Below are 48,170 nucleotides of genomic sequence, written 5' to 3'. Positions count from 1 at the left end.
TCTCTCATGCCCGCGATCCCGGACTCGACCAAGACCTCGCTTGCTCAGCGGCTGCGCCAGCACGCCCGCGACCACTGGCCTGAGCTGTCCAGCCTGCATATCCGCTACCACGGTCAGTTTGCCTATGTCGAAGGCGAACTGACCGACGGCGACCGGCTGCCTCTCCTTCGGTTGCGCTACAGCGGCTCGGCTTCCATTTGGGGATTCGGGCTCTACCTCGCCAGCAGCGGCAAATACGACAACCAGATCCTGCCCACCGGCCTCATCGCCGGCAGCCCTCAAGAAGCCCTCGACTGTGCCTGCGGCCTCTACCTTGGACGCTGACCCCCGAAGAACTTACGGGCGGGACCACTTAGGGATACGGCACTCAGCCTCGACCCGGCAACGGGGCTTGGCCCAGGTCAGCTACCCCAAGGCGTCAGTTCGTCGGTCCGGACGAGCGCTAGGGAAGACACACCGCGGCCTTCCCGATTTGCCCCGGGGAGGCCGTTGTCTTATCGGAAGTTCCGGACAACCCCCCGAACAATGAGCCCGGTGTCCGCCCCCTGCGGCGTTGGCCACCAGATCAGGCACCGTCCGCGGCGCCTTCGGCGGGCGCTTGGTCCGGCTCGGGGAACAGCTCCAGCTGCTGACTGGCGGGGTCGATGTGCGTGAGTTTCAGGCAGCGACGGCAGGTGACCGCGCCCCGGTCCGGATGCGCCGCGGCGGAGTCCCAGCCGCTGACGCCGACCATGCAGGCCGGGCCGGGCATGCGCTCGTCGGCGAACCAGCGGGGCATCGCGACCTCGTGCACAATGCCCGAGGAGCGCACCCGCAGGTTGGAGCCGTCGGCGTAGGCGCCCCGTGCCGCGGCGGCGATCGTGGCCAGCGCCTCCTGAACGCCCGGCGTCGGCGTAGCGTTCCCCATCAGGCGCCACCTCCGAGGATGGAGGCCATCCGGTAGGCGGCGTGGGAGTCGAGTTTGCGGCGGCCGCGGTTGTAGCGCTGGGTGGTGACCGGGGAGGCGTGGCCGAGAAGCTCCTGGACGTCGGCCAGCGGCACCCCGGCGTCCAGGGCTGCGGTGGCGGCGGTGGCACGGGCGGTGTGCGGGGTGAGCTTGGTGTGGTCGACGCCGGCGGCGGTCGCGGCCCGGCGCAGCGCGGTGGTCATCCGCCAGCGGTCGAACGGCCGGCCGTCCTCCCGGACGAACAACGGTTCACCCTGGGAGCGGTCATCGAGGAGCGGCTGCAGCAGGGCGCGCACCCGCGGCGGGATGGGCATCCGGTCGGTCTTGCCGCCCTTGCGGCGAAACAGGATCACCGTATGCCCGGCGTCGGCGGCCACCGAGCCGACGGTGAGGGCGACCAGTTCGCCGACGCGGACCGCGCACACGCTGAGCAGCGCCACCGCGGCGGCGTCGGCCGGGTAGGCGGCGGCGATGGTCTCGGCGCCGTCGACCAGGGCGGTGGCCTCCTCCACAGTGCGGGCCGGGGTGGTGCCCACGGTGGAGACCTCGGGCCGCTCGACCGGGTCGGCCGGGTTGACCGCGATGAGACGGCGGCGCAGCGCGTAGCCGTACAGGCTCGACAGGCTCGACAACCTGCGGGCCACCGTGGCCGGCGCCAGCGGGACGCCGGGCCGGGCCAGGCCCGCGCTAGCGGTGCCGGTGCCGATGCCGTCGCGGTAGTGCGTCAGATGGTCCTCGCTCACCTGCAGCAGGCCGACGCCGGGCAGCTCGGCCTCCAGCCAGCGCAGGAACGCGGCGGTGTCGGCCAGTCGAGCGCGGCGGGTGGTGACGGCCTTACCCGCCTTCAGCCAGGCCGCCACGATCGACCATTCCGTGTGCGGGAGCGCGTCGACGGCGTCGACGTCGGCGCCCGGCACTTCACCGCCGTCGCCCCGGGCCCGGCGGGGACGCAGGCCGGCGATGTTGCCCACGGTGGCCACCATCGGCGCGGGGATGGCCACGGTCGTACCGAAGGGGTCGGCCGGGACGACGTCGGCGGGACGGTGGATGGCGGTGGGGATGATCTCGGTCACGCCGGTAATGATCTCACATAACACGCATTGTGTGAGATCAAGAACGCTTGTACCGGAGGCGCAGCCCCTGCCGATAATTCGCGGCGAGGCGGTACGCCCCCAAAGGGTTGGGGTGCCGACCGAGCAGGGGCGACACCACAAGATCCTTCTCAGCGCCGACGACTGTCCGCAGGTTCCTCGACCCCGAGATCCACGCCAGCGACTGCCCCGACTTCATCGCCCAGCATGAGCAGCTCGTGGAGGGCGCCGCTTCACTTGCCAGGCTCGGCGGGGGTTACTTGATGTCAAGGATCTGCTTGTAGAGCTGGCGGGCTCGTTCAAGGTTGCCCGCGCTGAGTTCCAGATCGCCCCAGCCTTTGAGCGCCGTGGCCACCTCCTTGGGATTGCCGGTCTCGGTGGCCTGCCGGTAGAGCTTGCGGGCCTCCTCCAGATTCCCGGCCTCCTTCTCCAGCGAGGCCAGGTTCACCAACGCCTGCGGGGCTATGCCTGGTTGGCCGCTCTCGACCGCTCGCCTCCAGAACCCGCGAGCCTCCTCCACATTCCCCGCATCGTCGTGCTCCAGACAGCCCAGACAGATGAGCGCCTTGGCCTTTTGCCAGGGGTTACCGACCTCGATGGCTTGATGGAACAGCTTGCGGGCCTCCTCCAGATTCCCGGCCTCCTTCTCCAGCCAGCCCAGTTCGATGAGCGCCGTGGCCACCTCCTCGGGATTGCCGGTCTCGATGGCCTGCCGGTAGAGCTTGCGGGCCTCCTCCAGATTCCCGGCCTCCTTCTCCAGCCCGCCTAGGCTGATGAGCGCTCCGACGCGTTCCTGCTCTGGCAGGGTGCTCATCGTGGTGACCTCGGGTGGGAGCCATCGCGTGGCGCCCTCGACTGGTCCGGTCAGCCGATCCAGAAGATCGTCGAGGCTAGGCCGACTTTGGGGCCTCCTGGCCAGGCAAGCGCCCACCAGGTCGGCCAAGTCCATGGAAAGGCCCGTCAGGTCAGGGTCGTCATGGAGGATGCGATACATGATCGCGTGGCTGTGGCCGTCACCGAAGGGGCCGCGATTGGTGGCGGCGAACACCAGCACCGCCCCCAGGGAGAACACGTCGCTGGCAGGGCCGACCTCGCCGCCTTGGACCTGTTCGGGAGACATGAACGCAGGAGTGCCGATCACGGCTCCCGTGGCGGTGTGGGAGGTGGCGTCCAACGTGCGGGCGATGCCGAAGTCGATGACACGAGGACCGTTGGCGGACAAGATCACGTTGCCGGGTTTGAGGTCACGATGCACGAGGTCGCACTGGTGGATCGCGGCCAGGCCCTCGGCCAGGCCTGCCCCCAGCACACCGACCGCGGCGGGCGGCAGCGGTCCGTGTATGGCGACGGCCTGCTTCAGGGACGGGCCGGTGATGTAGTCGGTAGCCAGCCATGGCGGATCGGCGTCGGTGTCGGCGTCCACCACCTGCGCGGTGTAGAACCCGCCAACCCGCCGGGCCGCCTCCACCTCGATCGCGAACCGGCGCCGGAACCCCTCATCGTGGGCCAGTTCTGGTCGCACCACCTTTACGGCGACCGGCCGACCGCCCCGGGAACGGCCTAGGAACACCTGTCCCATACCGCCACCACCTAGTCGCCCTTGCAGCCGGTAGGGGCCTACCTGGCGCGGATCACCTGCCCGCAGCGGCTCCATATGCCACCCTCTCGAAAGATGCGTTCAACAAGCCCAAATCCTTCCAGGAAAGAGCTGTTTCCTGGAGAGAATTGGCGCGGCGACGGTTGGCGCATGGGTCTCCGCGATCACGCTCGGTCATCGCCAAGTTGGAGCGGGGCCTGCGCCAGACCATCACCCTGGCCGAGCTGCTGGTGTTGGCCCGGGCGCTGAACGTGCCGCCGCTGCGGCTGGCGCTGCCCATAGGAGAGGCGCTCCAGACCGAGGTGCTGCCGGGTGTGACTGTTGGCACCTGGCAGGCGGCGCAGTGGTTCACCGGGCACGAGGCCTTCCCCGCCGCGGCCGCCGTCGACGGAGACGACGCCTGGAGTGACGGCAGCGACTTCGAGGAGTGGAGGCAGGGCGCGGCGCCGGTCACCCTGTGGCGCCGGCATGCCGGGCTGGTGGCTCGCTGGCGCCAGGCGACACGGGACGCGGCCGAGCTCTGGGAGGCCATCGACAACGATCGCAAGGAAGTCGAACGGATCCGGGGCATGCTCGCCGGGTTGCCAGAGCGGCCCCCTCCGGGGGAGGCCTTCGGGTCCGAGCGCCGGCTGTGCTTTGAGCACCTACCGGGTCATCGCCGAGTTGCAGCTGCTGCTGGCGTGCTGGGCCGGGGTCTGCCCCACCTGCCGCCGAGCGTTACCCAGGCACGCCCAACCCGTCCCCACCCAACCAAGCCTTACTAGTCGCCTTGCTCTTTTCTTTCCGTCCACAGCTCGTACGTACCGTCCCCCGGGAGCACCCAAATTTCCTCGTCAGGCCGGGTAATCGTCCGTAGCAGGGTCGCCTTGCCGGTCACTTTCGAGACCCGGTAGATAGCCACCCCCGTCTTGGTCTTCGATCGGACGATCACGTGTCCCGCCTGGTCGAAGTCGAGGTCTTCGATGTACTGCCCGCGCGGCAACCGCACGGTCACCGTGCCGGTCGCGCGGCCGGTACGCAGGTTGAGCAGGCGCAGCTTGCGGTACTTGCCGTATGTGCCGACAGGCGTCGCCGCCGTGACGTAGTCATTCGCCAGCGCCCTCGGCGACAGCTGCGTCTTCAGCTGCATCCGGGCACGCAGCCCTCGGTCGAACACCGTCAACCGTTCCCCTTCCAGCAGCAACCACTTGCTGTCCGGGCTGAATCCGCTGAAGCCCCACTCATCCATCTCTCCGCGAGGCCCCAACACCTTGCCTTTCCGCAGGTCCGCGAAGACTCCCAGCCCCGGCCCCGAGGTCCCCGTGACCACGTAACTGCCGTCGTTCGACACCCACGGCCACTCCTCGCCGATCGTGTCCGCCGTGAACTGCCGTGACACGACCCTTTCCTTGCTGTTCAGAGTCCGCTCGACGAACCGCCCATCCGATTTCCGGAAGTAAAGAAAATGCCGCCCATCCCCACTGACCAGGAACGGCGCCCGGGCACCGGCATTGACCGCAGTCTTAGGCGCCTTGGCGAGCGCCTCCGGCACCTCCACCACGTCTCCGTCGGTGAGCACCAGTTCCCAGGTCTGTGTCAGCTGCGCGTACGCGATCGTGACCGGCGTGGCAGCCGCCGCAGGCTGTCCGATCAGTGTTACGGCGGTGAGGAGGAATGTCGCGAAAGCTATACGAAATCTCATGCTGCATGAGATGCCAGAAGCCATCAGAATGTTGCCGGTTTCTTTCCGGGGTTCGAGAGCTTCAGGCCTCCATGGCCAGGTTCCAACGGTTCTTCCGACTGATGTCGGCCAGCAGTCCTCGCACATACTGAGGATGAAAGCTGGGCGTTACTACGGTGGGTCGAAAAGAACGAGGCCGGTCTCGGCGATGAACCCGTCCAGCAGGCCGGGCTGGTGCTGCATTCGTTTCAGCCCGCGCCTGATCAGGATGGTCAGTTCGTCGATGCCGCGAACGGCGAAGTTGAGCAGCGTGCCGCGCAGGTTGGCCCAGACGCCCTCAGTCCGGGTTCAGATCGGGCGCATACGCCGGGAACCGATAGACCACCAGCCAGCCCTCCCGCTCGGTGATCCAGTCGCGCATCCGGGCGCAGATGTGTTCGGGCAGACTGTCCCACACCAGCGAAATCGGGCCGCCGAACTGGATGTGCGCGGCCTGCAGCAGGGCCTTGAACCCCTCGACGCCAAAACCCTTGGGCTCGCCCTTGCGCCGGTGATGGGTGAGCGTGCGATAGACCAGCCGGGTACGCATCCCGGGCTTGACGCAGACCAGCCCGGCGATCGAGACCCGTCCCCATCGCCGTAGGACACCGTCAGGACCGGGGTGTGGCCCCGGCGGACCCAGATACGCCCTTTGGGTGGCTTCAGGCTCTGGCCGGACTCGTCGGCGAAGCAGAGCCAGGAACTCCAGGGCGCCAACAACATCCGCTACGACCTCCTGATGGCCGGTGCGGTGATCGCCAGCCTGCCGGTGATCGTGCTCTACCTCGTCGCCCAGCGCTGGGTGATCGAGGGAATCTCCCGCTCGGGGCTCAAGGGATGATCGGTCGACATCCTCTTTCCGGTAAGAAGGTCGGCATCCTCTTTCCGGTAAGAATGGGCGCATGACGAGGACACCGGTGCCAGGTGGCGGAGGCCCCGCGGGAACCGCATGGCAGGACTGAGGGTCCCCGAGGACGGAGGCCCCGGCCGGGACATGACGGGACCGGGGGCATTGTGGGTGGTGAGCGGGCCGCCGGGGGCGGGCAAGTCGACCGTGGCGGCGGCGCTGCTGGCCCGGCTGGACCCGGTGCCCGCGCTGCTTGACAAGGACACCGCCTACGGCGGGTTCGTGGCGGCCACCCTGCGGGCCCACGGCCGGGACCAGGGAGAACGCGAAGGCCCCTGGTATGACCGGCACGTAAAGCGGCACGAGTACGCCGGGCTGACCGCGCTCGCCCGGCAGATCCGCTCCCACGGCTGCCCGGTGATGCTCGACGGGCCGTTCACCGGCCAGGTGCACGACGCGGCGCGCTGGAAGCGCTGGGTGGACGAGCTGGGCGGGCCACCGGTCCACCTGCTCTGGATCCGATCGGACGGCCCCACCCTGCGGGCCAGGCTGGAGCGGAGGGGGCTCACCAGGGACGCGGGGAAGCTGGCCCGCTTCGAGGAGTATCTGCGGGCGATCCGGGTGGACGAACCGCCCGCCGTGCCGTACACCGAGATCGACAACCGCCTCGGCGCGCCGCCCCTGGAAGGGCAGGCGGCCGCGCTCACGGGAACCGGAAGCGGTCGTCCCGGGCGTCCGTGATCGCCATGTGGCCCGGCAGGCGGCCGATCGCGAAGGTGAGGCCGCAGCCCAGCAGGGGGGCCACCAGGTCCTCGCGCCGGACGGCACGCACATCGGCGCCGTCGCCCGTGGAGGCCGGAGCGCCTCCGGCGCTCAGTATTCCAGCCCCCAGCCGTGGGGGCCGAGGACGTAGGCGGTCCCGGCGGCCTTCAGCCAGCCGGCCTCGGTCAGCCCGTCGAGGCTGCGCCGTACCGTCTCCTCCGGCAGGTCCGTCGCGTGGGCCACCTCGGCGACCGTCGCCCTCCGGCCCTGCACCGCGAGCCCGGACACCGCCTCGTAGACGTCGGTGTCCACTCCCGACAGGGCCTGGACGTCGGGGCGCTCGTTCATGATCCCGCCCCCTGGCGCCGGCGCGCGCCGTCGCGCAGCCGTTCGGGATCGACGTCCCGCTCGGGGTGGCGGCGCAGGTACTCCCCCTCCAGCTCCTCGGTCCGCGTGGTGTGGTTGGCGAGCGCGTCGGCGGAGCCGTGCAGGAGCGTCTCGGTACGGGTCGCGTGCAGGTGCCGCAGCTCGCGGAGCAGGTCGTCCTCGGCCAGGTCCATCGGGTCGATTCCCATCGTCATAAAGACTCGCCTACCCTGTGACACCCCCGCCTCACATCGCCTGCGCCCCGTTCTGTTGAAACGATTTCACGAAATTGAGTCAGATTTCATGACTTGTTTGCATTGCGGGCATAACGTCACGGCCTTACCTTCCCGGTATGGACCTCGAGCTCCGACATCTCAAGATCGTGCGCGCGGTCGCCGAGGCCGGGAGCGTCACCAAGGCGGCCACCCAGCTCGGACTGGCCCAGCCTGCGCTGACCGCGCAGCTCAAACGGATAGAGCGGGTGCTCGGGGGAGCTCTATTCGAACGCGACCACAACGGGGCGCGGCCCACGCCCCTCGGGGAACTGGTGCTGTCCAGGGCGATGGTGCTGCTGCCCGCCGCCCAGGAGCTGCAGGAAGAGGCGGTGCGGTTCGCCAACACCAGCGGCGACGTCCCCAGCTACCGGCTGGGCGCCACCAACGGGCCGGTCCTGGGCGGCCTGGTGGACCGGCTCGCCACGGCGTGGCCGTCGGCGCCGGTGAGCACCTACACCTCCTGGTCGGCCAAGGAGCTGACCGCGATGGTCATGCTCGGCCGGCTCGACTTCGCGCTCATCGGCGCCTGCGGGGAGAGCCCGCCACCGGTGGAGGGACCGGTGGTGTGGCTGACCGTGGGGGTGGACCCCGTCTTCGTGCTGCTCGACGAGAACCATCCGCTGGTCGGCCGGAAGGAGGTGGCGCTGGCCGAACTGGCCGGCGAGCAGTGGGCGGTCGCCCCCGGCGACAGCTGTTTCGGGGACTGCTTCGCCACGGCCTGTGCCCGTGCGGGCTTCACGCCCCGGACCATCTACGAGACCGACGTGAGCACGTGCATGCACCTGGCCAAGGTCGGCCGCGCGGCCGCGCTATGCCAGGCGACCTTCCAGCCCGCCCCGGGCATCGCGATGGTGCCGCTCGCCGACGCGCCGCTGCGCTGGCGGCAGCTGCTCGGCTGGCACCCGGAGGGAGCCGCCACGCAGGTCTCCGCGTCGGTCGTCGAGCACGCGAAGGCCGCCCACGCCGACTCGGTACAGCGCAGCACGCGATACGCCGCCTGGCTGGCCGACAACCCCCGCTTCGGCACCTCCCCATGACGCGCTTGCGCGCTTCCCATAACGCGACGATAGGGAGCAATTGATAGAACCACGCCCCGTGTGAGCGCCGCTACGTTGGCGGCACCCCCCACACGAGGAGACACCACCGGAGCCGGCACCAAGGGCTCCAACCAGGTCGCGCAGGGCACCTTCCAGGGCTCGTCCTTCCCCGGCAACGACTACGCCTGGGTCGCGGTCAACTCCAACTGGACGCCGGTCGGCGTCGTGAACGGCTACAGCAACGGCATCGTCCAGGTCGGCGGGTCGGCCGACGCGGCCGTGGGCTCGTCGGTCTGCCGGGCCGGCTCGACCACCGGCTGGCACTGCGGCACCATCCAGGCCCGCAACGCCAGCGTCACCTACCCCGAGGGCACCATCACCGGCCTGGGCCGTACCAGCGTGTGCGCCGAGCCCGGCGACTCCGGCGGCTCCTACATCTCCGGCAGCCAGGCCCAGGGCGTCACCTCCGGCGGATCGGGCAACTGCTCCTCCGGCGGCACGACCTACTTCCAGCCGATCAACGAGATCCTGCAGGTCTACGGGCTCACCCTGGTCACCGGGGGCGGTAACCCGCCGACCGGCTGCACCGGCTACCAGAACACCTACAACGGCTCGCTGGCCTCCAACCAGAACGGCTACCAGCCGAGCAGCACCGGCTACACCGCCGGGGCGGGCGTGCAGCGCATCTGCCTGGACGGCCCGAACGGCACCGACTACGACGCCTACCTGCAGAAGCTGAGCGGTTCCACCTGGACCGACGTGGCCAGCGGGACCACCCCCAACCCCGACGAGGCCTTCACCTACAACGGCACCGCGGGCACCTACCGCGTCCGGGTCCACGCCTACAGCGGCTCGGGCTCCTACACCCTGGGTCTGACCAGGCCCTGACCGTCTCACCGGCGCCGCCGTCCCTCCTCCCGGAGGGGCGGCGGCGCCGTCGTGTCCGGATGTCAAGAACAATGGACAGATGAGCGAGCTTCTGAGGTTGAGCGAGGGCGCGGTGCTGACGCACCTGGTCACCCGGGCCGAGCTGACGGCCGGTGCGCTGGCGGCCGTCGACGACCTGCGGCTGTGGGCGCGGCTGGCCGACGGCGACGGGATCCCCCTTGCCGGTGGCGGCCTGGTGCGCACCGTGGTCGAGGCGGGCGAGCCGTCCCTGACGGGACCCGGCGGCTGGCTGGCGGGGGTGGAGCCGGAGGACGTGGTCGCGCTGCGGCTGCGCGGGGGCGCGCTGGAGCTGTCGATCGCGGACCTGACCGATTTCCCCGCGGAGCGGGCGATCCGGGTCGTCCAGGAGTTCGGCGAGCAGGCACTGGACGCCCTGCGGGCCTTCGCCGAGGGGCTGGAGCCCGCCCCCGGCGTCCCGATCGACGTGGTGGTCCTCGACCTGCTGATGAAGGCCCCCGAGACCTTCGCCGATCCGCTCCCGCCGCTGGCCCCGCTGCTGCGCGAGGCCTCGCTGGAGCTGCGGGGCGGCCGGGCCGGCATCGTGGGCGCTCCGTGGGACACCGAGTCGGTCGTCGACCTGGCCCCGCTGGACGTCATCAGGCTGGCCCTGGTCCGCAGCGCGCTGCGCACCTACGACGAGGGCGGCGACCTGTCCAAGGCGATCACCTACCTGTCGCGCTCGGAGGCGGTCCTCGCCAGGATCGCCGACGAGGTGGAGCGCGAGCCGCTCGGCCCCGCCCTGATCGAGGCGCTCCCCCGCACCGAACCGGCCGCGCTGCTGCTGATCGCCAGGTCGGCCGAGGGCGAGGGCCGCTCGTTCGAGGCGTCCGGGCTCATCGACGAGGTGCTCTCCCTCGCCCCGGGGCTGGCCCCGGCCGAGCAGGACGCGGCCGAATACGCCGCGTGCCGTACCAACCCGGCCGATCCGCTGCCGGCGCGGGCCGCGCACCTGTTCCGGCAGCTGCTCGCCTACGGCTACCGCCCGGCCCGCAGGCGGCTGATCGACGACCTGGTCGCGCTGAGCATCCGGGTGGCCGAGCCCGCCCTCGCCGACCTGGCGCTGTTCGAGAACGACGTCGTCGGCGAGTTCCTGGACGCGCGGAGCGAGTGGCTGCGCGACGACGAGGCGGAGCTGCTGGAGTCCTGGCGCAGGACGCCGCTGCGCCTGTGGGAGGTCCTCGACGTCGCCGGAGAGATCACCCTGCGCGACGTGACGGACGGCGGGAAGGGCCCGGTGACGCTGACCGACGAGCTCCTCCCCCGGCAGGCCCTGCCCGGCGACCTGATGCTGACCAGACTGCTGGGCGACGGGGAGGGCCCGCACGTGTTCGGCCACCCGTTCAAGGTGGACCCGGCGCGCAGGGACGAGATGCTCGCCCTGCTCACCGACCCCGTCGACCCCTACGCGGTGGCCGCCTTCTTCAGGCGGGCCGGGCGACCGGCCGGCCCGGCGGACGGGGGTACCCGACCGGCCCCGTAGCCACGGCCGGTCACCCGGGCGGGCAGGCGTCGCCGATCGCCCGCGCGAACCAGCGGGTGATGCTCGTCGGGTGGGTGATGGCGGTGCCGACGACGACCGCGTGCGCTCCCCGCCGGATCGCCTCGGCGGCCTGCTCGGTGGTGTGGATGCGACCTTCGGCGATCACCGGGACGGGCAGGTCGCGGGAGAGCCTGCCGACCAGGTCGAGGTCCGGTCCGGGGCCGCCGCGCGAGTACGGCGTGTAGCCGGCGAGCGTCGTCCCCACGAGGTCGGCTCCCGCGTCGGCCGCGGCGACGCCCTCGTCGTAGGTGGAGACGTCGGCCATGACGAGCCTGCCGGTGTGCTCGTGCACCGCCCGGACGGTCTGCGCGAGGGTTCGGCCGTCGGGACGGGGGCGGCCGGTGCCGTCGAGTGCCACGATGTCGGCACCGGCCGCGGCGACCTCGAAGGCGTGCTCGATCGTCGGGGTGATGAAGACGTCGTCCGCGCCGTCCTTCCACAGGCCGATGAGGGGGAGGTCCAGCGCGGCCCGTATCCGGCGCAGGTCCTCCGGCCCCTGGGCGCGGATGCCCGCCGCCCCACCGGCCGCGGCCGCCTGAGCCACGCGGCACATCGTGTCGGCGTCACGCATCGGCTCACCGGGGTAGGCCTGGCAGGACACGATGGCCCGGCCCCGCACCGCGGCGAGCAGCGCGTTCACGGCACCACCTCGGCCGGCGTCCGGACCGGGCTGTCCAGCGGGGCTCATCCGGCCACCTCCAGGGCCATCCGGGCGGCGCCGAGCAGGGCGGCGTCGCCGCCGAGCGCGGCCGCTCCCCCGGCCAGGACGGAGACGGCGATCCGATCGCCCTGCGCGGCGAGACGGGCGACATCGGCCAGTCCCGACACTGCGGCCGCGGCGCGGGCGCGGTACTCCGCGAGCAGGGCGGGGCCGGAGGCGACCGCCTCGACGTGCCCGTGCCCACCGCACGGGCAGGGCCGTCCGGCCGCCGCCGCGGCGGGCACGTGACCGGCGTGACCGGCCACGGAGTGCGCGCCGCGCAGCACCCGCCCGCCGAGGACGACGGAGGCGCCGATCCCGGTGCCCACGGCCACCAGCAGCACGTCGGCGTAGCCGGCGGCGGCGCCACGCCACTGCTCGCCGAGCGCGTGCGCGTGCACGTCGTTGCCGACCGTGACCGGCAGGCCGAGCCTGCGGGACACCTCGCCGCGCAGGTCGGTGCCCGCCCATCCGGCGATGGCGCCGGTGGCCGAGACGATCACACCGCGCCGCGGGTCCACCACCCCCGCGCTGCCGACGCCCACCGCCGTGACGCCCCCCGCCCCCGACGCGACCTCGGCGACCAGGCCGGCGGCGGTGTCCAGAACCGCTGCCGGCCCCTGCGCCGCCGGGGTCGGCAGCGTCCGTACGGCCAGCAGGGTGCCGGAGGAGTCGACCAGCCCGGCGGAGGTCTTCGTCCCGCCGATGTCCACGCCGACGACCAGGGTCACAGGAGACCGGCCTCGTCCAGGTGGGAGGCCACGACACGGGTCTCGTCGGCGGTCAGCTCGCGCATGGGCGGCGAGACGGCCGAGCTCGCGATGACACCGCGCAGGGCGAGCGCCGTCTTGAACGCGCCGCCCCCCCTCGTGCTGCCGCCCGCGGTCTTCGGGGAGGCGGCGTCGACGATGCGGAACAGCCGGGTCAGCCGGTCCTGCTCGGCCTTGGCGTCCGCCCAGCGGCCCTCGGCGCAGGCCCGGACCAGGCGCACGTAGCCGTGCGGGTCGACGTTGCCCAGACCCGGCACCGCGCCGTCCGCCCCGGCGAGCATCATCGCGTCGACGACGACCTCGTGGCCGGTCAGCGCCGAGAAGCCCGGCAGGCCGGCGGCGCCGAGCACCACCTGGCGGAAGCCGACGTCGTCGCCGCTGGAGTCCTTGAGGCCGTCGATGACCCCGTCGGCGGCCAGCGCCAGCACCTGGTCGACGGCGAGCTTGGTGTGCACCGACACCGGCACGTCGTAGGCGAACATCGGCAGGTCGACCGCGGCCCGGACCGCCCGGAAGTGGCGGTCGACCTCCAGCGGGTGGATGCGGGTGTAGAAGGGCGCGGTCACCACGGTCGCGTCGGCGCCGAGCTTGGCGGCGACCTCGGCCCTCTCGATCACGCGGGCGGTCGTCGTCTCGATGCATCCCGCGAGCACGGGGACCCGGCCCGCGGCCGCCCGCACCACGACCTCCAGCGCCCTGTCGCGCCGGGCGTCGGTGAGGAAGGCGGCCTCGCCGGAGCTGCCCAGCGCGAACAGGCCGGTGACGCCGGCCTCGACCAGGAACTCGACCAGCCGCTCCAGCGACGGCGCGTCGACCTCTCCGTCCGGCGTCAGGGGGGTGACGAGCGGAGGGACGACGCCGCTGAAGCGGGGCTCTCGGGGACTCACGGAATGCTCCTCAGGAGGGGTTCGGGATGGACGCAGTGCCAGGAGTGCCCGCTCTCCCGGCCTGCCGGCGTGCTCGGCGGGAACTGCGCCGAGCACTCGTCTGTGGCCTTCCAGCAACGGGTGCGGAACGGGCAGCCCGACGGCGGGCGGGTCGCCGACGGCACCGGGCCGGTCAGCACGATCCGCTCGGCTCCGTCGAGCAGGCTCGGGGTGGCCGAGAACAGCGCACGTGTGTAGGGATGGCGGGCCTCGCCCGCCACCTCGGCGGCCGGGCCCTCCTCGACCACGCGGCCGAGGTACATGACCGCGATCCGGTCGGCGAGGTAGCGGACGGTCTGGATGTCGTGGGAGATGAAGACGAGGCCCAGCCCCAGGCTCGCGCGCAGGTCGACCAGCAGGTTGAGCACCTGGGCGCGGACCGAGACGTCGAGGGCGCTGGTGGGCTCGTCGGCGACGATCACCTGGGGTTCGAGCGCCAGGGCCCGGGCCACGGCGACCCGCTGGCGCTGGCCGCCGGAGAGGCGGCCGGGCAGCGCGTCGGCGGTGTGACCGGGCAGCCCGACCAGGTCGAGCAGGTCGCGCACGCGCTCCTCGCGCTGCCGTACGGTGCCGCGCCGGTGGATGTCCAGCGGGTCGCGCAGGATCCGCCGGACCGGCAGCCGCGGGTTGAGGGCGGTGGAGGCGTCCTGGAACACCATGCCGACGGAGGTGCCGAAGGTCTCGCGCCGTGCCTTCGCCGGCATGGACCACAGGTCGTCACCGCGGAAACGCACCGTCCCCGAGGTGGGCGGCTGAAGGCCGACCACCACCTTGGCCAGCGTGGACTTGCCGCAGCCGGACTCCCCGACGACGCCGAGGATCTCCCCCCGCCCGACGGACACGGTGGCGTCGGTGAGGGCGTGGACCTTGTCCCGGCTGAACATCCCGCCGCTGCGCGCGGTGTGCACGACGTGCACCCGTTCGAGGCTGACGACCGGTCCGTTCAAAGCTGTCCTCCTTCACGGACGGCGCCGTGGACGGCGCCCGGCTGGGAACCCGGATGGAAACAGGCGTGGGCGTGGTCGTGCGAGTCGCCGTCGAGCTCCGGCCGGGACGTGCGGCACAGCTCGGTGGCGGCCGCGCACCGGCCGGCGAACCGGCAGCCCGGACCGAAGTCCTGCGGCGCCGGCACCACTCCGGGCACCTGGTGCAACCGTTCCGCCCCGGCCTCCAGGGAGAGCACGGAGCCGAGCAGGCCGCGGGCGTAGTGGTGCCGTACCCCGGAGAAGAGCCGCGGGGCCGTGCCGACCTCCGCGAGCTGGCCCGCGTACATCACCGCCACCCGGTGCACGAGCTCGCCGACCAGGCCGAGGTCGTGGGAGACGAGCACCATGGCGAAGCCGAGCTCGTCCCTGAGCCGGCTGAGCAGCTCGACCACCTGGGCCTGCACGGTCACGTCGAGCGCCGTCGTGGGCTCGTCGGCGACGAGCAGGCGCGGGCTCCGCGAGAGCGCCATCGCGATCAGCACCCGCTGGCGCTGGCCGCCGGAGAGCTCGTGCGGGTAGCTGCGCAGGGTCCGTCGCGGATCCAGGCCCACGAGTTCGAGCAGTTCCTCCGGCGTCCGCGTGCCGCCCCGGCGGGTCAGCTGCCGTAGCTGGGTGCCGACGAGGACCGACGGGTTCAGCGACGACATGGCGTCCTGGTAGACCATGGCGATCTCCGGGCCGGAGATCGCCCGCCGCTGCCGGGGCGGGAGCGCGAGGATGTCCCGCCCGCCGTACTCGATCCGGCCGCTGACCTGCGCGCCGCGCAGCAGCAGGCCCATGATCGCCAGGCTGGTCAGGCTCTTGCCGCAGCCGGACTCCCCGACCAGGCCGAGCGCCTCGCCGGTGCGCACGTCGAAGGAGAGCGACTGCACGACCGGGACGTCGCCGTAGCGCTGGGGGAAGCGGATCGTGAGGTCCTGGACCGACAGCAGTGTCTTCGCCGTGTCCGGCAGCGGCGCGACCCGGGGTTCGCGCCCGGCCACCACGGCGGCGAGCCGGGCGAGCGCGGCGTCGACCTCGCCGTACTGCGCCAGGACGTTGGCCCGCACCACGCGGGTCAGATGCGGCACGTACAGGAAGGAGATGGTCAGGGTCAGCAGCATGAGGTCGCGGCCGAAGACCGCCACCAGCACCGCGGCGAGCGCGATGGGCGGGAAGGCCATGATCACGTCGAGGACGCGCATGATGCCCTCCCCGACGAGCTTGCGGGAGGTGGCCGCGAGGCTGCCGAGCACCGCGCCGGCGAGCACCGCCACCGCGGTGGCGCCCAGGCCGACGAGGAGCGAGGATCGCGCGCCGTGGGCGACCCGGGCGAAGACGTCGCGGCCGGCGCGGTCGGTGCCGAACCAGTGCTCGGCGCCGGGCGGGGTGGCCGGGACGCCGGTCGCCAGCGGGTCTCCCGCGACGAGCGGGGCGAGGAGGGCGAGCAGCCCCACCACCGCGAGGACGGCCAGGGAGACGATCGTGACCGGCGACAGCCGGGAGAAGCGGAGGCCCGGGCGGGTGAGCCGGGAGACGAGTTGCGGTCGGAACATGGTCACACCACCCGGATCCGCGGATTGACGAGGAGATAGAGCAGGTCGACGATGAGGTTCACCACGAGGAACGACACCGCGATCGTCAGCACCGACCCCTGGACCAGGGCGACGTCACCGTTGGTGACGCCGTCGAGGATGAGCTTGCCCATGCCGGGCAGGTCGAAGATCGTCTCGATGACCACGGCGCCGCTCAGCAGGTAGCCCACCCGGAGGCCGAGCACGGTCAGCGGGGTGATGAGCGCGTTGCGCAGCGCGCCGCGGATGACGAGCGACCGGGGCAGGCCGTTGCCGGTGGCGGTGCGGACGTAGTCGCGGTCCATCTCCTCGACCATCGAGGTGCGCACCAGCCGCGCCAGCGAGGCCGCCACGGGCACGGCGGTCGCGATCGCCGGCAGCGCGAGCGAGCGCAGCCACCCGGTGAGGGAGTCGGCGGGGTTGACGTAGCCGCCGGTCGGGAACAGCTCGACGCCGAGCGCGAACTCCTGGATGAGCAGGATCCCCAGCCAGAACGACGGCACCGCCACGCCCGCGATGGAGACCAGGCGGGTCACCTGGTCCGGCCAGCGGTCGCGGTAGAGGGCGCCGACGGTGCCGAGACCGAGGGCGAGGACGACCGCGAGCACGAGGGCCAGCAGGGTGAGCTGCATGGTCAGCGGGAAGGCCGTGACGATGCGGTCGACCACCGGCGCGGCGGGCGGGGCGGTGTACCCCAGGTCACCCTGGACGAGCTGCCCCAGGAACCGCACGTAGCGCACCGGCAGCGGGTCGTCCAGCCCGTGAGCCGCCGCGTAGGCCGCGCGCGCCTGCTCGCTCGCGCTTTCACCGAGGGCGTTGTACGCCGGGTCGTTGGGCGAGAACTGGAGGACGACGAAGACGAGCAGGGTGACCCCGGCGAGCATGAGCGGCAGGGTCACCAGCCGTCTCGCGGCCAGTCGTAGGAACGCGAACATGGTGTCTTTCTCGTCGCGGAGGGATCAGGCGAGGCCGACGTCGAAGAACGACAGGCCCGTCGTGGGGATGGGCCTGAAGCCGGTCAGCTTCTTGTCGTTCCAGGCGGTGGGCAGCTTGCGGTGCAGGATCGGGTAGAGCGGCGCCTCCTCGGCGACGATGTCGACCGCCTCGGCCCACAGCTTCTTCTGCTCGGCCGCGTCGCCGGTCTTCGCCGCCTTGTCGAGCAGCCCCAGGACCTCGGCCGCCTCCTTGGTGCCGTCCCAGCGGAACCGCTTCTGCGGCCAGAGGCCGTCGAAGAACCAGCGGAGCAGCAGGTCCATGTCGTTCCCGAAGACCGACGGGTCGCCGGGCGCCACCAGGATCTGGAACTTGCCGGGGTCGACCTTGTTGGTGTACTGCCCCCCGGACTGGCCGATGTCGAGGGTGGTGGTCACGCCGATGGCGTCCCAGCCCTCCTTGATGACCGGGACGGAGTCCTTCACCCAGCCGGCGTCGGTGGTCACCATGGTGACGTTCAGGCCGGAGACGCCGGCCTCCTTCAGCAGCGCCTTGGCCTTGTCGGGGTCGTATCCGTAGACGGTCGACGCCTTGGCGTAGGCCGGATGGGTCTCCTGCACGTAACCCGTGGCCGCGGCGGCGTTGCCGAGCATCGCCGTCCGGATCACCTTGTCGGTGTCGATGGCGTAGTGCAGCGCCTGGCGCACGCGCCTGTCGTCGAAGGGCTTCTCGGCGCAGTTGAACATGAGGAAGAGCAGGCCGAAGGACTGCGCGGCCTCAAGCTTGTGCTTCTGGCCGACCTTCTGCACGTCGATGTAGGGGACGTCCTCGATCGCCGCCACCCGGCCCGACTCCAGCGCGGTGACGCGGGCCGAGGGGTCGGACAGCAGCCGCCAGACCATGTTCTTGACCTTGGCCGGGCGGGTGCCGTTGTACTTGTCCCACCGCTCGAAGACGATCTTGTCTTCCTTGGTCGCCTCGACCAGCCTGTAGGGGCCGGACCCGACGGGCTTGGCGTCGAAGGCGGTCTTGTCCTTCTCGACGAGGGCCTTGGGCACGATCTTGACGACCGCGAGCCGCTCCTTGAGCAGCGGGAAGGCGTACTTGAGCTTGATCTCGACGGTCTTGGCGTCGGCCGCGGTGACGCTCTCGACGAACGGGATGAACTGCACCATGAGCGAGGCGTTGGCCGGGTCCATCACGCGCTGGAAGCTGAAGACCACGTCGTCGGCCGTCACGGCGGAGCCGTCGTGGAAGGTCGCGCCGTCGCGGAGCGCGACCTTGTAGGTCGTGTCGTCCGCCTTCTCCAGGTCGCGCGCGGCGAGCGCGGCGTAGGACTCGCGGGTCGCCGGGTCGAGGTCGAACAGCGCCTCGAAGACGTGCATGTTGGCGGCGACCGGCGTCGCGCCGGAGGCAGTACATCCTGCAGAACCGCCTGGGACCCGGTGATCCCCTGCCCACCGAGGCGGAGCTGTGCGCCGCCGTGGGAGCCAGCCGCTCCAGCGTCCGCGAGGCGATCAAGACCCTCACCGCCCTCGACATCGTCGAGGTACGCCACGGGCACGGCACCTACGTCGGACGGCTGTCACTCGCCGCGCTCGTCGAGAGCCTGACCTTCCGGGGGCTGCTCAGCCGGTCCGACGACTTCCGGGTGCTCTCCGAGCTGGTCCAGGTCCGCCAGACGATAGAGCAGGGACTCGCCGGCCCCATCCTCGCCGCCTTCGACGACGGTCTCCACGGCGAGCTGCTCGACCTCGCCGACCAGATGGCCGAGCGCGCGGCCCGAGGCGAGTCCTTCATCGAGCAGGACCGCGAGTTCCACCTGCTGCTCATGGAACCGCTGGGCAACGAGCTGATCACCCAGCTCACCGCCGCGTTCTGGGACGTCCACGCCATCGTCGCCCACACGCTGGACACCAGCCCCGAGTCGGTGCGGGAGACCGTCGAGGCGCACCACGCGATCGTCGCGGCGGTCTCCGCCGGAGACGTCGCCGCGTTCACCCGGGCCGTCGAGGCCCACTACGCCCCGGTCCGCCGACGTCTCCAGGAGGGGCCCGGACGCTGATCAGCCGGCCGGGCGGGCCGTACACACCGGGCAGGCCGGACCGGGCTGGGCAGGCCGGACCGGGCTGGGCAGGCCGGACCGGGCTGGGCAGTCCGCCGGGCTGGGCAGTCCGGGTGGCACCCCGTACACGCCGGCGGGCCCAAGTCGCGCGGGCGGGTCAGGCGATGCCGTAGACGCGGGCGGCCACCCCGCCGAACACCTCCTCGCGCTCGGCCTCCGACAGGTGCGCGGTGAGCGAGCGGGTGGTCTCCAGCACGCGGTCGTACGGCGCGGCGAGCAGGCAGACCGGCCAGTCGGAGCCGAACATGACCCGCTCCGGCCCGAAGGCCTCCAGCACCACGTCGACGTAGGGCCGCAGGTCCGCAGCCGCCCAGCCGCCCCAGTCCGCCTCGGTGAGGAGGCCGGACAGCTTGCACGTGACGTTCGGACGCGCGGCCAGCTCGCGGACCAGCGTGGCCCACGGCTCCAGCACCCCCGAGGCGACCGGCGGCTTGGAGCAGTGGTCGAGCACGAAGGCGAGATCGGGCAGCGCGGCCGCGGTCTCGATCGCGGCGGGGAGCTGGTGCGGGAGGGTGAGCAGCTCGTAGACGAGCCCGGCCCGTCCGACCGCCGCGAGGCCGCGCCGCACGTCGTCCCGGCAGAGCCAGCGCGGGTCGGCCTCGCCCTGCACCTGGTGCCGGATGCCGCGCAGGTAGCGGCCGCCCGGCACGGCCCGCAGCGCGTCGAGGTCGTCGGCCGCCGAGGGCGCGGTCAGGTCGGTCCAGCCGACCACCGCCGCGATCAGGTCGTGCGCCTCTGCCAGGGCCAGGAACTCCGGGGTCTCCTCCGGAACGGCGATCGTCTGCACGAGCACCGTGGCCGTCACCCCGGAGGCGGCCGCCGGCAGGTCCTCGACGCCGAAGTCCCTCCGCAGCGAGGCCATCTCCGGGCCGGTGATCCACTCCTGGTCCCGCACGGACAGGTCCCAGACGTGGTGATGCGCGTCGATCATGGCTCTCCCGAGGCGATTGGTCCGACCATTCAACCGAACCGCGTGGCACCCGACAAGTCACGACCGGGATTTCCGGCACATTGATCGGATCTCAGAGCGCGACCGCAGGCCACCGGTTGTCAAGTCGGCAGGGCCCCGGGCGGCACCTGAGCGGCAGGGCGCCACACCGGTGCCACGGACGACGTCGGCACGGCGCATGACCTGCGATTCCACGCTAACCGGAGAGAACTTCGGCGGTCTTTCCAGAGAGGACAAAGGCATCCGTCCACCCTGATTACCGTCCGTTGAAGCGCCCCCCACGGATGAATCCGGGGGATTCCAGCCATCCCGACCGTGCGGCTCTGCGCACGGCCGCGACGCTGTTGCTCGGCGGTTCACCTCCGGCCCCGTTCACGCGAGTTTCCACGCCCCAGCCGACGATCCCGTCCCGGGTCCCCGCCGGCGACCACCGGACCGAGGCGGCGGTAGCGGTCCGATCTCCTCCATGCTTCCGAGACCCAGAAGCGCTTATGGCGATGATCAAGCAAAAATAAGCGATATCTAGGCATAATGAAGTAGTGAACGGGCGTAAGTCGCTTTGACGCGGTGGAAACGAGGAGTGTTGACTGTGCGCATGCTGAGCGAAGCGAACGGTTCAATCGCCGGCGCGGGGGCGCTTCTGAAGATCCTGCGCGACGGTCAGGCCCGGACCCGGGCCGAGTTGGTGCAACTGACCGGACTGGCACGGTCCACCCTCGGGCAGCGGCTCGACGCGCTGCTGAGCCAGCGGTGGATCGTCCCGACCGAGGAGGCCATCTCCTCCGGAGGCCGTCCCGCCGTCGCCTTCACCTTCAACCGCGGCGCCCGCATCGCCCTCGCCGCCGACCTCGGAGCCACCCACGCCCGGTTGGCGATCACCGACCTGGGCACCGAGGTGCTCGCCGAGCGCGCGGACGAGGTGCCGGTGGACCGCGGTCCCGTCGAGACGCTCACCTGGCTCCAGCACACCTTCGAGGAGATGCTCGCCGAGACCGGCCACACCCGCGACCAGATCTGCGGCATCGGCGTCGGTCTGCCCGGCCCGGTCGAGCACAGCTCGGGACGGCCGGTCAATCCGCCGATAATGCCGGGCTGGGACGGTTTCCCCGTCCCCGAGTGGCTCGGCGAGCGCTTCGGCGCACCCGTGCTCGTCGACAACGACGTCAACATCATGGCGCTGGGCGAGCACTGGGCCGCCCGCCCCGAGGCCGACCACCTCATCTTCGTCAAGATCGGCACGGGCATCGGCTGCGGCATCATCAGCGACCGCCACCTGCACCGGGGCGCCCAGGGCGCGGCCGGCGACATCGGCCACATCCAGGTGGCCTCGGCAACCGACATCGTCTGCCGCTGCGGCAACCTCGGCTGCCTGGAGGCCGTCGCCAGCGGCGCGGCCATGTCCGCCCGCCTGTCCGCCGACGGCGTGGAGGCCGCCGACAGCCGCGACGTGGTCCGCCTGGTGCGCGGCGGCAACACCCAGGCCGTCCAGCTCATCCGCCAGGCGGGCCGCGAGATCGGCGACGTCCTCGCCTCGATCGTCAACTTCTTCAACCCCTCGGTGATCGTGGTCGGCGGCGACATCGCCGAGGCCGGCGAGCAGATACTCGCCGGTCTCCGCGAGGTCATCTACAGCCGCTCGCTGCCCCTCGCCACCCAGCACCTGACGATCACCGCCAGCGAGCTCGGCGACCGGGCCGGGGTGATCGGCGCGGCCGTCATGGTCATCGAACACGTCCTGGCCCCCGGCACCGTCGACCAGTCCGTCACCCGCGACTGATCACGGGACGTCATGGGCGTGGAGACCGGTCATGGAACGCCGTAGCCGTGGAAACCGGCCACGGAACACCATGACCGTGAAAGCCGACCATGGGACGCTATGACGATGAACATCGGACCGATCTGGACCCCCCGGCTCACGCTCGAACCGCTGGCGGTGGAGCACGCCGCCGAGATGGCCGAGGCGCTCTCCGACCCGGCCCTGCACACCTTCATCGGGGGCTCCCCCGCGACCGCCGAGCAGTTGCGCGACCGCTACACCCGCATGGTCGCCGGGCCGCCGCCCGGCGGTGACGACGCCTGGCTCAACTGGGTGATCCGCCTGGAGGGCCCGGACCGCCTGGTCGGCTACGTCCAGGCCACCGTGGCCGCCGGCCGGGCGTCCGTGGCCTGGGTCGTCGGCACCCCCTGGCAGGGCAGGGGGATCGCCGGCGAGGCCGCGCTCGCCCTCCTGTCCTGGCTCAGGGAGCACGGCGTCACCGACATCGTCGCGACGATCCACCCCGACCACACCGCCTCCTCGGCCCTGGCCCGCCGCCTCGGTCTCGTCCCGACCGATGCCCGGATGGACGGCGAGGTCGTCTGGCACTCCGAGTAGCTGTATGTGGACACCTGGAAAACTCACCCCAGGTCCGCGCATCGCCGGAGGTCAGGCGGACTGGGCACGCGACTCCGGTGCCGGCCACCGTGCATCGCCAAGTGGCCGGTGAGCCTCAGACTCCGACAACCTTGACGGTTTTCCCACAGAGCTTGTACATGTCGTCCTCATCGGAGGTGATGACGATCACCGGCCTGACCGCACGCAGGGCAGTAGCAGCCACCACGGCATCAATGGCGTACTTGTGACCATGCAGCCGGGCATCACGCAGAAGCTCGATCGCCCGCGCGCAGATATCCTCGGTCACCGGCTCGACCTTCAGCCGGGACAGATGCCATCTGAGGCGATCGCTCTTCACCCGGACGTCCTGAGCCTCAATCGGCGTCATCGCGCTGACGACGACCCGGAAGTCGTTGTCCTGAGCTCCCCGCACGATCGCGGTCACCCTCTGATCGGCCTCGCACCACCTGACGAGACCTTCGCAGTCGAGGACCACGGTGCCCGCGCTCAGCTTGCTTCGTGCGCGTGCCATCCGCCCTCTTCCTGAAGCTCGGGTGCGGACTTCACGCTCCGAAACAGCTCCGCCGCCTCATCCCGCAATCCCTGCGGAATCGGCCCACGGGCAGCCTCATTAGCCTGAAGCGCCTCCTCCAGGAGATCCCGCTCGATCTGACGTTCAACCGCGGCATCGACATAGGCGGAGAACCCGCGCGCTCCAACGCGTTCCCTGACCGCCTGGATGTTCCCCGCACGCAAGGAGACACTGACCTTGGCCGCCGGACCGGCCCCCGGGGCGAACTCCCGCTCAGGTGCACTCATGCGACTAGTTTACTACTCGAAGTAGTAAATAGCTCGGAAGTTCACCCACCGACAGGTCGAGTGGTCGAGCTTCCGTTCCGCAGGGGAACCAGCCCCGTCTGACAGGCGGCCCACTCGGACGGGTCACCTGGCTTGACGTTGGTCCCGCCGACGCCGCAGTGACCCCTGTGACGCCGCGCCTCCCGAAGTTGCCGCGGCAACCCGCGAGAGACGCCAGGTGATGACGGGTTTCCGTGGCCGGTCATCACGGAGCTCAGGCGGCGAGCTCTGCCGCGGGGTCCACACGGCTGGGATGGATCGCGGGACTACGTGGTCAGGCGCCTGCGATCTCTTCGGGGGGCAGGGCGGCGAGCGTCCGCAGCGCACGCAGGAAACCGCGCCGGTCCTCGGGGGAGAGGCGTGCCAGCAGGCGTTCTTCCTTGCGCCGGATGCCCGCCTGCGCGGAGTCGCGTACGCGGCGGCCTTCGGCGGTCAACGACAGGACGCGGACGCGCCGGTCGGCGGGGTCGGGGGTCCGCTCGATGAGGCCTTTGCGCTGAAGGTCGTCGAGGTATCCGATGATGCGGGTCTTGTCCGCGCCGATGGCCTCCGCGAGCGCGGCCTGGGTCCGCAACGGCCGTTCGTCCAGCGCGAGCAGGACCGAGTAGGCCCACATCGACAGGCCGTGCTCGTGCAGTACGGGCAGCTCGGCGTCGATGAGCGCCCGGCTCAGCGGGCTGATCATCGCGGCGAGGTCGGGACGATCGGTCACGGCATCCCACTATACGCATTGACAGATGATATGCGGATGCAGATGATAGGCATGAGCTTATCAATACGAGAGGTCGTTCATGGACATCCGGGAACTGGACAGGCGTGCGGTGCGCGCGAGCGTGGACCTGGTCGCCAAGGCGGCGGCCGAGGACCTCGGCCGGCCCACGCCGTGCGCGGGCTGGACGCTGGCCGATCTGCTCGCCCACATGACCGCCCAGCACCATGGTTTCGCCGCCGCGGCGGAGGGGGCCGGAGCCGACCTGGCGGCGTGGCGGGTGGAGCCGGCGGGTGACGACGCCCTCTCGGCCTACGCCGCGGCCGCCGAACGCGTGACGACCGCGTTCGCGCAGGACGGCGTGCTGGATCGCGAGTTCGCGCTGCCCGAGTTCGGCAAAGACCTGACGTTCCCCGCGGCACAGGCCATCGGCTTTCACTTCATCGACTACCTGGTGCACGGCTGGGACGTCGCCCAGTCGCTCGGCGTCGCGTTCACGGCGGAGCCGGAGCTGGTGGAGGCCGCCTGGCCGATCGCCCGGGCCGTCCCGGACGACGGACGACGTCGCAGGCCGGGTGCCGCGTTCCAGCCCGGCCTGGTCATCGCCGAGGACGCGGACCGCTTCGACCGGATCCTCGCCATGCTCGGCCGCTCCCCCGCCTAGAGCGGCCCTCGTCACCGGGAGGCCGGACGCCCCTCCGGGCGGGACGGCGTCCGCCGGAGGGGCGCCGGCCTCGGAGGGCGCGGCCTTCAGTCTCCCGGGAGAGGCGGCCCGCTCCGGCCCAGGAGTTTCATGAGGCGGGGCAGCGGTATCGCGTGCAGGGTGCGCCCGTCCACACCCGTCATGGTCGTCGCGGTGAACAGCGAGTTCAGGACGGCCTCCTCGACGACGTCGAGCGCCGCCTCGAACAGCGGGCTCAACGTCGTGTCCGGCAGCGGCGCGCCGTCCGTCCGGACCGAGAAGGCGATGCCGTAGTCCCCGCTGCCGTGGCTGTAGGAGGCGCCGACCCGTCCCAGCGCGAACACCGCACGCCGTGCCAGGCGGGTGAGCCGGCGGGAGTCGAGAGGCGCGTCGGTCGCCAGGACGACCATGCACGATCCCACGTCCGGGGCAGCGGGCTCGGCCAGCCCCAGGGAGGCCGGCGTGACCGTGGAGCCGAGGACGCGCAGCGTGCCGCCGAAGTTCGCCTGCACCAGCGCGCCGAGGGTGACCGGCCCGTCCGCCAGGTCGAGCACCCGGGAGGCCGTGCCGACGCCCGCCTTGAATCCCAGGGCGCCGGTGCCGGTTCCCGCTCCGACGCATCCCTCCGGCACCGGCCCCGGCGCCGCGCCGTCGATGGCCGCCAGCACCTGCGCCTCGCCGAGCGGACGGGCGCGGATGTCCGACAGGTAGCCGTCGTTGCACTCCCCCACGACCGGGTTGAAGGTCCGCACGTCCGCGCAGTCCGGCCGCGCCAGCATCCAGCTCACCACCGCGTCGGCCGCCCGGAACGCCGACAGCGTCGCGGTGAGCACGACGGGCGCCTCGATCAGCCCGAGCTCGGCCAGCTGGGTGGCGCCGACCAGCTTGCCGTGCCCGTTGCCGGCGAACATGCCCGCCGGCAACGGCGCGTGCGGGCCGACGTCGCCGGGGACGATCGCGGTCACGCCGGTGCGGATGGCGGGCTCCCGCAGGACGGTGCAGTGCCCGACACGTACGCCGGGCACGTCGGTGATGGCGTTGTGCTCGCCCGGCTCATGCTCGCCGATCACGATCCCGAGGTCGCGCGCCCGGTGACCGCGCCCCGTCAGGCTCATCGGTCGCCTTCCCTGCTCGCCGGGAAGGCGTCGCGCGCACGCGGCGCGGCCGGTGCCTCCGGCGTGGCGGCGGCGCGGCGGCGCAGGGCCGGCGCCTCCGGCGTGGCGGCGGCGTGGCGGCGCAGGCCCTCCGTCAACGGATCGAGCGGCCGATCGCGGTCGTGTCGCGCGTCGGCACGCGGTGGCCGGGGGGATGTGGCCGGCACGGTCTCTCCTCATCAGTCCGTCTCCGACGTCCCGGTCTGTCGGAACGCCGGAGCCGATTGTCCGCCCTCGGGGCACGATTCACTAACCAGGGGGGATCCCGGCGCCGTCCACTTCGGGATGTGCGGGAACCGCCGCCGGACCAGGGCCTGCCGTCCGTGGAACCGTTGTCGAGCAGGATGACGGGGCACTCGTGGCGCGGTAGCGAGCGTTCCAGGTCACGGCGGCGGTTCCGGGTGACCACCACCACCGTCACGTGTGAGAGCGAGTCCACCCGACCGGCCTGCCGAACGGTTCCGACGCGTCTGCGGACACTGGTTCACCTGCTCGATTCGGCGCTTTCACGGCGGCCCTGAAGCTCTTCGGCGAACCAGGAGATGGTACGGCTCAGCCCGTCGACGACGTCCACCTTCGGCGTCCAGCCCAGGCGGGAGGCGGCCAGCGAGGTGTCGGGGCGGCGGACCTCCGGGTCCTCGGCGGGACGGTCGATGAAGTGGATCGGCGAGTCCGAGCCGGTCAGATCGCGGATCGTCTCGGCGAGGGTGAGCATGGTCAGCTCCGCCGGGTTGCCGATGTTGACCGGTCCCTCGAACCCGCTGTCGGTCAGGGCGAGGATCCCCTCGATCGTGTCGTCCACGTAACAGATGGAGCGGGTCTGCCCGCCGTCACCGGTCACGGTGATCGGCTCGCCGTGCAGGGCCTGGCGGATGAAGGTGGGGATGGCCCGGCCGTCGTGGGGCCGCATCCTCGGCCCGTAGGTGTTGAAGATCCGCACGATCGCGGTGTCGGCCCGGTGGGAGTTGCGGTAGGCCGTGGTCAGCGACTCGGCGAAACGCTTGGCCTCGTCGTACACGCTCCGCGGCCCCACCGGGTTGACGTTGCCCCAGTAACTCTCCCGCTGCGGGTGCTCCAGCGGGTCGCCGTACACCTCGCTGGTGGAGGCCAGGACGAACCGGGCGTCCTTCTCCCTGGCCAGCCCGAGCGCGTGCAGCGTGCCGAGGCTGCCCACCTTGAGCGTCTCTATCGGATGGCGCAGGTAGTCGGCGGGCGAGGCCGCCGAGGCGAAGTGGAGCACCAGGTCCACGTCGCCGGGCACGTGGACGAAGCCGGTGAGGTCGCACTCGACCAGCCGGAACGCGGCCCGGCCGATCAGGTGCTCGACGTTGCGGGGGGAGCCGGTCAGGAAGTTGTCCATGCAGACCACCCCGGCCCCCTCGGCGAGGAGGCGTTCACACAGGTACGACCCCAGGAAGCCGGCTCCGCCGGTCACCACCACCCATCGCGTGTTCATCGGACGCCTACCTCCAGCAGATTGACGGCGGCGTCGAGGACTTCCAGGACGCCGATTTCCAGCAGGCCCTCATCGGGCAGGTCACCGTGGGGGTCGCCGGAGCGCCCCGCCCACAGGGCCACGTGCGGACCGTGGGGTGGTCCCCACAGGGCGGGTGAGACGGGCCCGAACAGCACCACCGAGGGGGTGGCGAGCGCGCTCGCGAGATGGGCCACTCCGGTGTCGCCGCAGACGACCAGCCGGGCCCGGGCCACCAGGGCGACCAGGTCGCGCAGGCCGGTGCGCCCGGCGAGCACGCACGCCTCCGGCAGGCAGGCGAGGGAGGCCACCTGCTCGGCGAGCACCCGCTCCCCGGCGCTCCCCGTGATCACCACCTCGTGCCCGGCCTGCCGCAGCGCGAGGGAGACCAGCGCGAACCGCTCCGGCGGCCAGCGCCTGGCCGGGGCGGCGGCCCCCGGATGGAGGACGACCGGCGCGGGCCGCCTGGACCGGGGAACCCTCGGTCCCGGACGGGCCGCCCCGCGACCGGCCGGGGCCCGGCACGCGGCCGGCGCGGGCCGATCGGGCGGATCGGGCCGATCGGGCCGATCGGGCCGATCGGGCGGAGAGGCATACGGCCCCGGACCCGCGCCGGGCGGGAAGCCCTCCGATCCCGGACCGGCCGCCCCGGAGTCGACGGCGGCCGGCTCGGGCTCCGATGCGGAGACGGGCTCCGGCGCCGGGCCGGCCGCCCACAGGCGGGCGACGGGCGGCGGCTCCCAGCCCGGAGGGACCTCCAGCTCCAGATCGCCCGGATCGGCCGCGACGCCGTACCAGCCGAGCAGGTCGCACCAGCGCCGGACCTCGTGCGCGTCCCCCCGCCAGGGCGGCCCCGGCACCTCCGGGAAGTCGGGATGAGCGTGGGTGAGCAGCCGTCCCGGGCCGGTACGGCGCAGCGCGGCGAGGCTCTGCGGACCCCTGCCGTGCAGGTTGACCGCGATGTCGGGGGCCACGCCGAGCGGGACCGGTCCCGGCCCCGACACGTCGAGCAGTCCGTCCACCGCGCCGATCAGCGGCACCAGGGGCGCCAGAGAGGCGGGCGCGGCCAGCACGATCCGGTGACCGGGATGGGCGCGGCGCAGCGCCCGCAGCGCCGGGACCGCGGTGAGCAGGTCACCGAGGCCGAGCCCGCGCAGCACCACCATCACCGGCGGCCCTCCGGCCGCCGTCCGTCCGCCCGCGGTCACGCCGGGTTCCGGCTCGTCACGGCCATGACGTCTCCGTGGCGGGGCAGACGACCAGCTCCCCGATCTCGCAGCCCACCGGCCGGCCGAGGGCGAACACGACGGTCGCGGCCACGTCCTCGGGCGGGTTGACGTCGGCGGCCGGCGGCCGGACGCCCGCGGCGAGGGGACTCGCCTGCTTCGATGTCAAGACGGTCCTCAACGGACGGCCTCCTTCGTGAACGCCAGGCGGTTGACGGCCTCGACGACGTCGGTGCTCGGCACGGACGACAGGCAGGGATGGCCGGCGGTCGGGCACACCCTGGCCCGGCTGCCCCGGCAGGCGGCGTTCTGATCGCCCAGCACCGCGCTCGGCACGCCGTACGGCGCCCAGCGGGCGGCCGGGACCACGGGGGCGAAGAGGCTGACCACAGGTGTGCCGACCGCCGCCGCGAGATGGGCGGGGCCGGTGTTGGCCACGACCACCACGCTCGCCCCGGCGAGCACCGCCGCCAGCTCGGCGAAAGTCGTCCTTCCGCCCAGATCCGTGACGGATTCCCAGACGGGCCCGCCTCCCCTCTCCGACCCCGGTATGGAACACGTCTCCTGGACGGCCCCGCGCAGGAGGCGCGTCTCCTCCACGAGGCCCGAGGCCGGCGCCCTACCCTCCCAGCCCTCTGGTACGGCGGGCCGGCCGGAGAGGCCGGACCTTCTCGCGCCGGCCACCCGCGCGGTGAGCGCGCGCTCGCCCGAGCCTCCGGTCACCACGACCCGCCAGCCCGCGCGGACGAGGTCGTGGACCGCCCTCGTCCAGCTCTCCGCCGGCCACGCCCTGGCCTGAGCGGAGACCCCGGGGTGCACGACCACGTAGCCGGGCGGCCCCGTCAGGTGCCCCACCTCGGGCAGCGGCCGCCGTACGGCGAGCGCTCCCCTGTCGCCGGGCGGCAGCTCGAACCCCGCGGCCCCGGCCAGTCCGAGCATGCGCTCGGCCTCCGGCACGTCCAGCTCCTCGTCGACGACGCGGCACACGTCGAGCAGCGAGCCGGGGTGGTCGGCGCAGATGGCCGCGGTCTTCGGCGTCCCGGCCAGCCTCAGCAGCAGGGCCAGCGGCAGCGGCGACTGGCGGAAGGAGGTGAGGATCAGCGCCAGCTCGGGTGCCACCTCCTGAACGGCCCTCAGCAGCCGCAGGGCGTGCGGGCCGGTCATCGGCGGCGGGTTGGCGTCGATCCACGGCGTCCGCCACTCCACCACCCTGGACACGCCGGGCAGCAGCTCGGCCGCCGCACGGCCCTGCGGCCCGGCCAGCAGCACGACCTCCCTGGCCCCCGCGGCGACCGCGCGGACGGCGGGCCCGGCCAGCAGGACGTCACCCGCGTTGCCCGGCCGGGCGACGAGGACGGTGCCGATCATCTCCGGACCCGCAGTTCCCCGTCGACCACGAGCACCGCCGCCGGGTCATGGAAGATCGCGTTTATCCCGAGAAATCTCATGGATTCGCCTCCCGTGTGTAACTGGTTAACTACCGAAAGGAGCGGTTCTCAAACGACGACATGGGGAAAAGTCCTGGTAAGAGACCTGAATATCGCCAGATATCACTCTCTGTAGTTTTTCGGGGGCTGTCCCTCCCACCCGCCGAGCACCCGGCCCGTTGACGAGAGACACCCGGAGGCGCCCGTGCCGAGCCGCGACAATCCAGCCGCCGTCCTTTTCGACCGGGACGGCACGCTGATCGTGAACGTCCCCCGCGACCGCGATCCCGGCCGGGTGGAACCCGCGCCCGGAACCCGCCGCGCGCCGGACCGGACCCGCCGGGCGGCGGCATTCGGCGTGGCCGCCCGCACCGGGAGCCGGACCCGGCCGGACGCCGGAGCCCGCTGATGAGAATCCTGCTCTGGCATGTGCACGGGTCCTGGACGACGTCCTTCGTCCACGGCGCCCACGACTATCTCGTGCCCCTCGTCCCCGGCCGGGGCCCCGACGGACGCGGCCGGGCCCGGACCTACCTCTGGCCCGCCACCGTGCGCGAGGTCCCGTGGAACCGGCTCCGCGGCGAGGATGTCGACCTGGTCGTCCTGCAGCGCCCCCAGGAGCTGGATCTCGTCCGGCGCTGGCTGGGCCGCCGCCCCGGCCGGGACGTGCCCGCCGTCTACGTCGAGCACAACGCCCCGGCCGGGAACGCCCCCGGCACCCGGCACCCGATGGCCGGACGCGGCGACATCCCGCTGATCCACGTGACCCACTTCAACGACCTGTTCTGGGACTCCGGCAGGGCGCCCACCCAGGTGGTCGAGCACGGCGTCGTCGACCCCGGCCACCGCTACACGGGTGAGCTCCCCAGGGCCGGCGTCGTGGTCGACGAGCCGATCCGGCGCGAGCGGGTCGCCGGAACCGACCTGCTGCCGAGGTTCGGCTCCGCCGCCCCGCTCGACGTCTTCGGCATGAAGGTCACCGGCCTGCCGCACCGGCTCCGCTTCCCGTTCGGGACCTTCGAGGACCTGCCCCAGCGGGCGATGCACGCCGAGCTCGCCCGGCGGCGCGTCTACCTGCACCCCTATCGGTGGACCTCGCTCGGGCTCTCCCTGATCGAGGCCATGCTGCTGGGCATGCCCGTCGTGGCGCTGGCCACCACGGAGGCCGTCGAGGCGGTGCCGCCGGAGGCGGGGGTGATCTCGACCCGCCTCACCACCCTCACCGCCGCGCTGCGGACCTTCGTCGACGACCCGGCCCGGGCCCGGCAGGCGGGGAAGGCCGCACGCGCCGCCGCGCTCTCGCGCTACGGCCTCGGGCGCTTCCTGTCCGACTGGGATCGCGTGCTCGCCCAGAGCGCCGGAGGCTCCGGAGGCTGACGCGCCGGCGGTGTCCCACCGGCGCGGCCCGCCACAGCCAGGAGCCCCGCCGGCGGGGCTCCTCTTCCCGTCCGCGGCCGGGTGAATTCTGTTGGGAGCGGGGAACAGGAGGCCGATGAAGACTCCGACCGTGCTGGTGGTTCTGGGAGCGCTGGCGATGGGACCGGTCGGTTGCGCGTCCTCGGACAGGGGGCCCGCCGAGCAGGCGGTGACGCGGTTCTACACGGCGGTGCACGACCGGCATGGCGACCAGGCGTGCTCGCTGCTGACACCGGAGGCGGCCGAGAGCCTACGGACGGGGGGTCAGACGTGCGCCGAGACCGTCCTCGACCTGCCCGGCGGCCAGGTGCGCGACGCCGAGGTCTGGGGTGACGAGGCCCAGGTCCGGCTCACGCGGGACACCGTCTTCCTCCACAGGTTCCCGCAGGGCTGGCTGGTGCGCGGCGCCGGCTGCCGGCCCCGCGGCGACCTGCCGTACAGATGCGAAGTGGAGGCCTGACATGCGCGTCATGTTCGTCACGACCGTCGCCGTCGTCGCGATCGGCCTGATCTACATCTTCGCCATCGGCCTGCTGCGCCGTTAGTCGGCGCCCCGCACCGGCAGACCGACGTCGAGGGCTGACCAGGGGCGGCGGGAAGGCCGAGGCGCCGGCACCTCCCTTTTCCTTCTCACCGTCGAGCTGGAGGCCTCGGTCACCGCAGCTGTCTCCGCCGACGCGGTGCGGCCGGTCCGGAGACGCAGTCGAGTGCCGTCTGTGTGAAGGCTCCGCACCTGACGGTGGCACCCGCCGTACGCCAGAGAAGTCCGTATTCCAGCGGTGGGGCGTCTTCGATGGGGATGTAGGCCAGGTCGGGGCGGGGGTAGTAGCGCGCCCCCTGGGCTACGGCCAAGGTGACCCCCTGGCCCGCGCTGACGAGCGTGAGAAGTTCCTGCCAGTACCGGGTGGTGAGTGAGCGGCGGATGGGCTTGCCGCTCGGGCTGTAGGGCGGGAGCAACTGATCCACGAAATAGTCTGGCATTCCGGAGATGAACAGGACGAGCTCGTCGGCGAGGTCTTCCACACTGACCGTCTCGCGGTGCGCCAGACGGTGCCGACTGGATACGGCGAGGACTTTGGGGTCGGTGATCAGGACCGGTCCCGCGGTCAGGTCGGGCTCGTCGACGGGGAACTCGGTGAGCTGGATGTCCAGCTCACCGCGGCGCAGAGGCCCGAAGGGGTCCGACAGGTGGACCTCGCGGATCTGAACCTCGCAGTCGGGATGGCGAACACGGAAGGCATTCACGATCTTCATCACCATCTCGCTGGCCAGCGGACTGGAGAACCCCACGCGCAGGACGCCGCCGACGCCGCGCGCAGCGTCGGCGGCTTTGGCGATCGCCTGGTGAATACCGCGGTGATGGGGTGTCAGGTCCTCGCGGAGCTGCTGCCCGACGGGCGTCAGCGTCACCCGGCGACTGGTGCGATCGAACAGTGGGCCGCCGACGCGCCGTTCCAGGACTTTGATCAGTTGGCTTATCCGCGCCCGTGACACGTGCAGCCGTTCCGCGGTGCGGCCGAAGTGCAGCTCCTCGGCCAGCGTCAGGAAGGCCTCGATTTCCTGCCAGTCCATCTCGCACGCCTTCCTATCAGTAAAGCCACCTTACCGATAGGTGAGCATTTCGCTGTTGTTCCAGGTCATGGCGTGATCGATGCTTGACCAGCCAACGGGAATCAGAGGAGGGCTCGATGTATCACGAGCGAATCGCTCTGAGCGCGGTATCGCCACAGGCCGTCAAGATCATTACCGAGCTCGACGACGTGTTGCAGCGGGAAGCGCTGATCGATGACCGGTTGCGGGAGCTGGTGAGGATCCGCATCTCCCAGATCAACGGGTGCGCGTACTTCCTCGGCAGGCGCTCCAAGGAGCTCCTCCGCCTGGGTGACACCCAGGAGCGGCTCCACCAACTGGCGGGCTGGCGTGACTCCCGGTTGTTCTCCGCGACCGAACGGGCCGCGCTGGCCTTGGCCGAATCCATGACCTGGCTGCAGTCCGAAAGTGTGTCCGATGAGGAGTACGGCGAGGCCGAGCGGCTGCTCGGGCCCTACAACCTCGGCAACCTCATCATGACGATCTCCCTCTGCAACGCACTGGATCGCATGTGCCTGACGGCTCGGCTGCATCCCCCGAGCTGAACTTCCCCCTGTCCTACCCCTCACAACACGAATGCCGCGCGGCCGATCCGTGCTGCCCGAATTCGCGTCAATGAAGAACGGAATGAAAAGCCTGATGTTTCAACAGACCGACCGCATGAGCGGGCGAGCATGGGGCATGTTGCTCGTCCTGTGCGGCGCCATCTTCCTGGAAGGCGTGGACGTCTCGATGATGGGCGTGGCCCTGCCGTCGATCCAGGCGGATCTGGCCATGTCCACCGGTGAGCTGCAGTGGGTGGTCAGCGCCTACGTGCTCGGCTACGGCGGCTTCATGCTCATGGGCGGCCGAGCCGCCGACCTGCTCGGGCGCAGACGCATGTTCCTGTTCTGGCTGGCGGTCTTCCTCGTCTTCTCCGGCCTGGGCGGCTTCGCCGGCGAGGGCTGGATCCTGATCCTGTCCCGGCTGGTCAAGGGCATAGCCGCGGCGTTCCTCACCCCCGCGGGCCTGTCCATCATCACCACGAGCTTCCCCGAGGGCAAGCTGCGCAACAAGGCGCTTCTCGTCTATGCCGGTACGGCTGCCGCCGGGTTCTCCCTCGGGCTCGTCGTCGGCGGCCTGCTGACGTCGATCAGCTGGCGATGGGTGTTCTTCGCCCCGGTCCTGATGACCGCGGCGATTCTCGTCGCCGCCGTCGCACTGGTGCCCAAGGACGAGCGGAGCGACCGTCCCGCCCAGGGCTTCGACTTCGCGGGCGCTGTCAGCGTCACGGGCGCCGTGCTGCTGCTCGTCTTCGCCGTCGAGAGGGCAGCTCACGTGGGCTGGGCGCAGACGCTCCTCCTGCTGGCCGCGAGCCTGGCTCTGCTGGCCGCCTTCGTGGCCATCGAGCGGCGGTCGCGTTCTCCCCTGGTGCGACTGGGCATCTTCCGCTCGGGAGCGCTGGTCCGCGCCAACCTGGGCGCGATCCTGTTCTCCGGCTCGTTCTTCGCCTTCCAGTTCATCGCCGTGCTCTACCTGCAGCAGCTGCGCGGGTGGTCGCCGCTCCAGACGGGCCTGGCCCTGCTGGCCATCGGCATCGACGCCGTCCTCGCCCCGACGCTGACCCCCTGGCTGGTCAACCGCTTCGGCAACGCCCGGGTGATCTTCGGCGGGCTGCTGCTGGCCTTGCTGGCCTATGTGCTGTTCCAGCCGATCGGCCTGGACTGGACCTATGCGGCCATGTTCCCCACCATGATCCTGCTCGGAACGGCCTTCGCACTGGTCTACGGGCCGCTCACCATCGCCGCCACCGATGGGATCGCCGAGGAGGAGCAGGGGCTCGCCGGCGGGCTGCTGAACACCTCCTTCCAGTTCGGCGCGGGACTGGGACTGGCGGTCGTGACCGCCGTCAGCCTCGCCGCGACCGGAGGCGACGTCTCACCGCAGGGCGTACTCGACGGCTTCCGCGTCGCGTTGATCGTGCCCATCGTCGCCGCCGCCCTCGGCGCTCTCGTCATCGCCTCCGGGCTACGCCGTAGCAAGACCCCGATCGAGCAGCACGCCTGAACCTGGAGACACCATGGCTGTGAAAGTGAAGTCCTTCGCCGCGATCGAGAGCGAGTTCAACGCGTTCGTCGGCGCCATCGTCTACGCCACGATGGTCACCGTGGACGCCAGGAACCGGCCCAGGACCAGGGTTCTGATCCCCATCTGGGAGAACGTCGACGGCACCCCGCTCGGCTGGCTCGCCACCTACAGGACACCCGTCAAGGCGGCGCACATCGCCAACAACCCTCACACCAACTTCTCCTACTGGACCCAGGGCAACGACTCCGTCGCCATCGACACGGTCGCCGCGTGGGTCGACGACCTGCCGGTCAAGAGCCACGTGTGGGACCTGTACAAGAGGACGAGCCCGCGTGGAGCCGGCTACAACCTGGGCAACTTCTGGCGCTCGCCGGCAGACCCCAAGCTCCACGTCCTACGCCTGACCCCCTGGCGTATCCAGGTCATCCGCGGCATGGACCTGCGTAGCAGGATCTGGCAGGCCGCCTGACCTCTGGTGCCACGTCACCCGATCACCGGGCGGACGCGGTGGGAGAGAGCGCGGCGGACCCGCCGTGTCATCCCGTACGGCGGCCCCGGGCGGAGCCGCCGTACGGCCCGCGGGCACCGGCCGGTTCAGCCGCCGGTCTGCGGGATGATCGGGCCCTCGCTCGCCTGGACCAGGACGAAGCCCTGGCCCTGGAAGGCGAGCTGCGCGGCCTCGCCGCTCCCCCGGCCGATGAGCGCCCCCGCCTTGAGGGTGCGGTTGACGCCCACGCGCAGCCCGGCGCTCCAGCACACCGCGGACTGGCTGTCGGCGAAGGTCGGCGCGTAGGAGGTGTCGAGCAGCACCGGCGCGCCGTGCGCGGTGACCGCCACCCAGCCGGTGCCCTGGATGGTGGTGTTGAACAGGCCGCCGGTGGCGATGCCCGCGCCCTGCAGCCGCTGGATGTCCCAGGTGAGCTGGGGGTCGAAGGCCAGCAGGTTGGTCCCGTTGACGGTGATCGCCTCGTTCTCCAGGTAGAACAGGTGCACGTCGTCGGCGTTGTTAGCCACGAAGAGCGCGCCCTGCCCGCGCACCCGCATCAGCGGCGCGCCCTCACCGGTGACCATCTTCTTCAGGAACCGCCCGACCCCGCCGGATCCCTCGTAGTCGAAGTCCATCTGTCCCTGGAAGGCGACCATCGACCCCTGCCGCGCCAGCACCTCTCCGTTCAGCTGCACCCGCAGCATCTTGGGGTTCTGCAGAGCGAAATGGCCGGGGAACTGGCCCTGGTCCAGGTTCCCGAAGAACGAGCTACGCACGGGGAGATGCCTTTCAGCCTCGGAGGAGTCGCATGAGGAGTGACGAACGGAGCAGGACGGGAGTTCCCCCACGGCCACGACCACAGTGCCGGTGCGGGCGCTCGGCCGAGTGCGTCCACAGTGCCGGTACGGGCGCTCGGCCGGGTGCGTCCGCGTGGGAGCCGCCGTTCGAGGTCGACGGCTTCACCCCGCCGTCGGTCCCGGTCGTCGCGTCGCCGGCGGCGCGTCCGGATGGGATCTCCGCCGGATCCGCGATGCGGGCACGTCAGCGTTGACGTCGATCTCATCAACCCGCGCTCCGGAATGGCGACGCCCCTGACTTTCGGCAGTGGAGTCACCTCCTGCGGCTGGGTAGCGTCGACCGGATGAGGAAGACGGTCGCTGACTGGATCAGCCGGTACCACGTGCTCACGAACGTCCTGCTGTGGTCGGCCCTGTGCCTGCCCGTGCTGTGGGCGGGGCTCACCTCCACCGAGGACGCGTACGCCGGGTGGGAGACGGCGGCGGGGCTGCTCGTCGTGGGCGGGGCGGTGGCGCTCGGCCGGTCCGTCCCGCCGGCCTCGATGCTGCTCGCCCTGGCGTTGTGGGCGGCCTCGGTCGTTTCGCGCGGGGAGACGACGTTGGGCCTCGCCCCGTTCCTCCCGGCGGCGGTCGTCCTGAGCTACCTGGCGGGCGTACGGATGACACGGAGCCGGCCCGGACTGCTCGGGCTGGCCGGCGCCACCGCCCTGACGGCGTTCCTCGTGCCCGCCCTGACCGGGGACCTCGGGGCCGGGTTCGTCGCGATCGTGGGAGTCGCCCTGTTCGGGGCCGTCCCCTGGCTGACGGGGCGGGGACGGCACCAGCATCTGGAGCTGGCCCGCTCCGGCTGGGAGCGCGCCGAGCAGCTTGAGCGGGCGCAGCGGATCGTCGCCGACCAGGCCCGGCTGCGCGAGCGCACCCGCATCGCCGGGGACATGCACGACCTGCTCGGGCACGAGCTGAGCCTGATCGCGCTGCGGATCGGCGGGCTCGAGGTCGCGCCGGGCCTCGACGCGCGCTACCGCGACGCGGCCGGCGAGGCCCGCAGGGCCGTCACCGTCGCCTCCGAACGCCTCCAGGAGATCATCGAGGTGCTGCGCGACGACGCGCTCCCCTCCTCGCCGGACCTGCCCGGGGAGAGCGTCGCGGAACTAGTGGAACGCGCCAGGGCCTCCGGCGTCCCGATCGAGGCGCACGGGCTGCGGGAGGAGGACGCGCGGGAGGGGAGCCGGCTCGCGCCGATGGTGGAACGCGCCGTCCACCGCGTGGTGCAGGAGGCGCTGACCAACGCGGTCAAGCACGCCGCCGGGGCCCCGGTGACGGTCAGGCTTGACCGTCTGGCGGACGAGACGGTGGTGACCGTGACCAACGGCGCCCCATCCGCGCATCAGGCATCCGGTCACATGGGAGGCCGCGGGCGGGAGGACCTGATCGCGGGGAGAGACCACGGGCGGGAAGGCTCGGCGCCGTGTGCGGAGCACCGGTGGGAGGGCCTGATCGCGAGAGGAGAGCACCGGCGGGAGGGTCTGATCGCGGGCGGTGGGTACGGGCTGATCGGCCTGGCCGAACGGGTCCGCCTGTGCGGCGGGACCCTCCGGGCGGAACGGCGCGGCGACGGCTTCGAGCTGGCCGTACGGCTGCCGCACGTGCCGGACCCGGCCGGGGGGAGCCGGATCCCGTCGCCGTCCGCGGCCCGTCTGAGGGAGGCGCGGCGGCGGGTGCGCCGCGCTCGCACCCTGGCGATCGGCGCGGCCCTGGCGACCTGCGCGGGGGCGGCGGTGGCCGTGAGCGGTTTCATGGCCTACGACACCGTCGCCTCCGCCCTGCCGGCCACTGATTTCGACCGGCTGCGGGTGGGGCAGGATCAAGCCGAGGTCGAGGCGGTGCTGCCCGCGCGGCCCCGGGCCGACGCCGCGGGCAGGCCGGGCCCGCCGGTGCCCGCCGGGGCCGAGTGCCTCCACTACGGAAAGCACCGCAACCCGTTCGCCGAGCGGCGCGGCGACCTCTACCGGCTGTGTTTCAGGGACGGCCGGCTGGTGGGCAAGGACTTCCTGCCCTCGGCCCCGCCTCCGCCGGCGGTCGCACGACAGGAGACGGCGCGTTGATCCGGGTGGTGCTGGCCGACGACGAGAGCGTGGTCCGCGCGGGGGTGCGGATGATCCTGGCGGCCGATCCCGGCATCGAGGTGGTCGCCGAGGCCGGCGACGGGCGGACGCTGGTCGAGCTGGTCCGCGAACGCCGGCCGGACGTCGCCCTGGTCGACATCCGCATGCCTGACCTCGACGGGCTCGCCGCGACCGCCGAGATCCGCCGGGCGGTGCCCGGGACGGCGGTGCTGATCATGACGACCTTCGGCAGGGACTCCTACATCGCGCGGGCGCTCGCCGACGGCGCCGCGGGATTCCTGCTCAAGACCGGGGACCCGCGCGAGTTCCTGCTGGCGGTGCGGGCGGTGGCCGAGGGCGGCGCCTACCTGTCGCCCAGGGTGGCCGCACGGGTGATCGGCGAGCTGGCCGGCGACCGTCTGGCCCGCGGGACCGCCGCCCGCGAGCGGATCGACGTGCTCACCCGGCGCGAGCGTGAGGTCCTGGGGCTGGTCGGCGCGGGCCTGTCCAACGCGGAGATCGCCCGGCGCCTGCATCTGGTCGAGGGCAGCGTGAAGACGTACGTCAGCACGATCCTGGGCCGGCTCGGCGTGCGCAACCGCGTGCAGGCCGCCGTCCTCGCCCACGAGGCCGGGCTGGCCGATCCCGGCTAGCCCCGGCCGGCACGTCCGGTACGGCGCGCGGTCCCTGTCGCGGTGAGCGCCGGGCGGAGCGCGCCCCGGCTTCGCAGGCGCTCCACCGATGGGATGAGCAGGGGCGTCAGGGCCAGCATCAGCAGCGGGACCACGACCGCGCCGAGCAGACAGCCCGCGATGACGTCGTGCGGGTAGTGGACGCCGACGAAGACCCGGGAGAAGGCCCCCAGCGCCGCCGCGACCAGGACGTAGGGGGTGGTCCGCCGCCAGGCGATGACGAGACCGGCCGCCGCGGCGGCGGCGAGCGTCGCGTGGTTGCTGGGGAAGGACCAGTCCCCGTACGGCGGGCAGTCGGCGAGGGCGGAGACGCCGCGCAGGACGCGGCACGGCCGGTCCTCCGCCACGAGATTCTTGAACAGTTCACTGATCACGTAGGCCGCCACCGTCGCGGCGGGGGCGAGCAGGGCAAGCGTCATCGCCCGGGTGTCCTCGCGCCGGGCCCGCCACCAGGCGCCGAGGAGAAGGGCGGCGAAGACCACCAGCACGGCCTCCGTGCCGATCTCGGCCAGCGCCTGGAACCAGGATGGGGTGCTCTGCGCGAACCCGGTGATGTCGCGGTACAACTCGGCGCTGATGTCGGGCACGCCGTCGATCCGATCGCTCACTTTTCCTCCGTGTCGTCCCTTCTGGGGCGCCTACGACTGTAGGAATCCGGAGGTCAGGCGGGAGTCGCCGATCGTCAGCGATCGGCATTGACTTTCGTCGAGGTCACGGGGGCCGGGCTCAGGCCAGGCAGCGCAGGACCGCCCTGAGCCTGCGGTCGATCGGGTGGTCGTCCGGCAGCCGGCCGACCGTCGCCTCGACGAACACGGAGACGGGCAGCTGCGCGCTCACGCCGGCCGCGTACACCCGGACCCGTTCGGCGGTCAGCTCGACCTGCGCCTTCGAGCCCTGCTCCCCCAGCACGAAGCTCGCCACCTCGGACCGCCACCGGGCCCGCCCGTCGGCCTCGTCGTCCGCCACGGGAGCTCCCACGTCGTCGGCGTGCGTGGCGTACTCGGAGTCGTAGTGGAAGGTCTGCAGGCCCACCGGGTACGGCCCGGCCATGGTCGGCAGTTCCGCGTCGCGGCCGAGCGCGCGCATGCGCTCGCGCGTCTCGCCGTTCGCGCGCCGCCACTCCTGGAGCACCTCCTCGACGGGCATGCCGCGGCCCCGCCGTACGCACCAGTCGTTGAAGCCGTCGAAGCCGCCGGTGACGCCCTCGCGTCCGAGCATCGCGGTGAAACCCCGGATGTCGCCGTCCAGGCAGGCGTGGTTGTAGAGCTCCTCGCCGGCCAGGTGCCCCAGGACGTCGCGCACCGACCAGCCCGCGCACCGCGAGGGCCGCTCCCAGCCCTCGTCGTCGAGCCGGGAGAAGTAGCGGTCCAGGCGGGCCGCCTCGGTGTCGAAGATGTCGAAGGGGTCGAGATCGGCCAGCGGATCCTTCGATGGTGAGGTCATGCATCAGAGGTACCCAGAGACGCGGGGGCACGCATCCGCTGAACACTCTCCCCGCCCCAGCCCCGCTTTCATCAGATTTCAAGTGAAGGGCAAGCGGCAGCCGCGAAAGTTGGCCCGGTGAGGAAGACACCGATGAACCCGGCCGGGAACGACGTCCACCCGCGGCCCGGGGAGCAGGCCGGCGGGGAGCCGGAGCAGGGGCAGATCACCGGGCTGACCCGGCTCCTCGAGCTGCAGAGGGAGGCGGGCGACCGCGAGGCCGCCCTCGCCACGGCGAGGCAGGTGCTGGAGCGGGCCCGCCGGCTGCCCGCGCACCGTCTCACCGTCGCCACGGCCCTGCGGGAGCTCCGGGAGGAGCTGATCACGGGCGAGCTGTGGGACGAGGCGCGGGAGGTGGCCGTCGAGACCGTCCAGGCGTACGCCGTGCTCAGCGTGGAGGATCCGGACCAGCGCTTCTGGCATGCCCTGGCCCTGGACGAGTTGGCCGGGATCGACCTGAAACTGGGCGAGCCCGCCGACGCGCTGAAGGCCGTCCTGACATCGACCGGGATGTACCGGGCGCTCGCGGGCGAGGACCCGGCCTACTACCGCCCGGAGCTGCTGCGCTCCCTGCACAACCTCAGGCACGTCCACCGTGAGCTCGGCCGGCTCGGGGACGCCGTCGGCGCGATGCGCCAGGCCGTCGACCTCTGCCGCGCGACCCGCGACGGCGACCCCGGCTGGACCCCGAAACTGGCCCGCGCCCTCGACTGCCTCGGCAGGGACCTTGAGGAGAGCGGGCAGAGCGAGGCCGCGGTCGCCGCGATGAAGGAGTCCGTGGCGCTCTACGGAGACTGCCCGGACAGCGAGGAGACCCGGGCCGACATCCATGAGCGGCTGGGGATCGCCCTCAACGCGATGGACCGGAGCGCGGAGGCGGTCGAGGCCGCCGCCGCGTCCGCCGCGCTGCTGCGGGACATCGGCGACCCGGCGCGGCTGGCGACCGCTCTGCACAACCTCGGCATCTGCCTCCAGAACGCCGGCCGGACCGTGGAGGCCGTGGAGGCGGTGCGCGAGGCGGCCGAGATCCTTCAGCGGCTCTACGACGCGGATCCCGGCTGGGCGACCGGCCTGGCCGGCGCCCTGGGCTACCTGGGCCTCCTGCGGGAGGCGTGCGAGCAGTTCGAGCGCGCCGTCACCTCGGGTGAGCGCGCCGTGAGCCTGCTGGAGCGCCTGCACGCCTCCGGGGACACGGAGGGGGACCACGGCCATGAGCTCGCCCAGGCGCTGCACCACCTGGGCCGCTACCACGAGCGGCTGGAACGGCCGGAGCGGGCGTTCGCGTGCCTGGAGCGGGCTCTGGCCCTGTACGGGGAGCTGGTCCAGCGCGCCCCGGACCGTTTCCGCTCCGGCCTGGCCGGTGCGTGGGTCGCGCAGAGCGTCTACCTGGCCCTGCTGGAGCGCCCCGAGGAGGCCGTGGCCGCCGCGCAGCTCGCCGCCGACCTGTACGGCGCGGCCGCCCCGGCCGGGACGGAGCACCGGGCGGGGATGGCGGAGGCCCTGTCCCACCTGGGCGACCGGGCGGCGAACGCCGGGCACCCGGAGCGCGCCGTCCGGGCCACGGCCCGGGCCGTGGCGCTCTACGAGGATCTCGCCGCGCTCGACCCGGACCGATACCTGGGCAGGCTGGCGGACGAGCTCGACAGCCTCGCCGTACGGCACTGCGACCAGGAGGACCACGAGAGGGCGCTGCCCCTGCTCGAACGGGCGGCCGCCATCTGGGAGGAGCTCGGCCGCGACGGCAAGCTCGCGGTGACGCTGCGCAGGCAGCTGCTCGTTCTGAGCTGCCTGTACCGCGACACCGAGGCGGTGACCGACAGGCTGCTGGAGACGGCGGACGATCCGGTCGACGCCTTCACCACGCTCGGCGAGCAGCTCATCGGCGTCCAGCACCGGGAGGCGGCCCTGGAGCACCTGACCCGGGCGGCCACGCTGTGGGAGATCGTCGCGATGGGGCAGCCGGACGCCCCGCCGGCCCCCTACGCCCGCGCGCTCAGCCTCATGGCCACCTGCCTGGACGACCTGCTCCGTCTCGACGAGGCCGTCGCGGCCCAGCAGAAGGCGGTGGAGATCCTCACCGCCGTCGTCGGGGAGGAGCCCGAGCACCTGCCCCTTCTCTCCTGGGCGCTCGGCGAGCTGGCCGACTACCTGCGCCAGGCGGGCCGCTCCGGTGAGGCGCTCGGCCACCGCCGCCGGGCCGTCGAGATCGACAGCGGGCTCGCCGCGCGGGACCCGGCCCTCCACCGCCGCTCCCTCGCCGGCTCGCTGACCGACCTGGGCCACCTCCTGGCGGATCTCGGTGACCAGGCGGAGGCCGACGGGGTGCTGGCCCGGGCCCGCCTGCTCAGCGCCACGCTGCCGGAGGCCGAGCAGGCTCCCTGAGCCGGCGGCGTCCCTGCCGTGCAGGCTGACCCCGGCCTCCGAGGTGTGCTCGTTGTGGAAGCCGGGGGTGACACAGGCGGCGATCTCGCCGGGGTCGTGCCTGTTGAGCGCCGCGACGTAGCGTTCGACCGCCTGCCTGGTCAGCTCCCCCACAGGGTGCGGACCTCTTCGAAGACCTGCTGGTTGTGCGAGATCTCCACGACGTTGCCGTCGGGGTCCTTCAGCGCGCAGATGTAGCCGACCGGCGCCGGCAGCTCCATCGGCTCCCAGTGCAGGCAGCCCATCTCCCGCGCCTCGGCGGCGATCCGGTCCACGTCCTCGCGGTCGGGCACCTCCATGCCGAGGTGTGCGAACGGGGTGAGCTGCGGCTGCCGCGTCCCCCTGTCCTTGGCGAACTCCACCAGCACCAGCACGAACGGCGTCTCCACCTGCCTGTCGTTGGAGAGCCAGACGTTGCGTCCGTCCTCGTCCTCGTGGCGGGCGACCACCACCAGCGGGGTCATGGTGGTGTAGAACTCGATCGCCTTGTCCACGTCGCAGCAGGGCAGTGCGATGTGCGTCCAGCGCGCCTCGGTGAGCTTCTTCTCAAGCACGTCGGTTCTCCTCCGGTCCTTGTCCACTGGCCCGTCGAACTCGTCCGGGTCGAGTGGCGTGGCCACGTCCCGCCCGGTCGTCCGCATCATGTGCCGGGCCCTTCTCTCCCTGAGGCTGAGCGGGGTTCGTCACGTCCCGCCGCTTCGGCCATCCGGTGTTGGCGATATCACGGATTAAAGGTCAGTGACCTCTCAGGGCAGTACCCCTAGTCGTCGTCGGAATCGCGGCCGCGCGGCTAGTCGTCGTCGGAATCGCGGCCGCGCGGCGGGGAGGTGAGGGCGGATCCGGAGCCGCGCAGGAAGTCAAGGAGCGGCCCCTCGGAGGCGAGCCTGCCCTTCCGCCGGGCCTCGGCCAGGTCGCGCCCGATCTCGCGCAGCTCGTCACGGGCGTCCTCGCTCTTGCCCTTCTGGATCTTCCCGGCGATTTTGGCGATCTTCCCGCGGAGCTTGCGGGCCAGCTTGCGGTCGATGCCCCCCTGGCGTTCCTGCTCGGTGACGGCACGACTGAAGGCCAGCAGGCGTGCCCGCCATCCCTGCGACGCCGCGGTCCGGCTGGGGGTCGGCGACGGGGCCGCGGACACGCGTTGCGAGGCGGTCCGCGACGGCGACGGCGACGCGGACGGCGGTCCGGACCGCGTCGCGGCCGGTGCCGCGGACGTGATCGCGGCGGCGGCCGATCCCGCCGGGTCCGCCGGGGCCGACGTCCACAGGGCCCCGGCCACGAGGACGGCGAGCACGCCCAGCCCCGCCCCGACGTGCCATCCCCGCAGGCGGCCCGGCACGGCCCCCGCGCTCCGAGCGCCCTCCCCGGTGCGGGACCGCGCCGTCCACGCCTCCGCCGTCCACACCTCCGTGCTCTGAGCCCGCACGCCCTGAGCCTCCGCCGTACGGGCTTCCACGCTCCGGGCCTCCGCAAGCCGGGCCTCCGTGGGCCGGGCCTCCGCAAGCCGGGCCTCCGCAAGCCGGGCTTCCGTGGGCCGGGCTTGCGCCGTCCACACCTCCGTGCTCCGGGCCCGCCCGGCCTGAGCCTCCGCCGTCCGGGCCCGTGCGGGGGGCGGGCCCGGTTCCGGCGCCGGGGGAGGGGGCGCCGCGGCGTCACGGGCGCGGGGCGCCACCTGGCGGGCGACCCCGGCCAGCACCCGGCGGACGACTTCCCCGCTGGGGGGCCGCGCGGCGGGGTCCTTCTCCAGCAGGGCCAGCACCAGCCGCTCCAGCTCCGCCGGGACGTCCGGGCGGTGGCGGCGGGGCGGATCCGGAAGGCTCCGCACGTGCTGGGAGATCAGGTCCGCCGCCGGTCCGACGAACGGCGGGCGCCCGCACAGCAGCTCGTAACAGACGCAGCCGAGCGCGTACAGGTCGGAGGCCGCGTCCCCCGCCTCGCCGAGGATCTGCTCGGGCGACAGGTAGGCGGCCGTGCCGATGACGTCTCCCCCGGAGGTCAGCCGCGTCGCGGCCTCGGTCGCGACGCGGGCCGTACCGAAGTCGACCACCTTGAGCGCGCCGTCCCCGCTCCGGTGCAGGTTGGCCGGCTTGACGTCGCGGTGCACGACCCCGGCCCGATGCGCGGCGTCCAGCCCGACCGCGGCCTGTCCCGCCAGGCGGCACATCGCGAAAATGTCCGGTGGGCCGTCCTCGGCCAGCTCGGTGGCGAGGTCGCGGCCGGTCAGCAGCTCCATCACCAGGAACGGCCGGCCCTTGTGCTCGCCCACGTCGAACACCGTCACCACGTTGGGGTGGACGACCCGCGCGGCGGTCCGCGCCTCCCGGGCGAACCGCTCCCGCATGGAGACGTCGGTCACCTGCGGCGACAGGATCTTGACCGCCACCGGCCAGCCCGGCCGCAGGTCATGACCGCGCCACACCTCGCCCGTCCCGCCCCGGCCGATCAGCTCCTCCAGCCGATACCGGCCGGCCAGCACGGCCTGCGCCCGTTCCCAACCGCCCACGATCCCCGCCATCGATTCCGAGCCCGGCAATTGGGACCCCACCTTACGGGTGCCCGGCCGTGGCGGCGTCCGCGCGGTCGCGACGCTAGGGATTCGCCCCGGCCGCGCCCGCGCGGGCGGACAGGTCGGGGACGCTGTGCAGGATCACCTCCGCCGTCACGTCGTCCGGCTGCTTCTCCGCGGCGATCTCCGCCTCGACCTGCAGCCGGTAGCGCTCCGTCTCGCGCCGCACCGCGTCGTCGTCCCAGCCGAGGACCGGGGCGATGAGGGCGGCCACCTCGGGCGCGGCGGCGAGGCCGCGGTCCCTCTCCTCCATGAAGACGTGCGTACGGCGGGTCAGCACGTCCTCCAGGTGGAGGGCCTGCTCGTGCGACGCCGCGTAGACGGCCTCGGCCTTCAGGTAGCCCGGGGCGCCGTCGAGCGCCTGCCCCAGCGCGGGGTCGGCGGTGATCATGTCCAGCAGGTCCTCGACCTCCGACCCGTAGCGGCGCAGGAGCCGCTCCACGGTGGGGACGCTCAACCCGGAACGCTCGGCCAGACGGTGCCGGCCGTTCCACAGCGCCTCGTACCCGGCCGCGCCCAGGAGGGGCACCCGCTGGGTGACCGACCCGGCCACGTCGGCGCCGAGCTCTCGCACCGCCATGTCGACGGCGTCCTGGGCCATCACGCGGTAGGTGGTGTACTTGCCGCCGGCGACGATCACCAGGCCCGGGACGGGATTGGCGACCAGGTGCTCGCGCGAGAGCTTCGCGGTGTTCGCCTCGCCGCCGGCGAGCAGGGGGCGGAGCCCGGCGTACACGCCCTCGATGTCGTCCCGGGTCAGCGGCCGGCGCAGCACCGCGTTGACGTGGTCGAGCAGGTAGTCGATGTCGGCGCGGCTCGCCACGGGACGGTCCTTGTCGAGGCTCCACTGCGTGTCTGTGGTCCCGATGATCCAGTACTGCCCCCACGGGATCACGAAGAGCACGCTCTGCTCGGTGCGGAGGATCATGGCGGTGCGGAGACCGATCCGGTCGCGCGGCACGACGATGTGGACGCCCTTCGACGGCTTCATGGTCCGGCTCTCCCCGGCACCGGCCATCGCGAGGGTCTCGTCGGTCCAGACGCCGGTGGCGCTGATCACCTGGCCCGCGCGGACGGTGATCTCCCTGCCGGTCTCGAGATCCAGCACCCGCGCCCCCGTGACACGGCCGCCTTCGCGGAGCAGGCGGGTCGCGCGTGCCCTGTTCACGACGGCGGCGCCGTACCGGGCGGCCGTCCGGGCGATCGTCAGCGTCATGCGCGCGTCGTCGGTCTGCGCGTCGAAGTACTGGAGGGCGCCGATGAGGGCGTCGGGGCGGAGCGCGGGAGCCTCCTCCAGGGCACGGTGACGGCTCAGATGCCGGTGGCGCGGGACGACCGACCTCAGGCCCCCCAGGAGGTCGTAAAGGGTCATGCCGGCGCCGATGTAGAACCGTTCCCAGATCCGGTGCCTGAGCGGGAAGAGGAAGGGGACGGGCCGGACAAGGTGGGGCGCCAGGCGGGTCAGCAGCAGGTGCCGCTCCTTGAGCGCCTCCCGCACGAGCCGGAAGTCCAGCTGCTCCAGGTAGCGCAGGCCACCGTGGATCAGCTTGCTGGACCGGCTCGAACTGCCGGCCGCCCAGTCGCGGGCCTCGATCAGCGCGACCGTCAGGCCCCGCGACACCGCGTCGAGTGCGGCCCCCACGCCGACCACTCCGCCGCCGATGACCAGCACGTCGTATTCGTTCTCGCTCATCTCCCGCAACGCCGTCGCCCGGTTTTGCGGTCCCAATGCTGCAGATCTCACGGTAGGGCTTCCTCTCCTTCAGGGGTGAGCGTGGTCTCCCCCGAAGGCGGGGCCCGGCCGCGCCGCCGGACGAGGTCGCGGGCCGGCGGGCGGTCAGTCAACGTCGACCCAGTTGAGCGTGCGTTCCACGGCCTTCTTCCAGCCGGCGTACCCCCGCGTGCGCTCTTCGTCCGTCCAGTGGGGCTGCCAGCGCTCGGCCTCGTTCCAGTTCTGCTTGAGCCCGTCGGTCGACTCCCAGAAGCCGAGTGCCAGACCGGCCGCGTAGGCGGCGCCCAGTGCCGTGGTCTCGGCCACGACCGGCTTGGAGACGGGGACGCCGAGGATGTCCGCCTGGATCTGCATGCACAGGTCGTTGGCCGTGACGCCGCCGTCGACGCGGAGCACGTCGAGGGCGACTCCGGAGTCGTTGTGCATGGCCTCGACGACGTCGCGGGTCTGGTAGCAGATCGCCTCCAGGGTCGCCCGGGCGATGTGGGCGTTGGTGTTGAAGCGCGACAGGCCGACGATCGCGCCCCGGGCGTCGGAGCGCCAGTACGGGGCGAACAGGCCGGAGAAGGCGGGCACGAAGTACACACCGCCGTTGTCGTCGACCTGCCGGGCCAGCGCCTCGCTCTCCGCGGCCCCGGAGATGATGCCGAGCTGGTCGCGCAGCCACTGCACGGCCGAGCCGGTCACGGCGATCGAGCCTTCGAGCGCGTAGACCGGCCGGTCGGCGCCGAACTGGTAGCAGACGGTGGTGAGCAGGCCGTTCTTCGAGCGCACCAGCTCGTGGCCGGTGTTGAGGAGCAGGAAGTTGCCGGTGCCGTAGGTGTTCTTGGCCTCGCCGACCTCGAAGCACACCTGTCCCACGGT

Annotated in this window: 52 protein-coding genes; 20 read left to right on the top strand and 32 right to left on the bottom strand. The window is 72.1% G+C overall.

Features of this window, described 5'->3' with window-relative positions; all coding sequences use genetic code 11:
* Positions 1–324, top strand: a 324-nt coding sequence (locus BM085_RS39485) for a hypothetical protein (protein WP_218158962.1), incomplete at its 5' end; no start/stop codon positions are given.
* Positions 325–565: 241 nt separating this feature from the next.
* On the opposite strand, the gene BM085_RS39480 is transcribed toward BM085_RS39485, so the two are convergent.
* From BM085_RS39480 to BM085_RS39470, 3 genes are all read right to left on the bottom strand, one after another.
* Positions 566–907 (bottom strand): hypothetical protein, encoded by a 342-nt coding sequence (locus BM085_RS39480; protein ID WP_093891876.1) that lies wholly within the window; start codon positions 905–907, stop codon positions 566–568.
* Positions 907–2,019 carry a tyrosine-type recombinase/integrase gene (locus tag BM085_RS39475; protein WP_093891875.1) on the bottom strand — a complete coding sequence of 371 codons (1,113 nt, stop codon included), beginning with the start codon at positions 2,017–2,019 and terminating at the stop codon, positions 907–909. Before BM085_RS39475 ends, BM085_RS39480 begins: the two co-directional genes overlap by 1 nt.
* Before the next feature lie 274 nt (positions 2,020–2,293).
* Positions 2,294–3,691: a tetratricopeptide repeat protein gene (locus BM085_RS39470; protein WP_093891874.1), complete on the bottom strand. Its 1,398-nt coding sequence runs from the start codon at positions 3,689–3,691 to the stop codon at positions 2,294–2,296.
* An 86-nt stretch (positions 3,692–3,777) separates the two neighbouring features.
* Between BM085_RS39470 and BM085_RS45025 the strand changes: the two genes are divergently transcribed.
* Positions 3,778–4,398, top strand: a complete 621-nt coding sequence (locus BM085_RS45025; protein WP_177245502.1) for a helix-turn-helix domain-containing protein — start codon at positions 3,778–3,780, stop codon at positions 4,396–4,398.
* Here the strand turns inward: BM085_RS45025 and BM085_RS39460 are convergent.
* Both BM085_RS39460 and BM085_RS45565 read right to left on the bottom strand, forming a co-directional pair.
* Positions 4,395–5,315 carry a hypothetical protein gene (locus BM085_RS39460; RefSeq protein ID WP_143121283.1) on the bottom strand — a complete coding sequence of 307 codons (921 nt, stop codon included), beginning with the start codon at positions 5,313–5,315 and terminating at the stop codon, positions 4,395–4,397. The genes BM085_RS45025 and BM085_RS39460 overlap by 4 nt on opposite strands.
* 316 nt (positions 5,316–5,631) lie before the next feature.
* Positions 5,632–5,883: a transposase gene (locus tag BM085_RS45565; protein ID WP_218158963.1), complete on the bottom strand. Its 252-nt coding sequence runs from the start codon at positions 5,881–5,883 to the stop codon at positions 5,632–5,634.
* 102 nt (positions 5,884–5,985) lie between these two features.
* Here BM085_RS45565 and BM085_RS46550 point away from each other — a divergent pair, with 102 nt between their 5' ends.
* Both BM085_RS46550 and BM085_RS39445 read left to right on the top strand, forming a co-directional pair.
* The gene (locus BM085_RS46550) at positions 5,986–6,174 is read left to right on the top strand and encodes a hypothetical protein (RefSeq protein WP_093891871.1); all 189 of its coding nucleotides are present in this window, start codon (positions 5,986–5,988) and stop codon (positions 6,172–6,174) included.
* Between the two features lie 108 nt (positions 6,175–6,282).
* Positions 6,283–6,921, top strand: a complete 639-nt coding sequence (locus BM085_RS39445; protein ID WP_425443295.1) for a P-loop nucleotide/nucleoside kinase family protein — start codon at positions 6,283–6,285, stop codon at positions 6,919–6,921.
* Between the two features lie 132 nt (positions 6,922–7,053).
* Here BM085_RS39445 and BM085_RS39440 read toward each other — a convergent pair whose 3' ends face one another.
* Entirely contained in the window at positions 7,054–7,290 is a 237-nt protein-coding gene (locus BM085_RS39440) for a helix-turn-helix domain-containing protein (RefSeq protein WP_093891870.1), read from the bottom strand.
* Positions 7,287–7,523 carry a DUF6158 family protein gene (locus BM085_RS39435; RefSeq protein ID WP_093891869.1) on the bottom strand — a complete coding sequence of 79 codons (237 nt, stop codon included), beginning with the start codon at positions 7,521–7,523 and terminating at the stop codon, positions 7,287–7,289. The genes BM085_RS39440 and BM085_RS39435 overlap by 4 nt, the downstream gene beginning before the upstream one ends.
* A gap of 137 nt (positions 7,524–7,660) precedes the next feature.
* Between BM085_RS39435 and BM085_RS39430 the strand changes: the two genes are divergently transcribed.
* From BM085_RS39430 to BM085_RS39420, 3 genes are all read left to right on the top strand, one after another.
* Positions 7,661–8,620: a LysR family transcriptional regulator gene (locus tag BM085_RS39430; RefSeq protein WP_093891868.1), complete on the top strand. Its 960-nt coding sequence runs from the start codon at positions 7,661–7,663 to the stop codon at positions 8,618–8,620.
* A gap of 75 nt (positions 8,621–8,695) precedes the next feature.
* Positions 8,696–9,508, top strand: a complete 813-nt coding sequence (locus BM085_RS39425; protein ID WP_245789961.1) for a S1 family peptidase — start codon at positions 8,696–8,698, stop codon at positions 9,506–9,508.
* Between the two features lie 79 nt (positions 9,509–9,587).
* Positions 9,588–11,048, top strand: a complete 1,461-nt coding sequence (locus BM085_RS39420) for a hypothetical protein (RefSeq protein ID WP_143121282.1) — start codon at positions 9,588–9,590, stop codon at positions 11,046–11,048.
* 10 nt (positions 11,049–11,058) lie between these two features.
* Here BM085_RS39420 and BM085_RS39415 read toward each other — a convergent pair whose 3' ends face one another.
* From BM085_RS39415 to BM085_RS39385, 7 genes are read right to left on the bottom strand one after another with little or no spacing between them, the layout of a single operon-like run.
* Complete coding sequence (locus BM085_RS39415; RefSeq protein ID WP_093891866.1) at positions 11,059–11,748, bottom strand: N-acetylmannosamine-6-phosphate 2-epimerase; 690 nt, start codon at positions 11,746–11,748, stop codon at positions 11,059–11,061.
* A 44-nt stretch (positions 11,749–11,792) separates the two neighbouring features.
* Positions 11,793–12,539: an ROK family protein gene (locus BM085_RS39410; protein WP_093891865.1), complete on the bottom strand. Its 747-nt coding sequence runs from the start codon at positions 12,537–12,539 to the stop codon at positions 11,793–11,795.
* On the bottom strand, positions 12,536–13,465 hold the full coding sequence (locus tag BM085_RS39405) for a dihydrodipicolinate synthase family protein (protein ID WP_093891864.1): 930 nt from the start codon (positions 13,463–13,465) through the stop codon (positions 12,536–12,538). Before BM085_RS39405 ends, BM085_RS39410 begins: the two co-directional genes overlap by 4 nt.
* Positions 13,462–14,451 carry an oligopeptide/dipeptide ABC transporter ATP-binding protein gene (locus tag BM085_RS39400; RefSeq protein WP_177245501.1) on the bottom strand — a complete coding sequence of 330 codons (990 nt, stop codon included), beginning with the start codon at positions 14,449–14,451 and terminating at the stop codon, positions 13,462–13,464. The genes BM085_RS39405 and BM085_RS39400 overlap by 4 nt, the downstream gene beginning before the upstream one ends.
* Positions 14,448–16,025, bottom strand: a complete 1,578-nt coding sequence (locus BM085_RS39395) for a dipeptide/oligopeptide/nickel ABC transporter permease/ATP-binding protein (RefSeq protein WP_093891881.1) — start codon at positions 16,023–16,025, stop codon at positions 14,448–14,450. Before BM085_RS39395 ends, BM085_RS39400 begins: the two co-directional genes overlap by 4 nt.
* 2 nt (positions 16,026–16,027) lie before the next feature.
* Complete coding sequence (locus BM085_RS39390; RefSeq protein ID WP_093891863.1) at positions 16,028–16,978, bottom strand: ABC transporter permease; 951 nt, start codon at positions 16,976–16,978, stop codon at positions 16,028–16,030.
* A gap of 24 nt (positions 16,979–17,002) precedes the next feature.
* A complete protein-coding gene (locus BM085_RS39385) occupies positions 17,003–18,361 on the bottom strand; it encodes an ABC transporter substrate-binding protein (protein ID WP_245789960.1) in 1,359 nt (452 codons plus the stop codon).
* Between the two features lie 35 nt (positions 18,362–18,396).
* On the opposite strand from BM085_RS39385, the gene BM085_RS39380 reads away from it, so the two are divergent.
* Entirely contained in the window at positions 18,397–19,041 is a 645-nt protein-coding gene (locus BM085_RS39380) for a FadR/GntR family transcriptional regulator (protein WP_093891862.1), read from the top strand.
* A 157-nt stretch (positions 19,042–19,198) separates the two neighbouring features.
* Here the strand turns inward: BM085_RS39380 and BM085_RS39375 are convergent, their stop codons facing one another.
* Complete coding sequence (locus BM085_RS39375; protein WP_093891861.1) at positions 19,199–20,032, bottom strand: amidohydrolase family protein; 834 nt, start codon at positions 20,030–20,032, stop codon at positions 19,199–19,201.
* A 613-nt stretch (positions 20,033–20,645) separates the two neighbouring features.
* Between BM085_RS39375 and BM085_RS39370 the strand changes: the two genes are divergently transcribed.
* Positions 20,646–21,827 (top strand): ROK family protein, encoded by a 1,182-nt coding sequence (locus BM085_RS39370; protein ID WP_177245500.1) that lies wholly within the window; start codon positions 20,646–20,648, stop codon positions 21,825–21,827.
* 105 nt (positions 21,828–21,932) lie between these two features.
* Complete coding sequence (locus BM085_RS39365; protein WP_093891880.1) at positions 21,933–22,424, top strand: GNAT family N-acetyltransferase; 492 nt, start codon at positions 21,933–21,935, stop codon at positions 22,422–22,424.
* Between the two features lie 115 nt (positions 22,425–22,539).
* Here BM085_RS39365 and BM085_RS39360 read toward each other — a convergent pair whose 3' ends face one another.
* The 3 genes from BM085_RS39360 to BM085_RS39355 all read right to left on the bottom strand — a co-directional run bounded on the left by BM085_RS39360 (position 22,540) and on the right by BM085_RS39355 (position 23,994).
* A complete protein-coding gene (locus BM085_RS39360) occupies positions 22,540–22,956 on the bottom strand; it encodes a PIN domain-containing protein (RefSeq protein ID WP_093891859.1) in 417 nt (138 codons plus the stop codon).
* A complete protein-coding gene (locus BM085_RS43905; protein ID WP_143121281.1) occupies positions 22,932–23,243 on the bottom strand; it encodes a hypothetical protein in 312 nt (103 codons plus the stop codon). The genes BM085_RS39360 and BM085_RS43905 overlap by 25 nt, the downstream gene beginning before the upstream one ends.
* Before the next feature lie 313 nt (positions 23,244–23,556).
* Positions 23,557–23,994, bottom strand: a complete 438-nt coding sequence (locus tag BM085_RS39355) for a MarR family winged helix-turn-helix transcriptional regulator (RefSeq protein ID WP_218158960.1) — start codon at positions 23,992–23,994, stop codon at positions 23,557–23,559.
* Positions 23,995–24,073: 79 nt separating this feature from the next.
* On the opposite strand from BM085_RS39355, the gene BM085_RS39350 reads away from it, so the two are divergent.
* Positions 24,074–24,655 (top strand): TIGR03086 family metal-binding protein, encoded by a 582-nt coding sequence (locus BM085_RS39350; RefSeq protein ID WP_093891858.1) that lies wholly within the window; start codon positions 24,074–24,076, stop codon positions 24,653–24,655.
* 86 nt (positions 24,656–24,741) lie between these two features.
* Here BM085_RS39350 and BM085_RS39345 read toward each other — a convergent pair whose 3' ends face one another.
* From BM085_RS39345 to BM085_RS39325, 6 genes are all read right to left on the bottom strand, one after another.
* Positions 24,742–25,788 (bottom strand): P1 family peptidase, encoded by a 1,047-nt coding sequence (locus tag BM085_RS39345; protein WP_093891857.1) that lies wholly within the window; start codon positions 25,786–25,788, stop codon positions 24,742–24,744.
* Complete coding sequence (locus BM085_RS45020) at positions 25,785–25,994, bottom strand: hypothetical protein (RefSeq protein ID WP_177245499.1); 210 nt, start codon at positions 25,992–25,994, stop codon at positions 25,785–25,787. The genes BM085_RS39345 and BM085_RS45020 overlap by 4 nt, the downstream gene beginning before the upstream one ends.
* A 317-nt stretch (positions 25,995–26,311) precedes the next feature.
* Positions 26,312–27,283: a UDP-glucuronic acid decarboxylase family protein gene (locus BM085_RS39335; protein ID WP_093891855.1), complete on the bottom strand. Its 972-nt coding sequence runs from the start codon at positions 27,281–27,283 to the stop codon at positions 26,312–26,314.
* Positions 27,280–28,509: a glycosyltransferase family 9 protein gene (locus BM085_RS39330; protein WP_245789959.1), complete on the bottom strand. Its 1,230-nt coding sequence runs from the start codon at positions 28,507–28,509 to the stop codon at positions 27,280–27,282. Before BM085_RS39330 ends, BM085_RS39335 begins: the two co-directional genes overlap by 4 nt.
* 16 nt (positions 28,510–28,525) lie before the next feature.
* Positions 28,526–28,708, bottom strand: a complete 183-nt coding sequence (locus BM085_RS45560) for a hypothetical protein (protein ID WP_218158959.1) — start codon at positions 28,706–28,708, stop codon at positions 28,526–28,528.
* Entirely contained in the window at positions 28,705–29,895 is a 1,191-nt protein-coding gene (locus tag BM085_RS39325; protein ID WP_093891854.1) for a glycosyltransferase family 9 protein, read from the bottom strand. Before BM085_RS39325 ends, BM085_RS45560 begins: the two co-directional genes overlap by 4 nt.
* A gap of 264 nt (positions 29,896–30,159) precedes the next feature.
* Between BM085_RS39325 and BM085_RS39320 the strand changes: the two genes are divergently transcribed.
* The 3 genes from BM085_RS39320 to BM085_RS39310 all read left to right on the top strand — a co-directional run bounded on the left by BM085_RS39320 (position 30,160) and on the right by BM085_RS39310 (position 31,830).
* Positions 30,160–30,363: an HAD family hydrolase gene (locus BM085_RS39320; protein WP_093891853.1), complete on the top strand. Its 204-nt coding sequence runs from the start codon at positions 30,160–30,162 to the stop codon at positions 30,361–30,363.
* A complete protein-coding gene (locus BM085_RS39315) occupies positions 30,363–31,331 on the top strand; it encodes a glycosyltransferase (RefSeq protein WP_093891852.1) in 969 nt (322 codons plus the stop codon). The genes BM085_RS39320 and BM085_RS39315 overlap by 1 nt, the downstream gene beginning before the upstream one ends.
* A 115-nt stretch (positions 31,332–31,446) precedes the next feature.
* A complete protein-coding gene (locus BM085_RS39310; RefSeq protein WP_093891851.1) occupies positions 31,447–31,830 on the top strand; it encodes a hypothetical protein in 384 nt (127 codons plus the stop codon).
* A gap of 194 nt (positions 31,831–32,024) precedes the next feature.
* Here the strand turns inward: BM085_RS39310 and BM085_RS39305 are convergent, their stop codons facing one another.
* On the bottom strand, positions 32,025–32,942 hold the full coding sequence (locus BM085_RS39305; RefSeq protein WP_093891850.1) for a LysR family transcriptional regulator: 918 nt from the start codon (positions 32,940–32,942) through the stop codon (positions 32,025–32,027).
* Positions 32,943–33,058: 116 nt separating this feature from the next.
* Here BM085_RS39305 and BM085_RS39300 point away from each other — a divergent pair, with 116 nt between their 5' ends.
* The 3 genes from BM085_RS39300 (at position 33,059) to BM085_RS39290 (ending at position 35,496) form a co-directional block, all read left to right on the top strand.
* Positions 33,059–33,505, top strand: a complete 447-nt coding sequence (locus tag BM085_RS39300) for a carboxymuconolactone decarboxylase family protein (protein WP_093891849.1) — start codon at positions 33,059–33,061, stop codon at positions 33,503–33,505.
* Between the two features lie 115 nt (positions 33,506–33,620).
* Positions 33,621–35,006 carry an MFS transporter gene (locus BM085_RS39295; RefSeq protein WP_245789958.1) on the top strand — a complete coding sequence of 462 codons (1,386 nt, stop codon included), beginning with the start codon at positions 33,621–33,623 and terminating at the stop codon, positions 35,004–35,006.
* 13 nt (positions 35,007–35,019) lie between these two features.
* On the top strand, positions 35,020–35,496 hold the full coding sequence (locus BM085_RS39290) for a pyridoxamine 5'-phosphate oxidase family protein (RefSeq protein WP_093891847.1): 477 nt from the start codon (positions 35,020–35,022) through the stop codon (positions 35,494–35,496).
* A gap of 125 nt (positions 35,497–35,621) precedes the next feature.
* On the opposite strand, the gene BM085_RS39285 is transcribed toward BM085_RS39290, so the two are convergent.
* Positions 35,622–36,290 (bottom strand): AIM24 family protein, encoded by a 669-nt coding sequence (locus BM085_RS39285; protein WP_093891846.1) that lies wholly within the window; start codon positions 36,288–36,290, stop codon positions 35,622–35,624.
* Positions 36,291–36,655: 365 nt separating this feature from the next.
* Here BM085_RS39285 and BM085_RS39280 point away from each other — a divergent pair, with 365 nt between their 5' ends.
* Positions 36,656–38,416: a sensor histidine kinase gene (locus tag BM085_RS39280; protein ID WP_093891845.1), complete on the top strand. Its 1,761-nt coding sequence runs from the start codon at positions 36,656–36,658 to the stop codon at positions 38,414–38,416.
* Positions 38,413–39,069, top strand: coding sequence for a response regulator transcription factor (locus tag BM085_RS39275; RefSeq protein ID WP_093891844.1), 657 nt, complete (start codon positions 38,413–38,415; stop codon positions 39,067–39,069). The genes BM085_RS39280 and BM085_RS39275 overlap by 4 nt, the downstream gene beginning before the upstream one ends.
* Here BM085_RS39275 and BM085_RS39270 read toward each other — a convergent pair.
* Both BM085_RS39270 and BM085_RS39265 read right to left on the bottom strand, forming a co-directional pair.
* Positions 39,066–39,716, bottom strand: coding sequence for a phosphatase PAP2 family protein (locus BM085_RS39270; protein WP_093891843.1), 651 nt, complete (start codon positions 39,714–39,716; stop codon positions 39,066–39,068). The two genes, BM085_RS39275 and BM085_RS39270, sit on opposite strands and share 4 nt — an antisense overlap.
* 118 nt (positions 39,717–39,834) lie before the next feature.
* On the bottom strand, positions 39,835–40,551 hold the full coding sequence (locus BM085_RS39265) for a maleylpyruvate isomerase family mycothiol-dependent enzyme (protein ID WP_093891842.1): 717 nt from the start codon (positions 40,549–40,551) through the stop codon (positions 39,835–39,837).
* A 117-nt stretch (positions 40,552–40,668) separates the two neighbouring features.
* On the opposite strand from BM085_RS39265, the gene BM085_RS39260 reads away from it, so the two are divergent.
* The gene (locus BM085_RS39260; protein ID WP_143121280.1) at positions 40,669–42,972 is read left to right on the top strand and encodes a tetratricopeptide repeat protein; all 2,304 of its coding nucleotides are present in this window, start codon (positions 40,669–40,671) and stop codon (positions 42,970–42,972) included.
* Positions 42,973–43,112: 140 nt separating this feature from the next.
* On the opposite strand, the gene BM085_RS39255 is transcribed toward BM085_RS39260, so the two are convergent.
* From BM085_RS39255 to BM085_RS39240, 4 genes are all read right to left on the bottom strand, one after another.
* Positions 43,113–43,655, bottom strand: coding sequence for a VOC family protein (locus BM085_RS39255; RefSeq protein ID WP_245789957.1), 543 nt, complete (start codon positions 43,653–43,655; stop codon positions 43,113–43,115).
* Positions 43,656–43,801: 146 nt separating this feature from the next.
* Positions 43,802–45,541: a serine/threonine-protein kinase gene (locus tag BM085_RS39250; protein WP_143121279.1), complete on the bottom strand. Its 1,740-nt coding sequence runs from the start codon at positions 45,539–45,541 to the stop codon at positions 43,802–43,804.
* Between the two features lie 55 nt (positions 45,542–45,596).
* Complete coding sequence (locus BM085_RS39245) at positions 45,597–47,267, bottom strand: glycerol-3-phosphate dehydrogenase/oxidase (RefSeq protein ID WP_245789956.1); 1,671 nt, start codon at positions 47,265–47,267, stop codon at positions 45,597–45,599.
* A gap of 144 nt (positions 47,268–47,411) precedes the next feature.
* Positions 47,412–48,170, bottom strand: a 759-nt coding sequence (locus BM085_RS39240; protein WP_245789955.1) for an FGGY-family carbohydrate kinase, incomplete at its 5' end; no start/stop codon positions are given.

The organism is Streptosporangium canum (assembly GCF_900113865.1).
GTDB lineage: Bacteria > Actinomycetota > Actinomycetes > Streptosporangiales > Streptosporangiaceae > Streptosporangium > Streptosporangium canum.
The sequence above is the reverse complement of the archived record's forward strand: the minus strand, read 5'-3'. Positions and strand labels throughout refer to the sequence as shown.

What these genes read in the sequence shown, in the direction of transcription:
- BM085_RS39480 (WP_093891876.1), bottom strand. Translation starts at nt 907, where the DNA reads ATGGGGAACGCTACGCCGACGCCGGGCGTTCAGGAGGCGCTGGCCACG.
- BM085_RS39470 (WP_093891874.1), bottom strand. Translation starts at nt 3,691, where the DNA reads ATGGAGCCGCTGCGGGCAGGTGATCCGCGCCAGGTAGGCCCCTACCGG.
- BM085_RS39460 (WP_143121283.1), bottom strand. Translation starts at nt 5,315, where the DNA reads ATGAGATTTCGTATAGCTTTCGCGACATTCCTCCTCACCGCCGTAACA.
- BM085_RS45565 (WP_218158963.1), bottom strand. Translation starts at nt 5,883, where the DNA reads ATGCGTACCCGGCTGGTCTATCGCACGCTCACCCATCACCGGCGCAAG.
- BM085_RS39445 (WP_425443295.1), top strand. Translation starts at nt 6,283, where the DNA reads ATGGCAGGACTGAGGGTCCCCGAGGACGGAGGCCCCGGCCGGGACATG.
- BM085_RS39440 (WP_093891870.1), bottom strand. Translation starts at nt 7,290, where the DNA reads ATGAACGAGCGCCCCGACGTCCAGGCCCTGTCGGGAGTGGACACCGAC.
- BM085_RS39435 (WP_093891869.1), bottom strand. Translation starts at nt 7,523, where the DNA reads ATGACGATGGGAATCGACCCGATGGACCTGGCCGAGGACGACCTGCTC.
- BM085_RS39430 (WP_093891868.1), top strand. Translation starts at nt 7,661, where the DNA reads ATGGACCTCGAGCTCCGACATCTCAAGATCGTGCGCGCGGTCGCCGAG.
- BM085_RS39420 (WP_143121282.1), top strand. Translation starts at nt 9,588, where the DNA reads ATGAGCGAGCTTCTGAGGTTGAGCGAGGGCGCGGTGCTGACGCACCTG.
- BM085_RS39395 (WP_093891881.1), bottom strand. Translation starts at nt 16,025, where the DNA reads ATGTTCCGACCGCAACTCGTCTCCCGGCTCACCCGCCCGGGCCTCCGC.
- BM085_RS39390 (WP_093891863.1), bottom strand. Translation starts at nt 16,978, where the DNA reads ATGTTCGCGTTCCTACGACTGGCCGCGAGACGGCTGGTGACCCTGCCG.
- BM085_RS39385 (WP_245789960.1), bottom strand. Translation starts at nt 18,361, where the DNA reads ATGCACGTCTTCGAGGCGCTGTTCGACCTCGACCCGGCGACCCGCGAG.
- BM085_RS39375 (WP_093891861.1), bottom strand. Translation starts at nt 20,032, where the DNA reads ATGATCGACGCGCATCACCACGTCTGGGACCTGTCCGTGCGGGACCAG.
- BM085_RS39370 (WP_177245500.1), top strand. Translation starts at nt 20,646, where the DNA reads ATGCTGAGCGAAGCGAACGGTTCAATCGCCGGCGCGGGGGCGCTTCTG.
- BM085_RS39365 (WP_093891880.1), top strand. Translation starts at nt 21,933, where the DNA reads ATGAACATCGGACCGATCTGGACCCCCCGGCTCACGCTCGAACCGCTG.
- BM085_RS39360 (WP_093891859.1), bottom strand. Translation starts at nt 22,956, where the DNA reads ATGGCACGCGCACGAAGCAAGCTGAGCGCGGGCACCGTGGTCCTCGAC.
- BM085_RS43905 (WP_143121281.1), bottom strand. Translation starts at nt 23,243, where the DNA reads ATGAGTGCACCTGAGCGGGAGTTCGCCCCGGGGGCCGGTCCGGCGGCC.
- BM085_RS39350 (WP_093891858.1), top strand. Translation starts at nt 24,074, where the DNA reads ATGGACATCCGGGAACTGGACAGGCGTGCGGTGCGCGCGAGCGTGGAC.
- BM085_RS39345 (WP_093891857.1), bottom strand. Translation starts at nt 25,788, where the DNA reads ATGAGCCTGACGGGGCGCGGTCACCGGGCGCGCGACCTCGGGATCGTG.
- BM085_RS39335 (WP_093891855.1), bottom strand. Translation starts at nt 27,283, where the DNA reads ATGAACACGCGATGGGTGGTGGTGACCGGCGGAGCCGGCTTCCTGGGG.
- BM085_RS39325 (WP_093891854.1), bottom strand. Translation starts at nt 29,895, where the DNA reads ATGATCGGCACCGTCCTCGTCGCCCGGCCGGGCAACGCGGGTGACGTC.
- BM085_RS39315 (WP_093891852.1), top strand. Translation starts at nt 30,363, where the DNA reads ATGAGAATCCTGCTCTGGCATGTGCACGGGTCCTGGACGACGTCCTTC.
- BM085_RS39310 (WP_093891851.1), top strand. Translation starts at nt 31,447, where the DNA reads ATGAAGACTCCGACCGTGCTGGTGGTTCTGGGAGCGCTGGCGATGGGA.
- BM085_RS39305 (WP_093891850.1), bottom strand. Translation starts at nt 32,942, where the DNA reads ATGGACTGGCAGGAAATCGAGGCCTTCCTGACGCTGGCCGAGGAGCTG.
- BM085_RS39300 (WP_093891849.1), top strand. Translation starts at nt 33,059, where the DNA reads ATGTATCACGAGCGAATCGCTCTGAGCGCGGTATCGCCACAGGCCGTC.
- BM085_RS39295 (WP_245789958.1), top strand. Translation starts at nt 33,621, where the DNA reads ATGAGCGGGCGAGCATGGGGCATGTTGCTCGTCCTGTGCGGCGCCATC.
- BM085_RS39290 (WP_093891847.1), top strand. Translation starts at nt 35,020, where the DNA reads ATGGCTGTGAAAGTGAAGTCCTTCGCCGCGATCGAGAGCGAGTTCAAC.
- BM085_RS39280 (WP_093891845.1), top strand. Translation starts at nt 36,656, where the DNA reads ATGAGGAAGACGGTCGCTGACTGGATCAGCCGGTACCACGTGCTCACG.
- BM085_RS39265 (WP_093891842.1), bottom strand. Translation starts at nt 40,551, where the DNA reads ATGACCTCACCATCGAAGGATCCGCTGGCCGATCTCGACCCCTTCGAC.
- BM085_RS39255 (WP_245789957.1), bottom strand. Translation starts at nt 43,655, where the DNA reads ATGATGCGGACGACCGGGCGGGACGTGGCCACGCCACTCGACCCGGAC.
- BM085_RS39245 (WP_245789956.1), bottom strand. Translation starts at nt 47,267, where the DNA reads ATGAGCGAGAACGAATACGACGTGCTGGTCATCGGCGGCGGAGTGGTC.